43 protein-coding genes, 1 tRNA gene and 3 pseudogenes (1 of these 47 running past the window's edge) are annotated in these 57,671 nt (G+C 69.7%); 21 read left to right on the top strand and 26 right to left on the bottom strand.

Translation table 11 applies throughout. The annotated features are described in order from the left end of the window. Positions 1–390 precede the first annotated feature (390 nt). A pseudogene (locus tag ACIP8W_RS14635) lies at positions 391–1,852 on the top strand (replication initiator). A 129-nt stretch (positions 1,853–1,981) separates the two neighbouring features. On the opposite strand, the gene ACIP8W_RS14640 reads toward ACIP8W_RS14635, so the two are convergent. Next, the gene (locus ACIP8W_RS14640) at positions 1,982–3,553 is read right to left on the bottom strand and encodes a recombinase family protein (protein ID WP_402151121.1); all 1,572 of its coding nucleotides are present in this window, start codon (positions 3,551–3,553) and stop codon (positions 1,982–1,984) included. 76 nt (positions 3,554–3,629) lie between these two features. Here ACIP8W_RS14640 and ACIP8W_RS14645 point away from each other — a divergent pair, with 76 nt between their 5' ends. Continuing rightward, on the top strand, positions 3,630–3,782 hold the full coding sequence (locus tag ACIP8W_RS14645) for a thiamine biosynthesis protein ThiC (protein ID WP_402151126.1): 153 nt from the start codon (positions 3,630–3,632) through the stop codon (positions 3,780–3,782). Between the two features lie 72 nt (positions 3,783–3,854). On the opposite strand, the gene ACIP8W_RS14650 is transcribed toward ACIP8W_RS14645, so the two are convergent. The 3 genes from ACIP8W_RS14650 to ACIP8W_RS14660 form a co-directional block, all read right to left on the bottom strand. Continuing rightward, a complete protein-coding gene (locus ACIP8W_RS14650) occupies positions 3,855–4,682 on the bottom strand; it encodes a hypothetical protein (RefSeq protein WP_401958686.1) in 828 nt (275 codons plus the stop codon). Between the two features lie 146 nt (positions 4,683–4,828). Beyond that, positions 4,829–5,947 (bottom strand): metallophosphoesterase, encoded by a 1,119-nt coding sequence (locus ACIP8W_RS14655; protein WP_402203324.1) that lies wholly within the window; start codon positions 5,945–5,947, stop codon positions 4,829–4,831. Between the two features lie 438 nt (positions 5,948–6,385). Beyond that, the gene (locus ACIP8W_RS14660; RefSeq protein ID WP_401958685.1) at positions 6,386–7,498 is read right to left on the bottom strand and encodes a LacI family DNA-binding transcriptional regulator; all 1,113 of its coding nucleotides are present in this window, start codon (positions 7,496–7,498) and stop codon (positions 6,386–6,388) included. A 386-nt stretch (positions 7,499–7,884) separates the two neighbouring features. Between ACIP8W_RS14660 and hisC the strand changes: the two genes are divergently transcribed. The 5 genes from hisC (at position 7,885) to ACIP8W_RS14685 (ending at position 17,139) form a co-directional block, all read left to right on the top strand. Beyond that, positions 7,885–8,964: a histidinol-phosphate transaminase gene (hisC, locus tag ACIP8W_RS14665; RefSeq protein ID WP_401958683.1), complete on the top strand. Its 1,080-nt coding sequence runs from the start codon at positions 7,885–7,887 to the stop codon at positions 8,962–8,964. Between the two features lie 229 nt (positions 8,965–9,193). Next, positions 9,194–10,702, top strand: a complete 1,509-nt coding sequence (locus ACIP8W_RS14670; RefSeq protein ID WP_401958682.1) for a cytochrome ubiquinol oxidase subunit I — start codon at positions 9,194–9,196, stop codon at positions 10,700–10,702. A gap of 14 nt (positions 10,703–10,716) precedes the next feature. Next, on the top strand, positions 10,717–11,721 hold the full coding sequence (gene cydB / locus ACIP8W_RS14675) for a cytochrome d ubiquinol oxidase subunit II (protein WP_401958680.1): 1,005 nt from the start codon (positions 10,717–10,719) through the stop codon (positions 11,719–11,721). Positions 11,722–11,818: 97 nt separating this feature from the next. Continuing rightward, positions 11,819–15,355: a thiol reductant ABC exporter subunit CydD gene (gene cydD, locus ACIP8W_RS14680; protein WP_402203190.1), complete on the top strand. Its 3,537-nt coding sequence runs from the start codon at positions 11,819–11,821 to the stop codon at positions 15,353–15,355. A 20-nt stretch (positions 15,356–15,375) separates the two neighbouring features. Then, the gene (locus ACIP8W_RS14685; RefSeq protein ID WP_402203192.1) at positions 15,376–17,139 is read left to right on the top strand and encodes a GAF domain-containing protein; all 1,764 of its coding nucleotides are present in this window, start codon (positions 15,376–15,378) and stop codon (positions 17,137–17,139) included. Positions 17,140–17,184: 45 nt separating this feature from the next. On the opposite strand, the gene ACIP8W_RS14690 is transcribed toward ACIP8W_RS14685, so the two are convergent. From ACIP8W_RS14690 to ACIP8W_RS14700, 3 genes are all read right to left on the bottom strand, one after another. After that, the gene (locus ACIP8W_RS14690) at positions 17,185–18,078 is read right to left on the bottom strand and encodes an HAD family hydrolase (protein ID WP_401958671.1); all 894 of its coding nucleotides are present in this window, start codon (positions 18,076–18,078) and stop codon (positions 17,185–17,187) included. 115 nt (positions 18,079–18,193) lie between these two features. Further along, positions 18,194–18,976, bottom strand: coding sequence for a VOC family protein (locus tag ACIP8W_RS14695; protein WP_401955014.1), 783 nt, complete (start codon positions 18,974–18,976; stop codon positions 18,194–18,196). Positions 18,977–19,054: 78 nt separating this feature from the next. Continuing rightward, on the bottom strand, positions 19,055–19,345 hold the full coding sequence (locus ACIP8W_RS14700) for a hypothetical protein (protein WP_401955016.1): 291 nt from the start codon (positions 19,343–19,345) through the stop codon (positions 19,055–19,057). Between the two features lie 176 nt (positions 19,346–19,521). Here ACIP8W_RS14700 and ACIP8W_RS14705 point away from each other — a divergent pair, with 176 nt between their 5' ends. Next, positions 19,522–20,427, top strand: coding sequence for an LLM class flavin-dependent oxidoreductase (locus ACIP8W_RS14705; RefSeq protein ID WP_402149113.1), 906 nt, complete (start codon positions 19,522–19,524; stop codon positions 20,425–20,427). Positions 20,428–20,659: 232 nt separating this feature from the next. Here the strand turns inward: ACIP8W_RS14705 and ACIP8W_RS14710 are convergent. The 3 genes and pseudogenes from ACIP8W_RS14710 to ACIP8W_RS14720 all read right to left on the bottom strand — a co-directional run bounded on the left by ACIP8W_RS14710 (position 20,660) and on the right by ACIP8W_RS14720 (position 24,198). Further along, positions 20,660–21,494 (bottom strand): annotated as a pseudogene (locus ACIP8W_RS14710) (metal-dependent hydrolase). 62 nt (positions 21,495–21,556) lie between these two features. Next, a complete protein-coding gene (locus ACIP8W_RS14715) occupies positions 21,557–23,341 on the bottom strand; it encodes an SDR family oxidoreductase (RefSeq protein ID WP_401955020.1) in 1,785 nt (594 codons plus the stop codon). After that, positions 23,338–24,198 carry a M24 family metallopeptidase gene (locus ACIP8W_RS14720; protein ID WP_401955319.1) on the bottom strand — a complete coding sequence of 287 codons (861 nt, stop codon included), beginning with the start codon at positions 24,196–24,198 and terminating at the stop codon, positions 23,338–23,340. Before ACIP8W_RS14720 ends, ACIP8W_RS14715 begins: the two co-directional genes overlap by 4 nt. A gap of 310 nt (positions 24,199–24,508) precedes the next feature. On the opposite strand from ACIP8W_RS14720, the gene ACIP8W_RS14725 reads away from it, so the two are divergent. The 4 genes from ACIP8W_RS14725 to ACIP8W_RS14740 are packed head-to-tail and all read left to right on the top strand — an operon-like array spanning position 24,509 to position 28,076. After that, on the top strand, positions 24,509–25,516 hold the full coding sequence (locus ACIP8W_RS14725) for an ABC transporter ATP-binding protein (RefSeq protein WP_401955321.1): 1,008 nt from the start codon (positions 24,509–24,511) through the stop codon (positions 25,514–25,516). Beyond that, positions 25,506–26,423, top strand: a complete 918-nt coding sequence (locus ACIP8W_RS14730) for an ABC transporter permease (protein ID WP_401955022.1) — start codon at positions 25,506–25,508, stop codon at positions 26,421–26,423. The genes ACIP8W_RS14725 and ACIP8W_RS14730 overlap by 11 nt, the downstream gene beginning before the upstream one ends. Then, positions 26,420–27,331, top strand: a complete 912-nt coding sequence (locus ACIP8W_RS14735) for an ABC transporter ATP-binding protein (protein ID WP_402149117.1) — start codon at positions 26,420–26,422, stop codon at positions 27,329–27,331. The genes ACIP8W_RS14730 and ACIP8W_RS14735 overlap by 4 nt, the downstream gene beginning before the upstream one ends. Positions 27,332–27,356: 25 nt before the next feature. After that, positions 27,357–28,076: an ABC transporter permease gene (locus ACIP8W_RS14740; RefSeq protein ID WP_401955026.1), complete on the top strand. Its 720-nt coding sequence runs from the start codon at positions 27,357–27,359 to the stop codon at positions 28,074–28,076. Positions 28,077–28,461: 385 nt separating this feature from the next. Here the strand turns inward: ACIP8W_RS14740 and ACIP8W_RS14745 are convergent, their stop codons facing one another. From ACIP8W_RS14745 to ACIP8W_RS14785, 9 genes are all read right to left on the bottom strand, one after another. After that, positions 28,462–29,310: an HAD family hydrolase gene (locus ACIP8W_RS14745; protein WP_402203326.1), complete on the bottom strand. Its 849-nt coding sequence runs from the start codon at positions 29,308–29,310 to the stop codon at positions 28,462–28,464. Positions 29,311–29,345: 35 nt separating this feature from the next. Continuing rightward, the gene (gene serS, locus ACIP8W_RS14750) at positions 29,346–30,623 is read right to left on the bottom strand and encodes a serine--tRNA ligase (RefSeq protein WP_402203198.1); all 1,278 of its coding nucleotides are present in this window, start codon (positions 30,621–30,623) and stop codon (positions 29,346–29,348) included. A gap of 682 nt (positions 30,624–31,305) precedes the next feature. Further along, entirely contained in the window at positions 31,306–32,241 is a 936-nt protein-coding gene (gene pheA, locus ACIP8W_RS14755; protein ID WP_401955030.1) for a prephenate dehydratase, read from the bottom strand. A gap of 106 nt (positions 32,242–32,347) precedes the next feature. Further along, positions 32,348–33,610, bottom strand: a complete 1,263-nt coding sequence (gene efeB, locus ACIP8W_RS14760) for an iron uptake transporter deferrochelatase/peroxidase subunit (protein ID WP_401955032.1) — start codon at positions 33,608–33,610, stop codon at positions 32,348–32,350. A 98-nt stretch (positions 33,611–33,708) separates the two neighbouring features. Beyond that, positions 33,709–35,652, bottom strand: coding sequence for a copper resistance protein CopC (locus tag ACIP8W_RS14765; protein ID WP_401955034.1), 1,944 nt, complete (start codon positions 35,650–35,652; stop codon positions 33,709–33,711). A gap of 20 nt (positions 35,653–35,672) precedes the next feature. After that, positions 35,673–36,248, bottom strand: coding sequence for a copper chaperone PCu(A)C (locus tag ACIP8W_RS14770; RefSeq protein ID WP_402149123.1), 576 nt, complete (start codon positions 36,246–36,248; stop codon positions 35,673–35,675). Continuing rightward, a complete protein-coding gene (locus ACIP8W_RS14775; RefSeq protein ID WP_402203201.1) occupies positions 36,245–36,901 on the bottom strand; it encodes an SCO family protein in 657 nt (218 codons plus the stop codon). The genes ACIP8W_RS14770 and ACIP8W_RS14775 overlap by 4 nt, the downstream gene beginning before the upstream one ends. Positions 36,902–37,061: 160 nt before the next feature. Continuing rightward, on the bottom strand, positions 37,062–37,922 hold the full coding sequence (locus ACIP8W_RS14780; protein WP_402203203.1) for a YcnI family protein: 861 nt from the start codon (positions 37,920–37,922) through the stop codon (positions 37,062–37,064). A gap of 117 nt (positions 37,923–38,039) precedes the next feature. Further along, positions 38,040–38,870 carry a hypothetical protein gene (locus tag ACIP8W_RS14785; protein WP_402149125.1) on the bottom strand — a complete coding sequence of 277 codons (831 nt, stop codon included), beginning with the start codon at positions 38,868–38,870 and terminating at the stop codon, positions 38,040–38,042. Positions 38,871–39,152: 282 nt separating this feature from the next. Here ACIP8W_RS14785 and ACIP8W_RS14790 point away from each other — a divergent pair, with 282 nt between their 5' ends. Next, positions 39,153–39,626 (top strand): ATP-binding protein, encoded by a 474-nt coding sequence (locus ACIP8W_RS14790; protein WP_401955042.1) that lies wholly within the window; start codon positions 39,153–39,155, stop codon positions 39,624–39,626. 162 nt (positions 39,627–39,788) lie between these two features. On the opposite strand, the gene ACIP8W_RS14795 is transcribed toward ACIP8W_RS14790, so the two are convergent. Further along, the gene (locus ACIP8W_RS14795; RefSeq protein ID WP_401955044.1) at positions 39,789–41,276 is read right to left on the bottom strand and encodes an aminopeptidase P family protein; all 1,488 of its coding nucleotides are present in this window, start codon (positions 41,274–41,276) and stop codon (positions 39,789–39,791) included. 93 nt (positions 41,277–41,369) lie between these two features. Beyond that, the gene (locus ACIP8W_RS14800; RefSeq protein ID WP_402203206.1) at positions 41,370–43,028 is read right to left on the bottom strand and encodes a PP2C family protein-serine/threonine phosphatase; all 1,659 of its coding nucleotides are present in this window, start codon (positions 43,026–43,028) and stop codon (positions 41,370–41,372) included. Positions 43,029–43,754: 726 nt separating this feature from the next. Here ACIP8W_RS14800 and ACIP8W_RS14805 point away from each other — a divergent pair. Together ACIP8W_RS14805 and ACIP8W_RS14810 are read left to right on the top strand one after the other, a co-directional pair. After that, the gene (locus tag ACIP8W_RS14805; protein WP_401955048.1) at positions 43,755–44,438 is read left to right on the top strand and encodes a bifunctional DNA primase/polymerase; all 684 of its coding nucleotides are present in this window, start codon (positions 43,755–43,757) and stop codon (positions 44,436–44,438) included. Positions 44,439–44,734: 296 nt separating this feature from the next. Continuing rightward, the gene (locus tag ACIP8W_RS14810) at positions 44,735–45,346 is read left to right on the top strand and encodes a hypothetical protein (protein WP_402203208.1); all 612 of its coding nucleotides are present in this window, start codon (positions 44,735–44,737) and stop codon (positions 45,344–45,346) included. 233 nt (positions 45,347–45,579) lie between these two features. Here ACIP8W_RS14810 and ACIP8W_RS14815 read toward each other — a convergent pair whose 3' ends face one another. The 3 genes and pseudogenes from ACIP8W_RS14815 to ACIP8W_RS14825 all read right to left on the bottom strand — a co-directional run bounded on the left by ACIP8W_RS14815 (position 45,580) and on the right by ACIP8W_RS14825 (position 48,624). After that, positions 45,580–46,554, bottom strand: a complete 975-nt coding sequence (locus tag ACIP8W_RS14815; RefSeq protein WP_401955052.1) for a DUF5926 family protein — start codon at positions 46,552–46,554, stop codon at positions 45,580–45,582. 447 nt (positions 46,555–47,001) lie between these two features. Next, a pseudogene (locus ACIP8W_RS14820) lies at positions 47,002–47,613 on the bottom strand (ATP-binding protein); the annotation flags it as partial. 150 nt (positions 47,614–47,763) lie between these two features. After that, positions 47,764–48,624 (bottom strand): glycerophosphodiester phosphodiesterase, encoded by an 861-nt coding sequence (locus ACIP8W_RS14825; protein WP_401955327.1) that lies wholly within the window; start codon positions 48,622–48,624, stop codon positions 47,764–47,766. A gap of 248 nt (positions 48,625–48,872) precedes the next feature. Between ACIP8W_RS14825 and ACIP8W_RS14830 the strand changes: the two genes are divergently transcribed. Continuing rightward, complete coding sequence (locus ACIP8W_RS14830) at positions 48,873–50,384, top strand: S1C family serine protease (RefSeq protein ID WP_402203210.1); 1,512 nt, start codon at positions 48,873–48,875, stop codon at positions 50,382–50,384. Positions 50,385–50,483: 99 nt separating this feature from the next. Here ACIP8W_RS14830 and ACIP8W_RS14835 read toward each other — a convergent pair whose 3' ends face one another. Next, positions 50,484–51,872 (bottom strand): cation:dicarboxylate symporter family transporter, encoded by a 1,389-nt coding sequence (locus ACIP8W_RS14835; protein WP_402203328.1) that lies wholly within the window; start codon positions 51,870–51,872, stop codon positions 50,484–50,486. A gap of 539 nt (positions 51,873–52,411) precedes the next feature. On the opposite strand from ACIP8W_RS14835, the gene ACIP8W_RS14840 reads away from it, so the two are divergent. Together ACIP8W_RS14840 and ACIP8W_RS14845 are read left to right on the top strand one after the other, a co-directional pair. After that, positions 52,412–52,726, top strand: coding sequence for a hypothetical protein (locus ACIP8W_RS14840; protein WP_401955056.1), 315 nt, complete (start codon positions 52,412–52,414; stop codon positions 52,724–52,726). 150 nt (positions 52,727–52,876) lie between these two features. Then, positions 52,877–52,963 (top strand) — tRNA-Ser (locus tag ACIP8W_RS14845). A gap of 146 nt (positions 52,964–53,109) precedes the next feature. On the opposite strand, the gene ACIP8W_RS14850 is transcribed toward ACIP8W_RS14845, so the two are convergent. Then, complete coding sequence (locus tag ACIP8W_RS14850; protein WP_402203336.1) at positions 53,110–54,120, bottom strand: tyrosine-type recombinase/integrase; 1,011 nt, start codon at positions 54,118–54,120, stop codon at positions 53,110–53,112. Positions 54,121–54,481: 361 nt separating this feature from the next. Here ACIP8W_RS14850 and ACIP8W_RS14855 point away from each other — a divergent pair, with 361 nt between their 5' ends. The 3 genes from ACIP8W_RS14855 to ACIP8W_RS14865 form a co-directional block, all read left to right on the top strand. Further along, complete coding sequence (locus ACIP8W_RS14855; RefSeq protein ID WP_402149138.1) at positions 54,482–55,303, top strand: class I SAM-dependent methyltransferase; 822 nt, start codon at positions 54,482–54,484, stop codon at positions 55,301–55,303. A gap of 1,087 nt (positions 55,304–56,390) precedes the next feature. Continuing rightward, positions 56,391–57,074: a GntR family transcriptional regulator gene (locus tag ACIP8W_RS14860; protein ID WP_401955057.1), complete on the top strand. Its 684-nt coding sequence runs from the start codon at positions 56,391–56,393 to the stop codon at positions 57,072–57,074. Beyond that, positions 57,071–57,671 carry the beginning of a nitrate/nitrite transporter gene (locus tag ACIP8W_RS14865; protein WP_401955059.1) on the top strand. The gene runs 701 nt beyond the window's last position, so the window shows 601 of its 1,302 coding nt (coding positions 1–601); the start codon lies at positions 57,071–57,073; its stop codon lies off the right edge, out of view. Before ACIP8W_RS14860 ends, ACIP8W_RS14865 begins: the two co-directional genes overlap by 4 nt.

Consider the following 57,671-nt stretch of genomic DNA (forward strand, 5'->3'; position numbering starts at 1 on the left):
CCACGAACGGCAGCCAGCCTGAGAGCCACACCCCACCCCCCTGGGTGCCACAACCCTACGAATGGCTGCGGGCAACCCGTGATCTGAAAGGTAGGGCCGCCTGATGCCGCACCGCCCCCGTCTCTCCTGCCCCGATCAAACCGGCAGCGCCCGCCCCGCGCACTCACGCCGGACCCGGAACCGGCCGCTCAACCCCGCGCCGCTGATGACCATGCGCAAACCTGGTCAAGGGCCCTCGCCGCCACAGCCTGCGGCTGCCCCGCTGATCACCTCGGCCGCCTCGGTCTAACCCCCCTCCCGCCCAACCGCCTCGCGCCGACCGCGAGCACCACGCCTCGTGGTCGGCACGACGGCACCCCATGCCTTCAACTGCCCGGAAGGACAGCCCAGATGACCGACATCGACCCGCGCACGGACCCCTCCCTGTTCACCCGGGACCTGCTCGCCCTTGCCCAGCGAGACGACTTCGACCGCATCACCACCGCCGTCGATCGCCTGGCCGGCTGCACCAGCCGATCCAACTCACCGGCCAGACAACCACGTTGGACTCCACCACCCACGAAGTGCTGCGGCATTACACCACCGCCGATGAACCCCTCGGCCGCCTCCTCGTCGCCTGCGGCAACCGCCGCGCCACCCGCTGCCCCGCCTGCTCGCGCACCTACGCCGCCGACACCAACCACCTGATCCGCGCCGGACTCTCCGGGGGCAAGGGCACCCCCGACACCGTCCGCACCCACCCCGGCGTCTTCACCACCCTCACCGCCCCCAGCTTCGGCCCCGTCCACAACCGCCCACCACCCGCACCGGCAAGCCCCGCCCCTGCCACTGCGGCAACCACCACCGAGCCGACCACCCCGCCCTCGGAACCCCACTCGACACCACCACCTACGACTACGCCGGAGCCGTCCTCTTCAACGCCCACGCCGGAGCCCTCTGGGCCCGCTTCACCACCTACCTACGCCGCGCCGTCGCCCACGCTGCCAGACTCACCACCACCGAGCTGCGCGAGCACTGCCGCGTCTCCTTCGCCAAGGTCGCCGAGTTCCAAAAGCGCGGCCTGATCCACTTCCACGCCATCATCCGACTCGACGGCCCCGACGGCGGCACTACCACCCCGCCCCACTGGGCCACCGCCGACCTGCTCACCGACTCCGTACGCCAAGCCGCCCACCGCGTCGCGATCACCATCACCGGCGACTCGATCGGAGAACGCCAACTGACCTGGGGCACCCAACTCGACACCCGCGAGATCACCCGCCCCGACGCCACCGCCGACGGCTCCACCCCGCTCACCGACGCCGCCGTGGCCGGGTACATCGCCAAGTACGCCACCAAGAGCGCCGAAAGCACCGGCACCATCGACCACCCCCTCTACCGCACCCCGTGCAAGGGACGCGGCCGAATACCCACCGGCGGTGGCCTGACCGAGGAGTGCCACCGCTGCGAGGGAACCGGGCTCGCCGAACCGATCGCCGATCTCCGGGGCGCCGGCCACATCCGCCAGATGATCCGGACCTGCTGGGACCTCGGCACCCGGTCATCCGACTTCGCCGACCTCAAACTGACCAAGTGGGCCCACATGCTCGGCTTCCGGGGCCACTTCTCCACCAAGTCCCGCCGCTACTCCACGACCCTGGGCCACCTGCGCGGCACCCGCCGTACCTGGCAGGCCGAGCAAGCCCGAATCCGAGACGGACGACCGCCCATCGACCCGGCCACCACCCTCGTCCTGTCCAACTGGCGATTCCTCGCCACCGGCTACAACCCCGGCGAAGAGATCTTGGCGCACACCGTCCGCGACAACCGAGCAGCAGCACAGCGCCTCAAGCGAGAGGGGGACATGCGGTGACACCGTTGACGGCGGACACCTCCGCATCGTTCTCCCGGCTCTGCCCCGACGAGGCTGTGGACCGCTGGATCGAGAAGCACTTGGCGACGGCCACGCGCTTCTCGAACGACCAGCTTCAGGAGATGGGCCTCATCCTGGGAGTGCAGCTGACTCGGCGGACTTCCACACCGGGATGAGCTGCTCCACATCGAAGGGCTTGTTGCCCATGCCGCTGGGCAGCGCGATGACCGCGTGCAGAGCCTTCTTGATCAGCTCCCGCTGTTGCCGGATGGTCTTCGACTTCCATTCCTTTTCGACGTCGGCTGTCGCCTCCTCGGCGGCGGCCTTCGCCGCGATGTTCTTCGCCTGATCGGCCCGCAACTCCTTGATGGATTTGTCCACCGTCGGGAGGTTCCGGAAGAACTGCTCGTCATCGATCTCGCCAGCGTTCCAACGCTGTTCGAGGGCGGTCCGTCGACCTAGCGCGGCCTCCAACTCATGCTCACGGCCCCAGTCCGGTACGTCCTTGACCGCCGCTGCGGCATCGGCCTTCAACTTCGCCAGGACGAGCTTGGCGATGTGCTTGTCGGTCTCATCCCCGCGTTTGTACGTGCCGTTGCAGCCGCCGTCCACGGTCTTCTTGCAGAAGTACCCGTGCTCATACGTGACCCACTCGTTGGCCTTCTGGCCCTTCATCGGGTGGTTGCACTTCGTGCCGTCCTCCAGTGTGTTGCCGCAGCGGAGGATGTTGGTCAGCAGGTACTTGTGGACGAGCTTCCCGCCCGGCTGGCCGCTGCCACCACGGGATCGGATGGCCGCGACCACGGCGAACCACTCCTTCGGCGTGATGATCGCCGTCCACTCGCCGACCACCGGCTGATCGTCACCATCGCGGACCAACTCGTCCTTGATCTCGCGGTACCCGCAGAGCCGGGCGTTCAGCAGCACCTGCTTGACGCTCTGGTACTGGAAGAGGTTGCCCCGGGCGGTGAGGTGTCCCGCCTTCTTCCACTGCCGAGTGATCTCGGAGATGGACGCGCCAGAGATCACGTCCTTCACGGCCTTCCTGATGGCAGCCGCTTCCACCTCCCGCAGCGTGATCTTGTCGTCGTCCCAACCGAACGGGCGCCACGCTGAGACGGACTGGCCACGGACGGCCCGGTTGCGGTGGCTGTTGCGCGAACGTCGCTGCTTCTTCCGGGTCTCCGCGAGTGACATCGCGACACCCACGAGTCCCTTGATCTCGAAGCCTTCGGCGTAGAGATCCTGCACGCCGTTGGAGTCCCAGTACACCCGGCCCTCGTGAGCGGTGAACGCCCGGAGGTACCGCTCCCAGTCGCCGGGGCGCCGGTACAGCCGGTCGTCGTTGTCCGCCATCACGCCGTGGATGGGGTAGCCCTCGGGCGTCTGCCCGGCGGCGAGGTCCACCACCAACTGCTCGAAGTCGTCGCGGACGACGTTCTCCTTGCTGGCGCTCTTGTCGTTGTCCGTGTAGCGGTAGACCACCAGCCACCCGAACGAGCGGGCCTTCTCGCTGAGGTTCCGGTGCTGGTCCTCGACGCCGTGGGCGTCCTTCACCCGACCGTCGAACGAGATGCGCGCGTAGCAGACCACGCACTTCAAGGTGGGGTTGGCATCCAGCATCGCCCGGACCTCGGCGACCGACGGGAGATCCGCCGGCGTCCCCCTGAGCTTGCCGATCAGCTCGTCACGCGTTCCCATGGTCGGACCCCCTCCTTGGTGCCAAGAACTTCAGGCAGTAGATCAGCCCGTCCTGCCTTTGATCAAGTTCTACTCGATGAAGATCTCGCAGGACATCAGGCGCCGGCACGGCGGGGAGCTGGGCGGTACGCCGTCCACGGAGGCCGTGGAGATCGAGGCGGGTATGGCGGAGAAGTCCAGGGAGTTCGCCGCGTCCGGCCACCGCGTCTATCTGCCGCTGGCGGACTGACCTCCGGACGCGGGGGACCGACACCCGAAGAGGGACGGGCCTCGGGAAGAGGGCCGGCCGCCCGTCGGGGTGTTACTCCGGCGGGTGCTCCGGGCCTCCGAAGTCGGGACTGGTGAAGTCGGGGCTGCTGAAGGTCGGGCGCTGGCCTGCGGTGGCGCCCTTGTCCGGGCTGGAGAAGTCCGGCCTGCTGTAGCCGATCTTGGGCAGGTGCTTCACCCGGCGGGGCGGGCCCGGCGCGATCGGGGTGGCGCTCGGGTCGTTGAGCGCGTCTCTCAGGAAGGGCAGGATGCCGCGCTCCAGCAGGGCGTGGCGCCAGGCTTCCCGGGCGCGGGCGACCTCGTCCGGCAGGTCGCCGCCGGGGAACTCCTCGGCCGGGAGCTGGGCCGCGCTGTTGCGCAGGGCGGTGACCAGCAGACCTATCGCGGCGGCCAGGATGCCGACCACGGTGACGGCGGCGAAGAACCAGCCGACGGCGAGCATGCTGGCGGCGAAGGCGGGCGGCGGACTGAACGCCTCAAGGAGGTAGCCGACCAGCAGGAAGATCACCGCGGCGGTGCCTCCCAACAACGGGACCAGCACCGTGATGACGGCGGCGAACCCCGCGCCGGAGTCCGGTGCCCCTTCACCGGCCGGGTGCAGGACGGAATCCTGGACCGAGTCGGCGGCGGGGGCGCGGAAGTCCTCACGGAGCTCCGCGTAGTGCGCGTACTCGGCGGCGGCCGACTCGGTGATCAGCGCGGTGGAGTTCAGGGCCATGGTGCGCAGTTGGGCGGTGTTGAGACGCTGCCCGATCTTGGCGAGATCCGGACGGTCGTGTGCGGTGCGCAATGCCTCGTCGAGGATGCGCTCGAAATCCGCGCGATCCTCGCTCAGCAGGTGTGGAGCGCTTTTCATCTGCATCCCCCGATACTCCGTAGGGCCGGTTCGCCCGTGTGGGACGAGCTGTTGCCGTAAACGGAGGAGAGCCTGCTACGGATAACCCGATGGTAGAGCTGTTCTGGCACGGGGTGACAGGGGGTTTCCGGAATTGGCCTGTGCTTTGGGATTCATTCGGCCAGGGGGAGTTGGACCACCAGCAGTTTGCCCGCCATCGTGACGCCGCCGTCCATGGCGATGGCAAGTCCATCGGCATATACGTGCGGCCCTTCCACGACCGGCCCGCTGTCCTCCTCGCCGTCCTCGCCGTCTTCGCCGCCGACTTCGCCCAGCAGATAGGGAATCGGGCTGTGGCCATGGACGACGCGCTGTCCGCCGTACCGGGAGAGGAGTTCCTGGACCGCCTGCGGGCCGCCTTCGTCGCGGAAAGCGAAGCGTTTGGTGAGTTTACGGAACAAATCCCAGCATTCGTCGGCATCATTGCGGGTGAGGATCTGGTGGACGGTGTCGTTGACATCGTCGATGGTGGATCCGTAGTCGAGATAGGCCGTTGTGTCGGAGTGCATCAGCAGATGCCCGTCCTGTTCTACGACCGCGTCGAGTCGGGACATCCACTGGAGATGGACATCCTGGAGCCGTTCCATATCGGTGCGCTGGCCGCCGTTGAGCAGCCAGGCGGCCTGGAAAGTGGCGGTGCCCGCACCGGAGTTGACGGGGGTGTCGCCGAACCGCTTGGCGCCGATGAGCAGCAGTTCGTGATTGCCCATCAGGGCTTTGCAGTAGCCGCCGGAGGCCGCCGCTTCTGCGGAGAGCCTCATGACGAGGTCGATGACGCCGATGCCGTCGGGGCCCCGGTCGGTGAAGTCGCCGAGGAACCAGAGCCGGGCGTTGCCCGCGGCCCAGTGGCCCTCGGCGTCGATGAGGCCCTGTTCGGCCAGGGCCGCGTGGAGTTCGTCGAGGTAGCCGTGGACATCGCCCACCACGTAGAGCGGGCCGAGGCCGTCGGGTGTCTCGACGTCGGCCATCTGGACCTGGATGGTGTCCCCCCGGTTGATCACCGGAAGGTCGAGTTCGGTGGGGGTGTAGCCCTCGGGCAGCTCGTCGTCCGGGAACGCGTTGCCGGGATGCCCCGACGGGCCGCCGGGCGCAGGGTCGGACGGTCCGGGCTGTCCCGGCTGTCCGGACTGCACGGGAACCTGCGCGTACGGCGGCACGCGGAAGTCGCGCAACGTCGCCGTCCGCACCACGGGTCCCTGACCGGCCCCCTGTGTCATCGACCCCTCCACCACCGTCGCGCCGCCGTACACCTCTCGACCCGCCCGGCCGGACGGGGTGAGCCCGTCGACGGTGAGGGAGAGTCCATGGTGTCGTGCGCCCATCATAGGAACGCCGCTGGTCCTCTGTGATGCACCAGGGGTGGTGAATCCGGTCGGACCTTCGGTTCGACGGCGTTTTTCGCGCCGATCGCCCGAAATGCGAAAGGTCTGGTCCTTCGGCCAGTCCTGGAGATTCTACGGCCCGTGGGCGACGGACCCTTGGCGGGCTCCCGGCCGCCGTTCAGGGAGCGGCCCGTGTCGCCAGGCCGTGTCGTCGGTATGCCTTGCCGGTACGCCTCGTTGGTACGCCTCGTTGGTACGTCTCACCCGTTCGTCTCGCCCGCTCGTCTCGCCCGCTCGTCTCACCCGCTCGCGTCGCTGTGCGAGCGGGTGAAGCGGCCGGTCGCCGTGTCAGTCGCCCGCGGGTGAGCGCGGCGGGCTGACCGTCGTGCGGGACGGGCGGCGCTGTGAGGAGGTTCGGATGATCAGCTCGGTCGGTATGACCTGTTCGACCGGCCGACCGGTGTCGATCCCCTCGATGGCGTCGATGAGGAGCTGGATGACGGCGGTGCCGATCCGGCGCGGTTTGAGCGAGAGCGTGGTGATGGGCGGCTCGGTGGCGGCGTATACGGCGGACTCGCTGCAGCACACCAGCAGCAGGTCCTCGGGGACGCGCAGTCCGTACCGGCGGGCGGCGGCGAGCAGGTCGGTGCCGTTGGGGTCGAAGAGCCCGTAGACGGCGTCGGGGCGGTCGGGCCGGGCCAGCAGCCTGTCGGCGGCTACGGCTCCGGCGCGTGGGTCGTGGGCCGGATAGGACTCGTAGACCGGGTCCTGGCCGACGCGCTCGCACCATTGCAGATAGGCGGTGGTGGAGAGCCGGGTGTAGGTGTCCGTGGTGGTGCCGGTGAGCAGGCCGATTCTGCGGGCCCCGGCGTCGGCGAGGTGGTCGAGGAGGTCGAGGACGGCCGCCTCGTGGTCGTTGTCGACCCAGGCGGTGACGGGGAGGGTGCCCGCGGGGCGGCCGTCGGAGACGACGGGAAGGCCCTGGCGGACGAGTTCAGCGACGACCGGATCGTGGTCGGAGGGGTCGATGACGACGGTGCCGTCGAGGGCGACGTTCGACCAGACGTCATGGCGAGAGGTGGCGGGGAGGATGACGAGGGCGTAGCCGCGGGCGAGCGCGGCGGAGGTGGCGGCCCTGGCCATCTCGGCGAAGTAGGCGAATTCGGTGAAGGTGAAAGGTTCATCCCCGTACGTGGTCACGGTCAGGCCGATGAGGCCGGACTTGCCGGTACGGAGGGTTCGTGCGGCGGCGGACGGGCGGTAGCCGAGGCGCTCCGCCACTTCTCGGACATGGCGGCGGGTGGCGTCGGGTAACCGGCCCTTGCCGTTGAGGGCGTCCGAGACAGTCGTGATGGAGACACCGGCTGCGGCGGCTACGTCACGGATGCCCGCTCGAGTTTGCCGGTTGCTCCGGCGGGTTGTGTCCGTCCGGCTCACCTGGTGTTTCCCTGCTGCTGTCATGGCGAGCCGATAGTAGGGCTCGGGCGGGCGGTGCGGCCGGTCGCATATGCACCCGGCAGCAGGCACGTTTCTGCATGGTCGAAGATACCCAACTGGCTTAGAAGTTAAGGGCGTTGGCTGTTCTTGTTTTGATCTGCAAGGCAATGTGCGGTCTGGACCTGTTGAGGGGTCCATGTTTCGAAGAGGTCTCAACTCACCTCTACGGGGGATGCGCGCCACGGCGTGAGCCACGGGCGCGCATCGGAACCCCGAGCGCGCCCCTCTCCGGAAGGCCGCCCTTCGCGAGAGCCGGGAACCTCATAGGGTGAGGGGTATTGAACGTGGACGGAATCGTTCGGTGTCGAAGGTGTACGGACTGACCCGTGAACGGCCGAGGAGGACCTGCGGTGAGCGAGACGAGCCCCAAGCTGCGCGCCGAACTGGACGGCATCCCGACCTACCGGCCGGGTCGGCCGGCCGCGTCCGGCGGGCCCGTCGCGTACAAGCTGTCCTCCAACGAGAACCCCTATCCGCCGCTGCCCGGGGTGATGGAGCAGGCGGTCTCGGCGGCGGGGGTCTTCAACCGGTATCCGGACATGGCCTGCACCGCCCTGGTCGGCGAGCTGGCGGATCGCTTCGGGGTGCCCGTCTCGCATGTGGCGACCGGCACCGGCTCGGTGGGCGTCGCCCAGCAGCTGATTCAGGCCACCGCGGGCCCCGGTGACGAGGTCATGTACGCCTGGCGGTCCTTCGAGGCGTACCCGATCATCACCCAGGTCTCGGGCGCGGCCTCCGTGCCGGTGCCGCTGACGGCGGACGAGACGCACGATCTGGACGCGATGGCGGCGGCGATCACCGACCGCACCCGGCTGATCTTTGTCTGCAACCCCAACAACCCGACCGGCACGGTGGTGCGCCGGGCCGAGCTGGAGCGGTTCCTCGACCGGGTGCCCGGCGATGTGCTGGTGGTGCTGGACGAGGCGTACCGCGAGTTCATCCGCGACGCCGAGGTGCCGGACGGGATCGCCCTCTACCGCGACCGGCCGAACGTCGCCGTGCTGCGTACCTTCTCCAAGGCGTACGGCCTGGCCGGGCTGCGGGTCGGCTTCGCCGTCGCCCATGAGCCGGTCGCCGCCGCGCTGCGCAAGACCGCGGTCCCCTTCGGGGTGAGCCAGATCGCGCAGGAGGCGGCGGTCGCCTCGCTGCGGGCCGAGGACGAGCTGATGGGCCGGGTCGGCTCGCTGGTCGCGGAGCGTACGCGGGTGTACGGGACCCTGGTCGACCAGGGGTGGACCGTGCCGGTGACCCAGGCCAATTTCGTCTGGCTGCGGCTCGGCGAGCGCACGGTGGACTTCGCCGCGGCCTGCGAGGCGGCGGGAGTGGTCGTACGGCCCTTCGCGGGAGAGGGCGTCCGGGTGACGATCGGTGAGACCGAGGCCAATGACCTCTTCCTGCACGCGGCGGAGGCGTTCCGCAAGGAGCTGTAGCCCGTCGGGCGTGGCCGGGGCGGTCCCTTCCGGGGCCGCCCTTCGCTGTGTGCGGAGTTTCGGGACCCCCGTGTGTAGATCCGGAAGGGTGTGCGACATAATGCTTGTGAATGTGAACGCGTTCACAAGCGTGTCCCGTTCTTGGTGGTACGCCCGGGGTAAAAGGGGCAAGCTGCCGCTGTGATCCGGCTTGTGGCGTACGCGGCGATGTGACGTAAGGAGAGAAGACGTGGATCTCGCTCTGGCGCCGGAAACCCTGGCGCGCTGGCAGTTCGGCATCACCACCGTCTACCACTTCCTCTTCGTGCCCCTGACGATCTCGCTCGCCGCGCTCACCGCGGGGCTGGAGACGGCGTGGGTGCGCACGGAGAACCCCAAGTACCTCAGGGCCACGAAGTTCTGGGGCAAACTCTTTCTGATCAATATCGCGATGGGGGTCGTCACCGGCATCGTGCAGGAGTTCCAGTTCGGGATGAACTGGTCCGACTACTCGCGGTTCGTCGGCGATGTCTTCGGCGCCCCGCTCGCCTTCGAGGCGCTGATCGCCTTCTTCTTCGAATCCACCTTCATCGGACTGTGGATCTTCGGCTGGGACAAGCTGCCGAAGAAGATCCATGTGGCCTGTATGTGGATGGTCTCCCTGGGCACGATCCTCTCCGCGTACTTCATCCTGGCGGCCAACTCCTGGATGCAGCACCCGGTCGGCTACCGGATCAACAAGGAAGCGGGACGGGCGGAGCTCACCGACTTCTGGAAGGTCCTGACCCAGGACACCGCGCTCACCCAGTTCTTCCACACCATGACCGCCGCCTTCCTCGTCGGTGGCGCCTTCATGGTCGGGATCGCGGCCTTCCATCTGGCCCGCAAGAAGCACATCCCGGTGATGCGGACCTCGCTGCGCCTCGGGCTGATCACCGTGGTGATCTCCGGCATGTTCACCGCCGTCAGCGGTGACACCCTCGGCAAGGTCATGTTCAAGCAGCAGCCGATGAAGATGGCTGCCGCCGAGGCGCTCTGGGACGGCGAGGGGCCCGCGCCGTTCTCGGTGTTCGCCTACGGGGACGTCGACAAGGGCCACAACTCGGTCGCCATCGAGATCCCCGGACTGCTCTCCTTCCTGGCCAACAACGACTTCACCTCGCACGTCCCCGGCATCAACGACATCAACAAGGCGGAGCAGGAGAAATTCGGCCCCGGCGACTACCGGCCCAATATCCCCGTCGCCTACTGGAGCTTCCGCTGGATGATCGGCTTCGGCATGGCGTCCTTCACCCTCGGACTGCTCGGACTCTGGCTGACCCGGAAGAAGTTCCTGCTGCCGGCGGTGCTGCGGACGGGCGAGAACGAAGTGCCGAATCTGGTGCTCTTCCGGAAGAAGGCGCTCCACCCGAGGTTCGCCAAGTGGTACTGGATCACCGCCCTCTGGACGATGCTCTTCCCACTGATCGCCAACTCCTGGGGCTGGATCTTCACCGAGACGGGCCGCCAGCCCTGGGTCGTGTACGGAGTACTCCGCACCGCCGACGCGGTCTCCCCCGGTGTCTCCCAGGGTGAGGTGATCGCCTCGATGACCGTCTTCACCCTGCTGTACGCGGTCCTTGCGGTCATCGAGGTCAGGCTGATGGTGAAGTACGTCAAGGCCGGGCCGCCCGAACTCACCGACGACGACCTCAACCCGCCCACCCGGATCGGAGGCGACCACGCGGCCGCCGACCGGCCGATGGCCTTCTCGTACTGAGGAGTCGATGAGCCATGGAACTCCACGACGTCTGGTTCGTCCTGATCGCCGCTCTCTGGACCGGCTACTTCTTCCTCGAAGGGTTCGACTTCGGGATCGGGGTGCTGACCAAGCTGCTGGCCCGTGACCGCAAGGAACGACGGGTCCTCATCAACACCATCGGCCCGGTCTGGGACGGGAACGAGGTCTGGCTGCTGAGCGCGGTGGGAGGCACCTTCGCCGCCTTCCCTGACTGGTATGCCACGCTGCTCTCCGGCTTCTATCTGCCGGTGCTGCTCATCCTGATCTGTCTGATCCTGCGCGGGGTCGCGTTCGAGTACCGGGTGAAGCGGTCCGGGGAGAGCTGGCAGCGGAATTGGGAACACACGATTTTCTGGACCTCGCTGATCCCCGCCGTGCTGTGGGGTGTCGCCTTCGCCAATATCGTGCGAGGAGTCAAGATCGACGCGCACAAGGAGTACGTCGGCACCCTCGGGGACCTGCTCAACCCGTACGCACTTCTCGGCGGGCTGGTGACCCTGGTCCTCTTCACCTTCCACGGCGCGGTGTTCGCGGCGCTCAAGACGGTGGGGGACATCCGGGTCAGGGCGGGGAAGCTGGCGATCGGTCTGGGCGCGACCGCCGCCGTACTGGTGCTCGGGTTTCTGGCCTGGACCCAGGCGGAGGACGGCAATGGCAAGACCCTGATCGCGGCGATCGTCACCGTGCTGGCGCTGGCCGCCGCCATCGGGGCCATCGCGGCGGGGCGTGAGGGCTGGTCCTTCGCGTTCTCCGGGGTGGCGATCGTGGGCGTGGTCGCTGTGTTCTTCCTGGCGCTCTTCCCGAACGTCATGCCGTCCTCGCTCAATGAGGCGTGGAACCTTGATGTCACCAACGCCTCCTCCAGCCCGTACACGCTGAAGATCATGACCTGGTGCGCGGGGATCGCGACGCCTCTCGTCATGCTCTACCAGGGCTGGACGTACTGGGTGTTCCGCAAGCGGATCGGGACCCAGCACATCGCTGACGCGGCGCACTGAGGAACCGTGTTTCACGTGAAACATCGCCGGTGTTTCACGTGAAACCAATCGGTACAGGCACACCGCCGGTACACGCCACGAGGAGTGGGTGTTTCACGTGAAACCAATCGACCCGCGTCTGCTCCGGTACGCCCGCGCCACCCGCTTCTTCCTGGTGGCGGTGGTGGTTCTCGGGCTGGTCGGAGCGGGACTGGTCATCGCGCAGGCGATGCTGATCGCCGAGGTGGTGGTCGGCGCGTTCCAGCGCGGGTCGGGCGTCTCCGAGCTGCGGACCGCGCTGTTTCTGCTGGCCGCCGTCGCCGTCGGGCGGGCCCTGGTCGCCTGGCTGACGGAGCTGGCGGCCCACCGGGCCAGCGCCGCGGTCAAGTCCGAGCTGCGCGGCCGTCTGCTGGAGCGGGCGGCCCGGCTCGGGCCCGGCTGGCTGAGCGAGCAGCGCACCGGCTCGCTGGTCGCGCTCGCCACCCGTGGTGTCGATGCCCTCGACGACTACTTCTCGCGCTATCTGCCGCAGCTGGGGCTCGCGGTGGTGGTGCCGGTGGCGGTCCTGGCGCGCATCGTCACCGAGGACTGGGTGTCGGCGGCGGTGATCGTGGTGACCCTGCCGCTGATCCCGATGTTCATGGCGCTCATCGGCTGGGCCACCCAGTCCCGGATGGACCGGCAGTGGCGGCTGCTGTCCCGGCTGTCGGGACACTTCCTGGATGTGGTGGCCGGGCTGCCGACCCTCAAGGTCTTCGGTCGGGCCAAGGCGCAGGCCGAGTCGATTCGTTCGATCACCTCGGAGTACCGGCAGGCCACCCTGCGGACCCTGCGGATCGCTTTCCTGTCGTCCTTCGCGCTGGAGTTGCTCGCGACGCTGTCAGTCGCGCTGGTCGCGGTCGGGATCGGGATGCGGCTGGTCCACGGGGACCTCGATCTCTACACCGGTCTGGTGGTGCTGGTCCTCGCGCCCGAGGCGTATCTGCCGATCCGGCAGGTGGGGGCGCAGTATCACGCGGCGGCCGAGGGGCTCTCCGCCGCCGAGGAGATCTTCATGGTCCTGGAGACCGAGCCGCCGACGGGTGGCACGGGTGAGGTGCCCGGTGCGCTACGGCTGGAGCTGGAAGGGGTGACGGTCCGCCACCGGGGCCGTACGGAGCCCTCGCTCGACGCGGCCACGCTCACGGTCGAGCCGGGGGAGACGGTCGCCCTGGTCGGTCCGAGTGGTGTCGGGAAGACCACGCTGCTCAATGTTCTGCTCGGGTTCGCCGTACCCGACGAGGGCCGGGTACGGGTGGACGGCCAGGACCTGGCCTCCCTCGACCCGGACCGCTGGCGGGAGCGGATCGCCTGGGTTCCCCAGCAGCCCCGTCTCTTCGCCGGGACGATCGCGGAGAACGTACGGCTGGCCCGTCCCGACGCCGGGGACGCGGCGGTACGGGACGCGCTGCGGGACGCGGGCGCGGCCGGGTTCGTGGCGGCGCTCCCCGAGGGCGCCGACACCGTGCTCGGCGAGGACGGTGCGGGGCTCTCGGCCGGCCAGCGCCAACGGCTCGCGCTGGCACGGGCCTTCCTCGCGGACCGGCCGCTGCTGTTGCTGGACGAGCCCACGGCGGCGCTCGACGGCGAGACGGAGGCGGGCATCGTCGACGCGGTACGGCGGCTCGCGAGGGGGCGTACGGTCCTGCTGGTCGTCCACCGGCCCGCGCTGCTCGCGGTGGCGGACCGGGTGGTGGAGCTGTCGGCGGAGAGCCGGCGTCAGGGGGAGCCGGGCGCCGGTGGGGAGCCGGTAGCCGTGGTTCCGGGTGACATCGTCCGTCCCGTACCGGCCGCGCCCGAGGATGCGGAGGTGTCCGGAGCAGGTTTCGAGGGCGCGGGCGGTGGGGGTGGGCGTCCGCTCGCGCGAATGCGTGCGGCCGCCGGGAAGCTGCGCGGGCGCTTCGCCTTGGCACTGGTCCTCGGAAGCTGCGCACTCGGGTCGGCGGTCGGCCTCATGGCAGTCTCCGGCTGGCTCATCTCGCGGGCCTCCGAACAGCCGCCCGTGCTCTATCTGATGGTCGCGGTGACGGCGACCCGGGCCTTCGGTATCGGCCGGGCCGTCTTCCGGTACGCCGAGCGCGTCGTCTCGCACGACGCGGTGCTCAGGATGCTCGCCGACCTCAGGGTCTCCGTCTACCGGCGGCTGGAGCGCATCGCCCCGGCCGGGCTGCGCGAGACCAGGCGCGGGGATCTGCTGTCCCGGCTCGTCGCCGATGTGGACGAACTCCAGGACTACTGGCTGCGCTGGCTGCTCCCCGTGGGCAGCGCCCTGCTTGTCGCCGTGGGCGCGGTCGGGTTCACCGCATGGCTGCTGCCCGAGGCCGGCGCCGTACTGGCCGTGGGGCTGCTCGCCGCCGGAGTGGGCGTACCGCTGCTGACCGGGACGGTCACACGGCGGGCCGAGCGGCGGTTGGCCCCGGCGCGCGGACTGCTGGCCGCGCAGGCCGCCGAACTGTTCCAGGGGCTCGCGGAACTGACCGTCGCGGGCGCGCTCGGGGACCGGCTGAGCCGGGCGCGTCGGGCGGACGGGACGCTGACGGCCATCGCCTCGCGGGGCGCGACCGCCAACGCGCTCGGCGGCGGGCTCTCGGCCCTGGCCTGTGGGCTGACGGTGGTCGCCGCTGCCTTCGCCGGGGTCCAGGCGGTCGGCGCCGGGCGGCTGGCGGGCGTCGAGCTGGCCGTGATCGTCCTGACCCCGCTCGCCGCGTTCGAGGCGGTTACCGGGCTGCCGCAGGCCGTGCGGTACCGGCAGCGGTCGCGGCGGAGCGCGGAGCGGGTGTGCGAGGTGCTGGACGCCCCCGTTCCCGTACACGAGCCCGAGCGGCCGGTGGTCGCTCCCGGGTCGCCGTTCCCGCTGGAAGCGCGGGGGCTGGCCGCGCGGTATCCGGGGCAGCGGCGGGACGCGCTCAGCGGTCTCGATCTGACGCTGACGGCGGGCAGGCGGGTCGCCGTCGTCGGCCCTTCCGGGTCGGGCAAGACGACGCTCGCGCAGGTGCTGCTGCGCTTCCTGGACGCGCGCGAGGGCAGTTGCCGTCTCGGCGGTACGGACATCGCCGCGCTCGACGGGGACACCGTCCGGCGGTTCGTCGGGCTGTGCGCCCAGGACGCGCACCTCTTCGACAGTTCCGTACGGGAGAACCTCAGGCTCGCCCGTACGGACGCCACCGACGGCGAACTGCGCGACGCGCTGCGCCGGGCCCGGCTGCTGGACTGGGTGGACGCCCTGCCCGCGGGCATCGACACCCTGGTCGGCGAGCACGGCGCCCGGCTCTCCGGCGGCCAGCGGCAGCGTCTGGCGCTGGCCCGCGCGCTGCTCGCGGACTTCCCCGTGTTGGTCCTGGACGAACCCGCCGAGCATCTGGATCTGGCGACGGCGGACGCGCTGACCGCCGATCTGCTGGCGGCGACCGAGGGGCGTACGACGCTGCTCATCACCCACCGGCTCCAGGGGCTGGACACGGTGGACGAGGTGATCGTGCTGGACGGGGGCCGTCCCGTACAGCGTGGTCCCTACGGTGAACTGGCTTCGGAGGAGGGGCCCTTGCGACGGATGCTGGAGCGGGAGCGGGCCGGTGATCTGCTCGACGCACGGAAGCCGACTTTCCTTGTCAAATAGGACTTATTAGGCTCAGGGGTATGGATGTGCCCGAGTCTCTGGATCCTCTCGACGCCCCCTCCTCCGACCTGGACCCCCTGGAAGCCGCTCTTCGCGCCGCCGCCAGCCTGGAGGGTCTGTCCGCCGAGACCGCCGCGCGGGTGCCACAACTGCTGGAAGCGATGTGCTCGGCCGGCGCGGGCCTCGGGCTGCACGCCACACTTGACCGGATCTGCGCGACCGCGGCCCAACTCGTCGGCGCCCGGTACGCCGCGATCGGGGTGGTCGACGGGACGGACGAGGGCCTCGCGGATTTCGTCACGTACGGGGTGGACGAGGACGTGGCCCGGGGGATCGGACACCGTCCGGACGGGAACGCCGGGCTGCTCGGCGTACTGCTGAGGCATCCGGACCCGATCCGGCTCGCCGATCTGCCGGCGGACCCGCGCGCGGCCGGCGTCCCGTCGGGCCATCCGTCGATGCGTACGTTCCTGGGGGTGCCGATCCATGGCCGGGGCGAGATCCTCGGCAACTTCTATCTGGCCGGGAAGTCGCCCCGCGAGGACGTGGCGGGCCGCGCCGCCCCGGCCGAGTTCAGCGACTACGACCTGCACATGCTGCGGGTGCTCGCGACCGAAGCCGGCATCGCCATCGGCAACGCCCGGCTGTACGAGGCGGCCCGGCAGCGCGAGCGGTGGATCGAGGGGTCGGTGGCCGTCACCACCGCCCTGCTCTCCGGGGGCGAGGCCGATGACGCGCTCTCGGTCGTCGCCGAACAGGCGCGCAGGCTGGCGGATTCGGCGGTGGGCGTGGTGCTGCTGCGGACGGCGGACGGCGGGCTGGAGATCGTGGCGGTCGCGCCGGACCATCCCGCCGTCAAACCCGGTGATGTCATTCCGGCGGAGAGCCCCCTCGCCGCGACACTGCTGGCCGGTGAGCCCGTCTTCGTGGACGACTCCCCCACCGACCCCCGGATGACGAGCACGCTGGTGGTCGGTTTCGGCCCGAGCATGCTGCTGCCGCTGCGCACCGATGGCCGGGTGCTCGGCGCGCTCGCCACACCCCGGGTACGCGGCGGGCGCCGGTTCGGGGAGCGGGAAAGGACGCTGGCCGCCCAGTTCGCCTCGCAGGCGGCGCTGGCGCTGAGAATGGCCGAGGCGCAGCGCGACCGGGAGCGGCTGGCGGTCCTGGAGGACCGTGACCGGATCGCCCGCGATCTCCACGACCTGGTCATCCAGCGGCTGTTCGCCACCGGGATGATGCTGGAGAGCGCCCAGCGCGGATCGGTGGCGCCGGAGGTGCACCAGGGCATCGACAAGGCGGTCGAGGCGCTGGATGTGACGATCCAGGAGATCCGTACGGCCATCTTCGCGCTCCAGCGGGGGCCCGCCGAGGAGCCGTCGGGGCTGCGCACGCGGGTGCTGCGGGAGATCAACATGGCGGCGGTGCCGCTGGGGTTCCGGCCCGCGCACCACTTCGCGGGCCCGGTCGACTCGGCCGTCGGCGAGCTGGTGGGGAAGAACCTGATCGCCGCTCTCCGCGAGGCCCTCTCCAACGCCTTCCGGCACGCGGGGGCGACCCGTATCGTCGTCGTCGTCGACGCCACCGCCCGGCTGCCGGACGGCAGGGGTGCGGTACGGCTGTCGGTCGCCGACGACGGGGTGGGGATCCCGGACGGCGGCAGGCGCAGCGGGCTGCGCAACCTCCGGCGGCGGGCGGAGTCGCTGGGCGGGTCGAGCCGGTACGAGGGGGGACTCGGGGCGGACGGCGGCGGGACGACGGTGCTCTGGGAGGCTCCGCTGTGAACCGCCGGGCCTCGCTCGGACCCCACCGGGCCCGTCCGCGCCGTATTACCGGGCCTGCTGCTGCCGGGCCAGGATCTGTTCGATGACGATCGCCACGCCGTCCTCGTTGTTGGTGAGGGTGCGGCCGGAGGCGGCGGCGAGCACGTCCGGGTGGGCGTTGCCCATCGCGTACGAGGTCCCTGCCCAGGTCAGCATCTCCAGGTCGTTGGGCATGTCGCCGAAGGCGACGACCTCGTCGGAGGAGATGCCGCGCTCGGCGCAGCACAGCGCGAGGGTGCTGGCCTTGCTCACCCCCGGGCCGCTGATCTCCAGCAGCGCGGTCGGGCTGGAGCGGGTGAGGGTGGCCTGCTCGCCCACGGCGGCACGGGCCAGCGTGAGGAAGCCGTCCGGGGTCAGCTCGGAGTGGTGCGCGAGCAGCTTCAGCACGGGGGCGGTGGCGTCCGTACCGGAGCCGGATTCCTGGAGGAGTTGCTCTGCGGTGGCGAGGGTGGCGCCCGGGTCCTCGTAGAAACGCGGGTACGTCGGCTCGTAGTGGATGCCGGTGGCGGTCTCGACCGCGAAGGTCGTCCCGGGGGCGGCGTCGCGCAGTGTCTGTACGACGCCGAGGGCGACGGCGCGGTCCAGCGGGCGGTGGCTGAGCAGCTTGCCGTCGTCGTGCAGATCGACGACCGAGGCGCCGTTGGCGCAGATGGCCATGCCGTGGCCGTGTACATGGTCCCTGACGACATCCATCCAGCGGGCGGGCCGTCCGGTCACGAAGAAGACCTCGATGCCGGCCTCCTCGGCGGCCGCGAGCGCCTTGATCGTACGGTCCGAGACGGACTTGCCGTCGTGCAGCAGGGTGCCGTCGAGATCGGTGGCGATCAGCCGTGGCCGGGCGGGGAGCGGGGAGTCGTCGAGCGGGGGCACTGATCCATTGGGTCCATGGGGCGAGGTCACCAGGCCATTCTCCCGTACGAATACGCACGGGCGTGCGGAGGGGCGCACATTTGAGCCGTCGGGCGGCACCCGGGTGGGGTGCCGCCCGACGGCTCGGCTCGGACGGGGGTGGAGGTCAGGCGCCGGCGGCGACCACCGAGAAGACCGCGCCCTGGGGGTCCTGCAGGATGGCCATCCTGCCGACCTTGTCCATGTCGAAGGCCGGCGCCAGCACCGATCCCCCGGCGCGTACGAGAGCATCCACCGTGCTGTCCGTATCGTCCACGGCGAAGCTCACGAGCCAGTGCGGCGGGACACCCTCGGGGAGGTTCTCCATGCCCTGTACGCCGCCGATGGGGCGTCCCTTGACCAGGAAGCCGGTGAATTCCGGCATATTGGGCAGCGGGGCGGTCTCCAGACCCAGCGCGGCGCGGTAGAAGACGCCTGCGGCCTGAGGATCCGAGGTGCTCAGCTGGTTCCAGATGAGCGCGCCGGGCTCATTGACGATCTGGGCACCGGGGAAGTCCAGCGGCTGCCACACCCCGAAGAACGCGCCCTGGGGGTCCGTGGCGATCAGCATGCGGCCGATCGTGCCGACATCCATGGTGGGGGAGACCACCGAGCCGCCGTTCGCGCTGATCGCGCTCTGGGTGGCGTCGGCGTCCGCGCTGGAGAAGTAGGTGCTCCAGTGGGGCGGCGGCGGGGGCGTGTCGTCCTGCGACGGCATCGTCTTCATGATCCCGGCGACCGGCTTGCCCTTCAGGGTGCACATCGAGTAGCCCCCGAACTCGTCGGGGCCCACCTCGCCCTGCCAGCCGAAGAGGTCGCGGTAGAAGTCCAGGGCGGCCTGCTGGTCCGGGACCATCAGATCGACCCAGCACGGTGTGCCGGGTTCGTACGGAGCGGTGACTTCGGGCATCTGTCGTCTCCAGCGTCTGTCGGCGGTCAGCGGTGGTCTCTGCGTCGGGCGGCCGTTGTGGTGGCCGGCTGTTGTTGATCAGCGAGCCAGGCCGGCCAGTCCGGCGCGGAGGTCGTCGGCGTTCATGACGGGGTGCAGGGTGACCTTGGCGCCGGCGTGGAAGAAGGGCTCGGCGACGGACGGCATTTCGGCGGCGTCCTTCATGTCGAAGACGAGGAGGCAGGTGCGGCGGCCGTCGATGGCCGTGAAGTACGCCGCCTCCGGCTTCAGGTGCTCGATGACACCTTCGATGGTTTTGGTCAGGGTGCCGTCGTTGACGGCGTGGTTGGCGGTCGCGGTGTCCAGCCGCGCGGTCAGTAGCATCCTCATGGCGCTCACCCTTCCGGCGGGACCGTGCCCGGCGCACCCGCGCGGTTGGTGGCGGGGGGCCGCGGATGGCCGTGCCGAAGACCCGGTCGCGCTCCTTCCAGCGTCTCTCCGGACGGGCGTGCCCGCAATTCGTGATCGAGGCGGGGCGCCTCTCTCGGCCCCGTTAGGCTCGTGGCATGCGTCTGAGCACCGTGATTCTTCCTGTACGCCGCTGGAGCGAGGGCGGCCGCGCCGAGTGGCAGCGCGCCGAGGAGCTGGGTTTCCACACCGCGTACACCTATGACCATCTGTCCTGGCGGAGCTTTCGCGACCGGCCCTGGTTCGGCGCGGTTCCGACGCTGACGGCGGCGGCCGCGGCCACGTCCCGGATCCGCCTCGGCACCCTGGTCACCTCGCCGAACTTCCGGCATCCGGTGACCCTGGCCAAGGACCTGATCGCGCTGGACGACATCTCGGAGGGCCGGGTCACTCTGGGTATCGGCGCGGGCGGTACGGGGTTCGACGCCGTGGCGCTGGGCCAGGAGGCGTGGACACCGAAGGAGCGGGCGGACCGGTTCGCGGAGTTCGTACCGCTGCTGGACCGGTTGCTGACCGAGGGTGCCGTGACGCAGGAGGGGACCTTCTACTCCGCGGTGGAGGCGCGCGGTCTGCCGGGCTGCGCGCAGCGGCCCCGGCTGCCGTTCGCGGTGGCGGCCACCGGCCCGCGCGGGCTGCGGCTCGCGGCCCGGCATGGTCAGGCGTGGGTGACGACGGGGGATCCGAAGCTGTACGAGACGGGCACGCCGGAGGAGTCGCGGGCGGCCATTCGCGGGCAGATCGACCGGCTCGGCACAGCGTGCGCGGAGATCGGGCGCGAGGTGTCCGCGATGGAGAAGATCCTGCTGACCGGTTTCACCCCGGACCGGAGCGGGCCGATGGAGTCCCTCGACGCGTTCGTGGATTTCGCGGGCAGGCACTTCGAGCTGGGGATCACCGAGATCGTGGTCCACTCTCCGATCCCGGACTCGGAGTTCGCCGCTGACCAGCGGGTCTTCGAGCGGATCGGTACGGAGGCGCTGGCGCAGCTGCCCTCGATCTCCTGATGGTGCACTGCTCATAGGATCTTCCGGTCATCCGAATCATCATCTGGTGATGTTGAAACGCCAGTGGTGTCGAAGTCGTGCGGGTCCATAGGTTTGATCCACAGCCAACTCGGTTTATCCACAGGGCGCTTGGGGATTCTGTGGACAACCCGCCTGGTCCACCTGGGTATTTGGGAAATTCGCCCTTGTTGTGGCTGTATTGAGGTGGGCGCTTCCAAGTCCCTTGGGCCCGTTAGGTCCTCCGGCCGAGGTAGTCGACGGCCCTGCTCAACGAGCCCTCGCCTGAGGGGCGGTACGACCTGCGGAAGTAGCGGGGTATCGCCGAGCTCAATTTGCCCCAGCGGGGCAACAGCCCTTTGGCCACTGCCCTGTTGTGTTCCCGCAGTGAGTACCGCGGCCGACCCGCCAGGCGCGGATCGTGCCGGACGAGATAGGCGGCGCCCCAGGCCCACATTCACAGCGGTACGGGCGCGGTGACGCACATGGTCGCGATCCGGCGGGCGTACCGCGCCGGACCAGGGCCTCCGCAGTGTTCGTACATCTCGAACACCACGGTCCGGTGCTCCCTCCACTTCCTCCGCGCCGTGCCAGCGCGGCAGATCGAGCATCACCTTGTCGGAGCCCGCGCGGTCCAGTGCCTCCGCGCGCAGCACCCAGTCGCCGATGACCACGGTGAACTGCTCGATCGCGGCGATGAACGCCAGCCGGTGGAGCAGCCATTTCCCGGTCGGCAAGGGGATGCCCCACGGTGGCTTCTCGCCGAGCAGCCGCTCGAAGAGGAAGTCGACGTGCCGGGTGTACGCGCGGGTGTCCAGCTTCTGCTCGGCCAGATGGTCCATGACATAGGAGTGCTGCACGCTGTGGGTGGCCTCCTGGCCCATGAAACCCTTGACGTCCTGGCGGAGTTCGGGATCGCGGACCAGCGGCAGGACCTCCTTGAAGACCTTCACGAACCAGCGCTCGCCCGCGGGCAGCAGCAGATGCAGCACATGGGTGGCGGTCGGCTCGTCCGGTATCCAGTGGAGCGGGGTGCCCCGCCAGTCGAACGAGACCCGCCGCGGTGCGATGGCGTGGTGGCCCGGAGGCTCCTCCGGACCGACGCTCTCCCCGTCCGTCGGCTGTCCGGCGCTCACAGCGGCTCCACCCGGGCGAGGGCGTCGCGCAGCGCCCGTGGTGCGATCCGGGACAGCAGCCGCGCGCCGCGTGCCTCCGGAGCGACCGGTACGACGGCCTGATCGCGCACGACGGCGCGCAGGATCGCCCCGGCGACCTTCTCCGGGGGATAGCCGCGCAGGCGGTACAGCCGGGTGGTCTTCTTTCTGAGCCGTTCCTGCTCCTCGGCGCCGACGCCGGTGAAGCGCGTCGTGGAGGTGATGCCGGTGCTGACGAAGCCGGGGCAGATCGCGGAGACCCCGATGGACCGCCCGGCCAGCTCGGCCCGCAGACACTCGCTGAGCATCAGCACCGCCGCCTTGGAGGTGCTGTACGCGGGCAGCGCCTTCGAGGGCTGATAGGCCGCGGCGGAGGCGATGTTGACGATATGGCCGCCCTCGCCGCGCTCGGCCATCTGCCCGCCGAAGAGCCGGCAGCCATGGATGACGCCCCAGAGATTGACGTCCAGGACCCTCTTCCACTCCTCGGCCGTGGTGTCGAGGAACGGTCCCGACAGTCCGATCCCGGCGTTGTTGACCAGGACATCGACGACTCCGTACTCCCGGGCGACCTTCTCCGCGAGCTTCTCCATCGCCGCTCCGTCGCCGACATCGGTCTGCTCCGCCCAGGCAGCGGGGGCGCCGATCAGCCGGGCCAGCTCGGCGGTCCTCGCGGCGCCCTCCAGATCCAGATCGACCGCCACGATCCGCGCGCCCGCCTCGGCGAACGCGAAGGCGGTGGCCCGGCCGATACCGTCGGCCGCGCCCGTGACCAGGACCAGCTGTCCGCCGAAGCGTTCGGTGTACGGGCCGCTCGGCGCGTCCGCCCCGGCCGGGCGTCCGCCGCTCTCGTGGCCGGTGACGAACTCATCGATCCAGGCGGCTACTTGGTCGGGCCGGGTACGCGGTATCCAGTGCTTGGCGGGCACCGAGCGGCGTACCAGCTCCGGAACCCACTGGTCCAGATCGTCGTAGAGCCGCTCAGACAGGAACGCGTCGCCGGTCGGAATGATCAGCTGGACCGGGGCGTGCGCACGGGCGTCGGTACGCGGACGGCGCAGCCGGGAACGGACGTTGTCCCGGTAGAGCCACGCCCCGTGTGCCGCGTCCTGGGGCAGGGAGGGTGTCGGATAGGCCCCGGCGGGCAGCTTCTCGCTCCGCCGCAGGAACTTCGGCCACCAGGCGGCGAGAGGGCCGCGCCAGGCCAGCTCGGGCAGCACGGGCGTATGCAGCAGACAGACGTACCAGGACTTGGCGCCCTGCCCGAGAAGCTGCCCCGCCCGGCGCGGGGTCGGCCGGGTGGCCCGCCGCTTGATCCAGTGGCCCAGATGGTCCAGGGACGGCCCCGACATCGAGGTGAACGAGGCGATCCTGCCCTCGGTCCGCGCCACGGTGACAAACTCCCAGCCCTGTACGGAACCCCAGTCGTGGCCGACCAGATGGACCGGCCGGCCGGGGCTCACCGCGTCGGCGACCGCCAGGAAGTCGTCCGTCAGCTTCTCCAACGTGAAGCCGCCGCGCAGCGGGACCGGAGCGGTGGACCCGCCATGGCCCCGCACGTCGTACAGCACTACGTGGAAACGCTCCGCGAGCCGTTCGGCGACCGCCGACCAGACCTCCTTGCTGTCCGGATAGCCGTGCACGAGCAGCACGGTGGGCCGCTCGGGATCGCCCAGCTCGGCGACGCTCAGCTCGACACCGCCCGTGCGGATCCTGCGCTCGCGCGCCCCCGCGCCGTCGGCCCGCTGTCCTTCCGTACTCATCCGGTCTCCGTCCAACGCCGCACATGCGGCAGATCGTCATCCAGCCAGAACGCGCTCTGCACAGGGTCCTTGGAGTCGGTCACCACCAACATCTCCTCGAACTTGGCGCCCGTACACCGGAATCCGAGATGTGGCTCGACCGCCCACAGCCCCGGGGTGGGCGGGTGGTCGGAGAACGCGTACGGGCTCCACAGCGGTGACCAGCCATCGCGGTGACCGCGCAGCGCGTCGCTCGCCAGCCCCTTGAGCGCCTGGGTGCCGAAGCCGAACACCTGGGGCGACCAACGGCGGTCCTTCACACGGCCGATCCTGTGGGCGATGAGGCCGAAGGGATACGCCCGGTGCCGGTTGGCATACCCCTGGCGCACCATCAGCCGGTCCACGTCCGCGTAGATCTCCCGCAACGAGCGCCGCTCGCGCACCTCCCGCAGGATCAGCTCACGGTGTGCCCCGAGATCGGTGAGGAGCTTGTCGTGCAGCGGATTTCGTCCCAGACAGCCCGAGTAGCCGACATCGGCGGAGAATCCGCCGTGGACCGGCGCCAGATCGAGGATGTACGGCATGCCCTCCGCCAGCCGCCGACCGGTGGGAAAGAACTGGAGCGGTATCCGGAAACCGGCGAACGCCGTCCGGTCGCCGAACCAGGCGAAGGGCAGATGGAACCAGTCGCGCACGCCACGCTCTCGTAGCCACTCACGCTGCATCCGCGCCGCCTCGCGCTCCGTCATTCCCGGTCTCAGCCGTTCGGCGACGGCCTGAGCGCAGGCGTAAGCCAGCCGTTGGACCTCTCTGAACCCCCGTAACTCCGCGGCCTGTTCGCCGCTCGGCCCGTACCGCGAGCCGATGCTTCCCGACATCATGGCGCCCTCCATCCGTGTGCGCTCCGTGTTCGCACGGTGACACCCGACGAATGTGGCAACGCCCGGCGGCTGCGTCAAGCGCCGGTCCCCGCCTGTGGATAAAGCCCTCCGCCCCTGCCTGTGGATAACTCGGGGGTCCGCGGACGGCTCCGCTAATTTGGAACGGCGGCGGGTGATCCCTTACGTACCCCTTACGGGTCCCTACATCTGGAGGCTGACATGGATACGACCGCCAGGGCTGACGACCTCTGTGGCGCGCGCCACTACCGTCGAACCTGTGACTGTGATCGTGACCGAACGCCTGACCATGCGGTTCCCCCGGGTGACCGCGCTCGACCGGCTCTCTCTGGATATCGGCCCCGGTGTGACCGGCCTGGTGGGCGCCAACGGGGCCGGCAAGTCCACCATGATCAAGATCTTGCTTGGGCTCTCCCCCGCCACGGAAGGCCGGGCCTCGGTGCTCGGCCTCGACGTCGCCACCAGCGGCGCCGCCATCCGTGAGCGGGTCGGGTACATGCCCGAGCACGACTGCCTGCCGCCCGACGTCTCGGCCACCGAGTTTGTCGTACATATGGCGCGCATGTCCGGGCTCCCGCCGACCGCGGCCCGTGAGCGGACCGCAGACACCCTGCGCCATGTCGGGCTGTACGAGGAGCGGTACCGCCCCATCGGCGGTTACTCCACCGGCATGAAGCAGCGCGTCAAGCTCGCGCAGGCGCTGGTCCACGACCCCCAGCTGGTCCTTCTCGACGAGCCGACCAACGGCCTCGACCCGGTCGGGCGCGACGAGATGCTCGGCCTGATCCGGCGCGTCTACACCGACTTCGGCATCTCGGTCCTGGTCACCTCGCACCTTCTGGGCGAGTTGGAGCGCACCTGTGACCACATCGTCGTCATCGACGGCGGCACTCTGCTGCGCTCCAGTTCCACCAGCGACTTCACCCAGACGACCACGACCCTCGCGGTCGAGGTCACCGACACGGACACCCACCCCGACGGCACACAGGCGCTGCGCGAGGCCCTCATCGCGGCCGGGGTCACGATCCACGAGGGCAGGGAGGAGGGCCTGCCGGGCGCGGGCCACATCCTGCTGATCGAGGCCAAGGGCGAGGAGATGTACGACACCGTGCGCGACACCGTCGCCGGTCTCGGCCTGGGCCTCGTACGGATGGAACAGCGCCGCCACCACATCGCGGAGGTCTTCCGCCCGCGCCAGGCCGAAACGGCCGGTGGGAACGGCCCGGCCGACGAGATCCGGGGCGGCGACGACACGCACTACGCACCACAGAAGGGAGGCGCCCGCGATGAGCACTGAGATCCAGCCCAGCGCCGGCACCGGGGCCGATCCCCACGCCAGCCGTATCCACAACATCGGCTACCGCACCTATGAAGGGGCGCGCCTCGGCCGCGCCTACGCCCGACGCTCCCTCTACTCGCAGTCCCTGCGCGGCGCTTACGGGCTCGGCCGCTCGGCCAAGTCCAAGGTTCTTCCGATGATCCTCTTCGCGGTGATGTGCCTGCCCGCGGCGATTATCGTCGCGGTCGCGGTCGCGACCGACCTCAAGAAGCTGCCGCTCGACTACACGCGCTACGCGATCTTCACCCAGGCCGTGATCGGTCTCTATCTGGCCTCGCAGGCCCCGCAGTCCGTCTCCCGCGATCTGCGCTTCAAGACCGTCCCTCTCTACTTCTCGCGTCCGATCGAGCGGATCGACTACGTCCTCGCGAAGTACGGGGCGATGGCCTCGGCGCTCTTCGTGCTGACCGGTGTGCCGCTCGTGATCCTCTACCTCGGCTCGCTGCTGGCCACGATGGACTTCGCCGAGCAGACCAAGGGATTCGGTCAGGGGCTCGTGTCGATCGCGCTGCTCTCACTGCTCTTCGGCGGGCTCGGTCTGGTGATGGCCGCGCTCACCCCGCGCCGGGGCTTCGGTGTCGCCGCGGTGATCGCCACCCTGACGATTTCCTACGGAGCGGTCTCCACCGTCCAGGCCATCGCCTGGAGTTCGGGCTCCCCGGGGGCGGTCAAGTTGTTCGGACTCTTCTCGCCGATCACACTTATCGACGGGGTGCAGACCGCCTTTCTGGGCGCCGATTCCTCCTTCCCCGGTGGGGTGGGACCCTCGGCCGGGGTGGGCGTGGTCTATCTGCTCGTCGTTCTCGCGCTGATCGCCGGCTCGTACGCCGTCCTCATGCGCCGCTACCGGAAGGTCGGGCTGTGACCACCATCCACATCGATCACACCTCGCGCTGGTTCGGCAATGTGGTGGCCGTCAACGACATCACCATGTCGGTGGGCCCGGGAGTCACCGGACTGCTCGGTCCGAACGGCGCGGGCAAGTCGACGCTCATCAATATGATGGCCGGCTTCCTCGCGCCCTCCACGGGCACGGTCACCCTCGACGGCCAGCCGATCTGGCGCAACGAGTCCGTCTATCGGCAGATCGGCATCGTGCCCGAACGGGAAGCGATGTACGACTTCCTGACGGGTCTGGAGTTCGTCGTCGCCAACGCCGAACTGCACGGCCTGGGCGCGAAGGCGGCCCGCGCGGCGCTCGCCACGGTCGAGATGGAGTATGCGCAGGACCGCAAGATCGAGACGTACAGCAAGGGCATGCGCCAGCGCGTGAAGATGGCCTCCGCACTGGTCCACGACCCGTCCGTGCTGCTGCTGGACGAGCCGTTCAACGGCATGGACCCGCGCCAGCGTATGCAGCTGATGGAACTGCTGCGGAGCATGGGAGCCTCGGGCCGTACCGTTCTCTTCTCCTCCCACATCCTGGAGGAGGTCGAGCAACTCGCCTCGCACATCGAGGTGATCGTGGCCGGGCGCCATGCCGCCTCGGGCGACTTCCGCAAGATCCGCCGACTGATGACCGACCGGCCGCACCGCTATCTCGTACGGTCCAGCGACGACCGCGCGCTGGCCGCCGCGCTGATCGCGGACCCGTCGACGGCCGGTATCGAGGTGGACCTCACCGAGGGCGCGCTGCGTATCCAGGCGGTCGACTTCGGCCGGTTCACCGAACTGCTGCCGCGGGTCGCCCGCGAGCACTCCATCAGGCTGCTCACGGTCTCGCCCTCGGACGAGTCCCTGGAATCGGTCTTCTCCTATCTCGTAGCGGCCTGAGCGGCCTGAAAGGAGCTGTGACGTCATGTACAACCCCACAGTCGCCCGGCTCACCTACCGGGCCCTGCTCGGCAGGCGCCGGGCCGCGATCCTCTTCGTGCTGCCCGCGCTGCTGATCGCCATCGCGGCTGCCATCCGCTTCTTCAACGGGGCGGACGACCAGATCGCGTCGGACGTGCTGGGCGGCTTCGCCCTCGCCACGATGGTGCCGCTGATCGGAGTGATCGCGGGGACGGGCGCGATCGGGCCGGAGATCGACGACGGCTCGATCGTCTATCTGCTCTCCAAGCCGGTGAACCGGTCGACGATCATCTTCACCAAACTGATTGTGGCCATCGCCGTGACCATGGCGTTCTCCGCGATCCCGACCTTCGTCGCCGGGTGGATCCTCAACGGCAACGGCCAGCAGATCGCCATCGCCTACACCGTGGCCGCGCTGGTCGCCTCCATCGCGTACAGCGCGCTCTTCCTGCTGCTCGGTACGGTCAGCCGGCACGCGGTGGTCATCGGCCTTGTCTACGCGCTGGTCTGGGAGACGCTCTTCGGCAGCCTGGTGGCGGGCGCGCGGACGCTCAGCGTCCAGCAGTGGTCGCTGGCCATCGCCCACAAGATCAGTGGGGATGGCGTCATCACCTCGGACGTCGGGCTGCCGCTGGCGGTGGTCCTGCTGATCGGCGTTCCGGTGGTGGCGACCTGGTACGCGGGACAGAAGCTGCGGACGCTGAAGCTCGCGGGCGAGGAGTGAGCGGGGAGGGCCCCGGCGGGGAGAAGCGAGCCGGGAGCCCGGGCCTCGGCGGCATGAGCCCGCGGGTCCGAGCGACCGGAAGCCCCCGTCCGGGTGCTCGGGCTCCAGCGGCCGGGGCCCGCAGATCGTATGGCGGATATTCAGTGGCGCCGAACAGCCCTGCCGGGCACAGTAGTCGTGGCGGAAACGCCACAGACCGGGAGCGGAGCACGGCGATGACCGGGAGTTCGAGTCCGTCGAGTTCCCAGCAGGGCGGCACCGCGTAGGCACCGGGGAAGCCATCGCCTCTCCGCGCAGCCGCCGGCGCGCCGCCCGGGGGCGGCCGCTTCGAGCGCGCATTCGCGCGGGCCGCCCCTCCCGGACCCTCCACCCGGCAGACCCGCGCTCAGAACACGCTTTCGCCGAGCAGCAGCCGCTCCAGCACCACCGCGATGCCGTCGTCCTCGTTCGACGCGGTGACCCCGTCGGCCACGGCCTTCAGCTCTTCGTGGGCGTTGGCCATCGCCACGCCGTGCCGGGCCCAGCCGAACATCGGGATGTCGTTCGGCATGTCGCCGAACGCGATCGTGTCCGCAGCCTTGACCCCGAGCCGGCGCGCCGCCAGCGAGAGGCCGGTGGCCTTCGTCAGGCCGAGGGGCAGGATCTCCACGACCCCGGGCCCGGCCATGACCACGTCCACCAGCCCGCCGGCCGCTGCCCGCGCCGCCTGTGCCAGCGCGTCGTCGTCCAGCTCAGGGTGCTGGACATAGACCTTGTTGATCGGAGCGGACCACAGCTCCGTCCGGTCGGTCACGGACTCGGCCGGCAACGGGCCCTCCTGCAACCGGAACCCGGCGCCGACCAGCACCTTGCCCTCGAGCCCGTCCCGGCCCACGGCCAGGCTCAGCGGGCCCACCTCGCGCTCGATCTTGGCGAGCGCCAGCCCGGCCAGCTGCCGGTCCAGGGTGAGCGAGGTCAGCAGCCGGTGCTCGCCCGCGTGATAGACCTGCGCGCCCTGGCCGCACACCGCGATGCCCTCGTACCCGAGGTCGTCGAGGATGTGCCGCGTCCAGGGCACGGCCCGGCCCGTGACGATGATGTGCGCGGCGCCCGCCTCGGTCACCGCGGCGAGCGCCTCACGGGTCCGCCCCGAGACCGTGTGGTCCTCGCGCAGCAGCGTGCCGTCGAGATCCGTGGCGACGAGCTTGTACGGGAACGCCGCAGCCGCAGCCGGGGCCGAAGCGGGTGACGGCACGGACGGCGCCGTGGGCGCGGAGACGGGATCCGTGGTCACTTGGCGATCGGCTCCAGCACCTCACGGCCGCCCAGGTAGGGCCGCAGCACCTCGGGCACCAGGACCGAGCCGTCGGCCTGCTGGTGGTTCTCCAGGAGCGCCACGATCGTGCGCGGTACGGCGCAGAGCGTGCCGTTCAGCGTCGAGAGCGGCTTGACCTGCTTGCCGTCCCGCATCCGGACCGAGAGCCGCCGGGCCTGGAAGCTGTCGCAGTTGGAGGCCGACGTCAGCTCGCGGTACTTGCCCTGCGTCGGGATCCACGCCTCGCAGTCGAACTTGCGCGAGGCGGAGGCGCCCAGATCGCCCGTGGCCACATCGATGACCTGGAAGGGCAGCCCGAGGGCCGTGAGCCACTGCTTCTCCCACTCCAGCAGCCGCTGGTGCTCGGCCTCGGCCTCGGCCGGGTCGACGTACGAGAACATCTCGACCTTGTCGAACTGGTGGACCCGGAAGATGCCGCGGGTGTCCTTGCCGTACGTCCCGGCCTCGCGGCGGAAGCAGGGCGAGAAGCCCGCGTACCGCAGGGGCAGCTTGCCGGCGTCGATGATCTCGTCCATGTGGTAAGCGGCGAGGGGGACCTCCGACGTACCGACCAGGTAGTAGTCGTCCTTCTCCAGGTGGTACACGTTCTCCGCGGCCTGGCCGAGGAAGCCCGTGCCCTCCATGGCGCGCGGGCGGACCAGCGCCGGGGTGAGCATCGGGATGAAACCGGCCTCGGTGGACTGCGCGATGGCCGCGTTGACCAGGGCCAGCTCCAGCAGCGCGCCGACGCCCGTCAGGTAGTAGAAACGCGAGCCGGACACCTTGGCGCCGCGCTCGACGTCGATGGCGCCCAGCGCCTCGCCCAGCTCCAGATGGTCCTTGGGCTCGAAGCCCTCGGCTGCGAAGTCGCGGATGGTGCCGTGCGTCTCCAGGACGACGAAGTCCTCCTCGCCGCCCACCGGGACGTCGGAGTGAACGACGTTGCCGAGCTGGAGGAGCAGCCGCTTGGCCTCTTCGTCCGCCTCGTGCTGCTCGGCGTCGGCCGCCTTGACGTCGGACTTCAGCTGCTCCGCCTTCTTGAGCAGCTCGGCCCGCTCCTCGGCGGATGCCTTGGGGATCAGCTTGCCGAGCGCCTTCTGCTCGGAACGCAGCTCGTCGAAGCGGACGCCGGACGACCTGCGCCGTTCATCGGCGGAGAGCAGGGCGTCGACAAGCGCGACGTCCTCTCCACGGGCGCGCTGGGAGGCGCGAACACGGTCGGGGTCCTCACGGAGCAGGCGAAGGTCAATCACCCCACCAGGCTACCGGTGTGCGCCGACACCGCCCCACTCGATATCCGTGGGCGTGTCCGTTTGTCCGTATTGCCGGAATTGGGGAAGCTGTCGGGAAATCCCTCGCCCGTCATCCACTGTTCCGCTCACGTTCCGCTCGTCACCCGTCAATAAAGGTGTCGCAATTCCCTGGAACGAGGCATTCCGGGGGTGTTGCCTTGACTCATCCCCCTTATGGGGAAGGGGACTTGAGGGATGCAGGCGGCCCGCCGGGGCGAGGTTGTCCACAGAAAGAAGGCGCGCGCCGAAAGTTATCCACAGGTTGTGCGGGAGATCTGTGGATCGTGGAATTGGCGGTCCCGGGTGTAGTCGTAAGCTCTGGTGAATTCCTTCCTCAAACCCGCTTCGTGCACTCATTCGGGTGGGGTTCGGGTGTGAATTGCTCGCCCTCGTGGGGTGATCATTGAAATCGAGGGGCCCCGAACGCCCCGGAAACCTGTGGATGAGGGCGGGGAGGTGGGGGTGATTTGTCGACTGTGTGGGTTTGGCCTGTCGACTTGTCCCCAGGTCGAGACGGAAGCCTGTGGATAACCATGGGATCTATCCACAGGGCCGCCGGGATCGGAGCGGGTGCCCCTCGGAACCAGCCCGGCACCGGCCAGGAACCGGCCGCCAGGAACCGGCCGCCAGGAACCGCCCCCGGTCAGGCGCGCCCGTCCTGGCTGCGCGCGAGCCACTCCGCCGCCTCGATGAACGCCTCGTCCGAGGTCCCGGGCCGCAGCTCCCCTACATCGGCCGCCGTCACCCCGGCCCTCGGGTACGAACCGAGGAACCGTACCTGGGGGCAGATCCGCTTCAGACCCATCAGGGCCTCGGCCAGCCGCCGGTCCGCGATATGGCCCTCGGCGTCCACGGCGAAGCAGTAATTACCGATGCCCGCACCGGTCGGCCGCGACTGGATCAGCATCAGGTTGACCCCGCGCACCGCGAACTCCTGGAGCAGTTCGAGCAGCGCGCCCGGCCGGTCGTCGCCCAGCCAGATGACCACCGAGGTCTTGTCCGCGCCGGTCGGCGCGGAGGGGCGCGCGGGCCTGCCCACCAGCACGAAGCGCGTCTCCGCGTTCTGCGCGTCGTGGATCTCGGTCACCAGCGGTACGAGCCCGTACGTCGCCGCCGCGAACTCGCCCGCGAAGGCCGCGTCGAACCGGCCCTCCTGCACCAGCCGCGCCCCGTCCGCGTTCGAGGCCGCCGACTCCCACAGGGCGTCCGGCAGATGGGCCCGCAGCCAGTTGCGCACCTGCGGCTGGGCGACCGGATGGCCGGTCACCGTCTTCACGTCGGACAGCGCGGTCCCCGGCCGTACGAGCAGGGCGAAGGTGATCGGCAGCAGCACCTCGCGGTAGATCGTCAGCGGCTCACCGGTGGCCAGCTCGTCGAGGGTCGCGGTGACGCCGCCCTCCACCGAGTTCTCGATCGGTACGAGGGCGGCCGCGGCCTCTCCGTTCCGTACGGCGTCGAGGGCCGCGGGGACGGACACCATCGGGACGAGTTCCCTGGTGGCGGCTTCGGGGAGCGTACGGAGAGCGGCTTCCGTGAAGGTGCCCTCGGGGCCGAGATAGGTGTAGCGCGTGGCCGACATACGGTCAGCCTAATAGGCCGGGCGGGTCCACGGTTCCGGTCTCCGAGGCCCGGGGGACGTACGTACTGCCGAGGTCGGCGGAGTGGTCAGGTGTACGTATCCGGGCTCAGGACTCCAGCAGCCGCTGGCCCACGTACTCGCCCTGCCGCGCGCCGCCCGGCACGGCGTACAGGCCGCTCGATTCGTGGCGGATGAACACGGAGAGCGCGTCCCCGCGGTCGAGTTTGCGCTGTACGGGGACGAAGCCCTTGAGCGGATCGGCCTGCCAGCAGACGAAGAGCAGTCCGGCGTCGGGTGTTCCGTCCGCGCCGATGCCGTCGTGGAAGGAGAAGGGACGGCGCAGCATCGCGGCGCCGCCGTTCGCCTCCGGGACCGTGATCCGGGCGTGCGCGTTGCTGGGGATGATCAGATTTCCTTCCGCATCCCTCTTGTCGAGGTCCAGCAAGGTCGTCTCGGTGCCGCCGGTGAGCGGAGCGCCGTCCGACTTCCGCCGCCCTATGACCTTCTCCTGCTTGGCGAGCGGGAGCTTCTCCCAGTCGTCGAGAAGCATCCGGATCCGCCGTACGACGGCGTAGGAGCCGCCCGCCATCCAGTCGGGGACACCGGCCGGCGGGTTCGCGGGAACGAAGATCCGTTGATCGAAGTCCGGTTCGGACGGCTTGGGGTTGCGGGTGCCGTCGATCTGGCCCATCAGATTGCGGCTGGTCATGGGGTGGGGGGTCGCGCCCGGCGAGCGGTTGAAGCCGTTCATCTGCCAGCGCACCCCGGCCGCCGCGCCCGCGTCCTTCTGGAGCGTGCGCAGGGCGTGGAAGGCGACCAGGGCGTCGTCGGAGCCGATCTGGATCCAGAGGTCGCCGTCGCTGCGGTTCGCGTCGAGGTGGTCGGAGGAGAAGGCGGGCAGCGGATCCAGGGCCTCGGGGCGTTGGCCGGTGAGATCCGTACGGTCGAAGAAGGTACGGCCGAAACCGAAGGTCACGGCGAGGGAGGACGGCCCGGCGTCCAGGGCGATCCCGGTGTCGTCGCCCGTGGCGGGCTCCCCGGCCATCATCGCCCGCGCCGAGGCCGACCAGCGGCGGAGCAGTGCGGCGGCCTCCTTCCGCCCGGCGCCCGGGGCGAGGTCGAAGGCGACCAGATGCGCGCTGGCGTGCGCCGGGGTGGTGATACCGCCCTGGTGCGCCCCGTGGAAGGGCACGGAGCCGGTGCCGATCGTGGTGAGCGCGGTCGCCGGGGCGGGCCGGTTCGCGGCGGAACCGGTGGCTCCGCCGACCGCTCCGAGCGCCAGCCCGGTGGCGCCCGCGGCACCCGCGGTGCCGAGGAGTCGGCGCCTGGAGATCCCGGAGGCCCCTTCAGTAGGGGCCACAGGGGCCACAGGGGCGGCAGAGGCCGCAGGGGTCCCGGGAGCCTTGGGGGCTTCAGGGGGCCTCGCGGCCCGATCGTCGTGGTTCTGTCGGGTCTCGCTCACGAGGGTCAGCCGATCTTCACGTTCTTGTCGACCGTGGTCTGGTCGATGTCGGAGGTGCGCACGGTCACCTGGAGCTGCCAGTCACCGGGCATCGGGAGCAGCACGGGGTCGGCCTTCCACTGTCCGGCTCCGGTCCGTTCCGGGGTGACCGGCAGCGGGCCGATCTGCTTGGGCTTCAGAGTGAAGGCGATCTTGACCTCGGGTACGTCCAGCGGCTTCCCGTCGGGTCCGACGATCTTGATGTCCATCACATTGGCGCCGGGGGCGGCCGGGCCGAACGTGAGCCGTGCGGTGCCCTTGCCGTTCTTGCCGCCGGTGTCGAACGGCAGGCTGAGGTTGAGGGGCTCCCTGGTCGCGGGGTCGGTGACGGCCGCGGAGCCGCTCCTGCCCGCTTCCTGCTCGGCGGTACGGCCGGGCTCGGTGGAGGTCAGCACGGTCGTCACACCGAGCAGCACCACGGCGATCCCGGCCTCGGCCAGTACGGAACGGCGCAGTCCGGTACGCCCGGGATCAGCGTCTCGAACACGTTTTTGGCGTGCAGTCGCCAATGCGGCTTTCTGGCGGGAGAGCTGGGTAGCCCTTTCACTGCCACCGTCTCCGGGGCCGTCGTCGCTCCCGCCGCTCTCGTCGGTCTCGTCCCCGGTGGCCGGAGCCTCGGGTGCCGGGGCCTCGCCCAGCCGTCCGGTCCACCGCCGGGAGAACCAGGCGATGACGACCATCCCGGCGACCAGCCCGATCTTGACCAGAAGGAGCCGCCCGTATGACGTACCCCCGAGCGCCGACCACGATCCGACCTGGCGCCAGGACTGGTAGAGCCCGGTCGCGGCGATCACGACGACGCTGACGAAGGCGATGCGCGAGAAGCGCCGTACCGCCGTGCTCTCTATGAAGGGTGCCCAATAGAGGGCGATCAGCAGCGCCGTGAGCCCGCCGAGCCAGGCCGCCACCGCCAGCAGATGCAGGACGTCCACGGGCATGGCCAGCTCGGCCTGGATCCCGGCGGAGGCGTGCTCGGAGAGCGCCCATGTCCCGGCTATTCCGGCCGCGACGACGGTGCCGCCCATCGCGAGCCCGAAGGTGAGGTCCTTCCTGACCTCACCGCGGCTCTCGGCCTCCTCCGCGCCACGCCTGGTATACGCGCCGAACAGGACCGCGATGAACAGCCCGGCGGCGCCGAGCAGCAGCAGCCGGGAGATCAGCGCCGCTCCGGTCTTGGTGGTGAGGACGTCCTGGAGGCCGCCGAGATCGAAGGCGTCACCGAGCTTGCCCGTGGAGGTGTACGGAGTACGCAGGAGCAGCAGGGCGAGTGTGGCGGAGGTGAGGGCGAGCCAGCCCGCCACGACGAGGCGTTGCAGCGGCCGTACGGAAGCGCCGCGCTGCCAGCACGCGAGGATGAAGACGATGCCGCCGACCAGGAGGATGAAACCGGTGTACGAGATATAGCGCCCGATGTCGTACAGGACGCCGACCAGCCCGCCGCCCGCCTTCGGGACGGTGGCGACGGCGGTGGTCTTGGAAGGCGCTCCGATGGAGAAGGTGAAGGCACCGGCGATGGGATGGCTGTCGACGGAGACGGCGCGCCAGGAGACGGTGTAGGTGCCCTTGCCCAGGCCGGAGTTGAGGCCTATGCCATAGCGGATGGTGGAGCCGCTGCTCAGATCGCGGATCTTTTTGTCGTCGACCCTCTTGCTGTCCGGATCGAGAACACGGATCGAGTCGTCGCCCATGGCGACCTGCTCGGAGAAGGTGAGGGTGATGTCCTGGGGCGCGGTGGCGACCACCGCCCCGTCCTCGGGGGTGCTCCCGGTCAGTGCGGCGTGCGCCGACGCCGTACCGGAGAGCACGGTGAAGACGGTGCCGAGAAGCACCGTGGTGATGAGCAGCAGCCGGGCCAGAGGCGTGGCTCCGGCGGCTCTGATGGTTCCGAAGGGCGGGGCGGTGGCGGTCATGGCGTCTCTCAGTCCCTCGGTCAGCGTGCGGCCGGGTTGTAGTTGGTCGCCTTCACGGGCAGCTCGACGGTGATGGGGGCGGTCTTCTCGAAGTGCAGTTTGATGGTGACCTTCTGTCCTTCGGCGGGCCGCTGCTTGAGGTCCATGAACATGATGTGGCTGCCGCCGCGTTCGAGGTCCAGCTCGCCGCCCGCGGGGATGTCGAAGGAATCCACCTTCATCATCTTCTGGCCCTCGGTCCGGTGGATCGTGACGTCGTCGGAGAGGTCACTGGTGACGGAGGTGAGCCGGTCGGCGGTGCCGCCGCTGTTGGTGATGGTGAGGAAGCCTGCCGCGAGATCGCTGACGGGCTTCGGCATATAGCCGCCGCCGACCTTGAGCTCGGGTGTCTTGCTGGAAGAGGAAGAGGAAGAGGAGGTGGACGAGGTGGAGGAACAGCCCGTCAGCGCCAGCGTCAGCGCGACCGTGAGGCCAACGGCCAGCGGTAGGGCGCGGCTGCGGACACGGGCGCGAGCGCCGACAGGGGGGCGGACGACGCGGTCGCGGCTGTGCGTACCGGCGGCGCGGACGGCTCGGGAGGCGGAGCGGGCCATCACGGGTTCTCACCCTTGATGATCTTCGGCAGATCTTTGGCGTAGTCCTCGGCGGTGGCGTCCTCGCCGTACAGGACATAGCCCTCGTCGGTCTTCGGGGAGAACGCGATGACCTGGGTGCCGTGCATGGAGACGACGCTGCCGTCCTTCTCCTTCGTGGGCGCGTCGATGCCGATGCCGAGCTGACGGGCGCCCGCCTGGATGGTGGGGAAGCCGCCGGTCAGGCCGATGAACGAGGGATCGCCCGCGCTGGGAAGCCACTTGGCGAGCTCGGCGGAGGTGTCCCGCTCGGGGTCGGTGGTGACGAAGACGACCTGGAGCTTCGCCCGGTCGGCCGGGGAGAGCGACTTCATGGCGATGGCGATATTGCTCATCGTCAGCGGGCAGACGTCCGGGCAGTTGGTGTAGCCGAAGTAGATCAGCGTCGGCTTGCCCTTGGTGCGCTCGCGGAAGTCGTAGCTCTTGCCCTTGGTGTCCTCAAGGACCAGGTTCGGCTTGGTGAAGGGCCGGTCGAGCACGGTCGCGGCCTGGGTCTTCGCCTGGGTGGAGACATCGGCGATCGGCTCGGTGGAGCCGCTCCCGCTGCTACAGGCGGTCAGGGTGAGCGCCGCCGCCACGGCGAGAGCTGCGGCGGTGGTCACGGTCTTCTTGCGCATGGGTATGTCCTGGTGCTGGTGGTGGAGTACGGAGGCACCGGCCGGGCGCGCGGGACCGGGGGAGGTCCGGCCTCGCGCGCCGGTGGTGCGAGGTGACACCCCGCCGGGTGACATCGCCGGGTGGTGCGGGTCCTGGCGGTGCCGGGCGGGGTCGGGCGGGTCAGGTGGTACGGCGACGGCCGGCCAGGACCCCGAAGGCCACCCCGGCCACGCCGACGACGATGCCGGTGACGCCGAGGACGCGGGCGGTGGTGTCGCTGCTGTGGGTGGCCGCGGAGGCCGTCTCGGTCTTGCCGTCGCCGTGTCCGGTGGCGCTCTTGTCGGCGGCGGTCTCGGCGCCGGCCGTGTCCGCCGTACCGCCGTGTCCGTCGCCGGAGGACGCGCTGAGTTCGAGGACGGGCGCGGGGTGCTCGGGCTCTTCCGCGCCCGGCTTCTGCTCCTCGATCCAGCGGACGACTTCCTTGTTGTCGTACGTCTGGAGGGCCTTGAACACGAGCTGGTCGGTGTCCTCGGGAAGCTGTCCCACGGAGAGGGGGAACTGCTGGAACTGCCCCGGGCCGATCCTGCCGCCGTCCGAGGTCCAGGTGACCTTGGTGACCGCCTCGGTGATGGTGCTGCCGTGCAGCTTCAGCGGCTTGTCGAGCTTGTCCTTGGCGACGGTGACCTTCCAGCCGGGGATGGGCTCCGGCATCACGGACGCCAGCGGGTGGTCGGCGGGGAAGTTCACCTCGACCTTGGTGGTGGAGGCGTCGTCGCGCTCGTTGGGGACCTTGAAGTTGATCGTGGCGTAACCGCCCTTGGCGGCCTCGCCCTGCGGCTGCACGCTGACATGCGCGGAGGCGGGTCCCGCCAGCAGGAGCAGGGCGGTCGCGGCGATGCCGCCGGCGACGGAGACACGGGTGACGTTTCTGGCAGCGAACGCCGAGAACGCCGAGAACGCCGAGAACGACGCGAACGCCGAGAACGACGCGAACGACGGGGCCGCCGAGGCTGACGGGGAGGAAGAGGACGCTGAGAACATGGGAGCACTCCACGGGTGAGAGGAGACAGCGGTGGGATGAAGCAGACGAAGGCGCCGCGGCGCCTTCGCGCGACGGCATCGCGACATCACCCCCGGATCCGGGCGGAGTGCGTCGCGTCAGGCCGCGAGAGCGAGTACGGCGGGCGGGCCGCGTCTGATCACCGAGTGCTGGAGCGTCTCCCCGGCGGAGACCGGCGGGGGGCGGTGCGAGGTACGCGGGACGCGGGGCTGCCCGGCGGGTGCGCCGGGCAGCCCCGCGAGCAGCGCCCGTACGAGAGAGAGGGCCGCGCGCAGCGCGCGCAACGGAGCGCTGTCCGTGACGTCCTCGATGGCGCCCGCCGAGAGCCGGCCGAGCCGGAGCAGCGCGAGATCACCGTGTCGCAGCAGCCAGCCGGCGGCCAGGGCGGCCAGCAGATGTGCGAGCAGCATGGGGAGGGAGGGCAGCAGCCCGTCCATGGAAGCGGACGATACGGACGCGGAGGCCGAAGCCGAGGCCGACGAGCCCAGGTGCGCGTGGGCCGAGCCCGTGCCCGGCACCGAACCAGGGTGGCTTATCCCCGCGTTGAACAGGATCCGCTGCGCGTCGAGCATGCTGAGCGAGGCGGGGCCCGCTCCGCAGACCAGTTTCGCCGCCGTCCTGATCAGCACGTCGTCCGTCCCCACGGGCATCGTGGGATGCCGCTGGCAGAGGCCGAACAGGGTGTGCAGGGCGAGCTGTCCACCTGTGAGGGCGGTGACGATCGAAGCGGTGGAGCGGGCGCGCCCGGCGAGCGGCGCGGCGACCGCGAACACCCCCAGGAAGCCCAGGAGCAGCGTCCACCAGGGGACGGGCGCGCAGGCGGCCATGACATGTCCGGTCGCCGACAGCACGACGCAGACCGCGGTGAACACCGCGGTCCTCAGCAGCCGTGGGGCAGCTGTTCCACACATGCGGGCGGGAATGGACATGGCCGGGTCATCATCGCACTGCGGTCGGGACCCCTGTGGGGCAGGTCCGGAAGGTCACGCTCTGCCCCAGGTCGGAAGGCACGCTCTGCCCCAGGCCGGAAGATCACGCGCGCCCTCGGCCCAGTGGCACGTCCTGGCCCGGTCCGGAAGGCCGCGCTCGGCGCAGCCCCGAGGCGCGCTCTGTCCTATACACCGCCGCGTATCGCGTTCGCATCCGCCGAATGAGGGCCATCCCGTCAACCGAGCGCTTACGACCTGACGCGAGGGGCAATATGTATCGGTATGTCGAGCATCTGGTGGTCCCTCCACTTGCGGCGCGAAGCCGCGAGCGTTCCGCTCGCCCGGCACCTGCTGCTCGGCGCCATGGAGACCGCCGGGGTCGACCCGGACATCTCCTTCGATCTGTCCGTCGCACTCACCGAGGCCTGCGCGAACGCCGTCGAGCACGGCGGCAACGGCCGGTCGGGCGAGGCGCCGGGGGCGTACCGGGTGACCGCCTATCTGGACGGCGAGCGCTGCCGTATCGAAGTGGCCGACTCCGGCCCGGGGTTCCCGGCACATCGGGCGGTGGGCCGCCATATGCCCGCCGGCGCCCCCTCCCTCGCGTACGAAACCGCCGAGCACGGCCGCGGGCTCGGGCTGATCGAGCAGCTCGCCGACCATGTGTACTTCCGCAACAGGCCGGGGCGCGGCGCGGTCGTCAGCTTCGACAAGGTCCTGAAATGGCGGGAGGACACCCTGCTCGGGGCCGTATGAGGCCGGAGCGGAGCGCCCTCCCGTACGCGAAACCGGAGCCCGTACGCGAAGCTGAGCCGGTGCGCGAACCCAAAGCCCGGTGCACGGACCAAAGCCGGTGCGCGAAACCAAAGCCCGGTACGCGGACCAAAGTCCGGCACGCGAAACCGGAGCCGAAGCCGCTCAGACCTGCTTGAGCAGCTCCGCCATCCACGCCTCGACCTCGTCGGCCTGGCGCGGCAGCCCCGCGGAGAGGTTCCGGTTGCCGTCCTCCGTGACGAGGATGTCGTCCTCGATCCGGACGCCGATCCCCCGGTACTCCTCCGGCACGGTCAGATCATCGGCCTGGAAGTAGAGCCCCGGCTCGACGGTAAGGCACATGCCCGGCTCCAGGGTCCCGTCCACGTACGCCTCCGTGCGCGCGGCGGCGCAGTCGTGGACGTCGAGGCCGAGCATGTGGCCGGTGCCGTGCAGGGTCCAGCGGCGCTGGAGGCCCAGCTCCAGGACCCGGGCGACCGGGCCCTCCAGCAGGCCCCACTCGACGAGCTTCTCGGCGAGCACCCGCTGCGAGGCGTCGTGGAAGTCGCGGTACTTCGCGCCGGGGCGTACCGCCGCGATCCCGGCCTCCTGCGACGCGTACACCGCGTCGTAGATCTTCCGCTGGATCTCGTTGTAGCGGCCGTCGATCGGCAGGGTGCGGGTGACGTCGGCGGTGTAGAGGGTGTGGGTCTCCACGCCGGCGTCGAGGAGGAGCAGTTCGCCACGGCGTACGTCACCGTTGTTGCGCACCCAGTGCAGGGTGGTGGCGTGCGGTCCGGCCGCGCAGATGGAGCCGTAACCGATGTCGTTGCCCTCGACCCGGGCGCGCAGGAAGAACGTGCCTTCGATGTAGCGCTCACTGGTCGCCTCGGCCTTGTCGAGGATCCTGACGACGTCCTCGAAGCCGCGCACGGTGGAGTCGACGGCCTTCTGGAGCTCGCCGATCTCGAACGCGTCCTTCACGGCGCGCGCCTCGGAGAGGTGGACGCGCAGTTCCTCGTCGCGCTCGGCGGTGACCTTGTCGGTCAGCGCGGCCTCGATGCCGGCGTCGTGTCCGCGTACGTTACGGACGGGGCCCGGGGCGACTTTCAGGGCGGCCGCCAGCTCCCGTACGTCCTTGGCGGGGATGCCCAGCAGCTGTTCTGCCTCGGCGAGGGAGTGGCGGCGGCCGACCCACAGCTCGCCCTGGCCGTCGAGCCAGAACTCGCCGTTCTCGCGGTTGGAGCGCGGCAGCAGATAGATGGTGGCGTTGTGGCCCGCGGCACCCCGGGGCCTCGGCTCCAGCACGAGGACGCCGTCCTGGGTCTGGTCGCCGGTGAGGTACGTGTACTCGGTGGAGGCGCGGAAGGCGTACTCGGTGTCGTTGGAGCGGGTCTTGAGGTTGCCCGCAGGGATCACCAGGCGCTCGCCGGGGAAGGCTGCGGAGAGCGCGGCGCGGCGGTCGGCGGTGTGCGACGCCTGCGCGATCGGCTCCAGGCCGTGCAGTTCGGTGTCGGCCCAGCCGGACTTCATGTTCTCTGCGAGCTCGTCGGACACGCCCGGGTACAGACCGTTCTTCCTCGTCTTGATCGGTGCTTCTTCTGTCTCGGGGGTCTCCGTATCCGGGTTTTCCGGGGTGAGCTCCTCAGCCACGTCTTCTTCTCCTCATACAACTAACAGGACCGCCAACTACAGGACTGCTCCATTTTTCCCATCGTATGTCCGAGGGGAAGGGGGCCCGAGGGTTCAGCCGAACCGGACGGCGAGCAGGACGAAATCGTCCGACCGAGTCCCAGCGCCGGGAGGGCCCGCAGCCGTCTCCGCCTCCGCCCCTGTCTCCGTCCCTCCGGTCTCTGTCTCGGCCGCCGACTCCGTCTCGGCTCCGGAGGGCAGCAGCGTCCGCAGTACGTGGTCGGCGACCGCCTCCGGATCGTCCCGGGCGGCGGTCGGCACGCTCGACGCCGCCGCGAGCAGTCGTGCGAAGGCCCGGTCCATGGGTTCGTCGGTACGCCGCAGCAGTCCGTCCGTATAGAGCAGCACCGTTTCTCCCCGTGCGGGCGACAGCACCACACTCGGCGCCTGCCAGCAGGAGAGCACCCCGAGCGGCGCGGACAGCGACGTCTCGACGAACGCGGTGCGCCGCTCCCCGACGATCAGCGGCGGCGCGTGCCCGGCCCCGGCCAGCACGATCCCGCGCCGGTCGGGCTCGACGTACGCGAAGAGCGCGGTGGCCGTACGGGCGGGCTCGGTCAGCCGCAGCAGCAGTTCGAGATCGGAGAGTACGGCGACGGGATCCTCGCCCTCCATCACGGCGTACGCCCGCAGGGAGGCCCGCAGCCGGCCGGCCGAGGCCACCGCTCCCGGCCCGCCGCCGCTGACCGAACCGACCGCCAGGCTCAGGGCTCCCTCGGGCAGCGGCAGCGCGTCGTACCAGTGGCCGCCGCCGCACGGCCCCGAGCGGTGGCGCGCGGCGAGCCGCACCCCGGGGACCCGGGGCAGTCTGCGGGGGAGCAGCTCCTCGGTGAGGGCGTTCGCACGGGTCCGGGCGCGTTCGAGGTCCAGCAGCCGGGCGAGGTGTTCGGCGGCGTACCGGATGTGGAGCCGGACGAGGCGGCGCTGACGCTCCACCGGTTCGGCGGATTCGTCGCACAGGTCGTACAACCAGACGATGACCCCGAGCGCTCCGCCGGCCGGTGTGGCGAGCGGGACGGCGTAGCAGGCGCCACAGCCGAGCCGCTCCGCGACCTCGCGCTGTCGCGGGTCGGTCTCGGCGCTGGTGAACGTTTCCGTACGGGAAAGCGTTTCCGTGCGGAAATGTTCGCTACCGCCACCACCACTGTCGCCACCACTGCCGTCGCCACCACTGCCGTCGCCACTGTCGCCGCCGAGCAGCAGCCTGCCGTACGAGGTGGCGTGGCGCGGCACGGTCTCCAGGAGGCCCAGTTCGGCGTGGGACAGGCCGAGGCCGAGGGTGGTGACGGGGCCGCCGAGCCGGTCGGCCGGTTCGAACACGACGAAGCCGCGGCGGGCGCCGACAAGGGCGGCGCCGGTGTGCAGCAATTCGGGGAGAGCGTCATCAAGATGGCCGATTTTGGACAGGCGTTCGACGAAAGTGTGGAGCGCGGCGAGCTCGGAGACCCAGCCCGCCAGCCGGTCCTGGAGGAGGGCGCCGGGAGGACGGGCCGCCGCCGGGGAAACGGACGGGTCGGACGGGTCCGATGTAGCTGGTGCGTCCAGTGCGGCTGATGTTGCCAGTGCGGCTGGTGCGGCTGGTGCGGCTGGTGCGGCTGGTGCGGCTGAAGCGTCGTATGGGGCGGAGGAATCGTCCAGCGACGCGGGAGCGTGGGCGGGAACAGGGGAAACTGAATTGATTCCGGCCACTTTCGGAGTGCGGGGAGCGCTCATGGCAGTCGACTCTCCGGGAGGTGCTTTTCGCTTAAAAGCATCGCAAACCCCCATGTCATTCTGCGCGGCTGGCAATGGGTCCACATGTACACGCACAGCGGAGGCAATGTCCAGTATTGTCCCGGTGGAGCGGCGAATGTTCGTGTGATGCTGAACTTGGCCTAAAAATGACCCCCCTGACCAGGTTTTGCGATCGACTGAGGGCGTTCAACAGAGGGATCTGCCGGGGCTGAGTTCCACTACGGTCCGGGCGGAGCGTCATTCCGAACGTGATGGGTACGTAAACGGTGACGGACAGGGGCAGTTGCGACCGCCCCGGAACCTGGCGGGCGGACCGGGCGTCTTCATCGCCGTAGGCCGCGCCCCATCCCCCGGAGTGGCGGAAAAAGCACAGCGGGACAGCAGCGGCACAGCAGCAGGTCAGTAAGCGCCATGCGCACGCCACCCCTCGCCCTACGTTCCATGAGGTCGGAGACGGCGCGACGCGCCGTCGGTCCGGAAGTCAGCGTACGCACACCGCAGCTCAGCGCAGGTCAACCGCAGCTCAGCACCTCACCTCGACAACGCATTCAACGTATTCCAATTCCCACGCACATCAACGCACGCCCACGCACATCAACGCAGCTCAACGCCGTCTACTCACGATGTACGCACGGTGAATCGATGTAGACACATGGTGTCAGTGTCATGTGGACCTCGGCGTTCAACGGAAAGGAACGAGCGCTCATGCGCGAGATCCTCGGAAGGCGACGCAGGCTCCGGTTCCGGCGCAAGGGGGGGACCGCCCAGCTCGAAGCGGCGCTCACCTGTGCCACCGAGTGGAACTGGCCCGTACTCCCGGGCGCCGGCCTCAAGGCAGTCGGCGGGCGCGGAACCCGCGGCCGGGGCTGCTCCTGCCCCGACCTCGACTGCGTCGTACCGGGCGCACACCCCTTCGATCCCGGGCTGCTCACGGCGACCACCGACGAGCGCATGGTGCGCTGGTGGTGGAACAACCGCCCCACCGCCCCCATCGTCCTGGCCACCGGCGCCGGCGCCCCGTGCGCGGTGAGCCTGCCGGCCGTCGCCGGCGCTCGCGCGCTGGCCGAGCTGGACCTGATGGGCATGCGGCTCGGCCCGGTCGTGGCGACGCCCACGCGCTGGTCGCTGCTGGTGGCTCCGTACAGTCTCGAACAGCTCGGTGAGCTGCTCTACAACAAGGACTGGGTGCCCAGTTCGCTGCGGTTCCACGGGGAGGGCGGCTATCTCGTACTGCCCCCGTCGGAGGCCGCGGGCGGGCAGGTCCGCTGGGAGCGGGCGCCACTGCCGGGCTCGGCGGCGCCCTGGCTGCCCGATGTGGAGGCGGTCGTGGACGCCCTCGTCGAGGCGAGCACCGGCGCGCCGGACGGCGGCAGCAGGCTCGCCTACTGAGAGGCCACCGGGACCACCGGCCATCGGGCCACTGGGTGGGCGAGCGACCGTACGGACTGTCACTCGTACGGGTGTGAGCCGACCCGAGTTGTACGGGAACAGGGCGCGCGGCGTGATCGCGCGCCCTTTTCCATCGGTATCTTCGGCCGACGGCCGGTGATGCGTCGGCGACGTGCCGACGACGTGCCGGCGGAGCGGGACAACGGCTGGAATTCTCCGTTTCTCGGCTTCCCGGTTTGCTCGTTTCCTGTTTCCCGCTCTCGTTCCCCGTTTCTCCGTAGTGGCAGGTGGGCCCCATGAATCTCCGTGTGCTCGGACTTGTGGCCGTGGTGGCGTGCGCCGTGGTGGTGCCGCTGACCGCTTCGGGGGCGGTGGGGGACGGGGATCCCTCGGCTGTTGCCGTCGCGCCGGTCGTCGCACCTGCTGTCGCACCCGTCGTTACGCGCGCGGACGCGCCGGAGCCCCAGGTGGCCGCGGTGTGGCCGATCGAGCGGTGCGGGCCCCAAGTGACCTCCCCCGAGGGGATCGAGGCGCAGACGTGCGTCCTGGAGGGGGCGCGCGACATCCGGGGGCGTACCTACTACCGCAATACGACGGGACGTGCGGTGGTCGCCGTACTGAGCCTGATGGGACCGCGCGGACGCACCGTACAGACACACTGCGCGATCGTTTCCCGGGGCGAACCGGCGACCTGCGAAACACCGCGCGGACTGGTGCGAGAAGAACGCCGGGAACAGCGCCGGGAACAGCACCTGGAAGAACGGCGTGAACAGCAGGGGGGAGAGCATCTGCGAGAGGACTCGGAATATCTCGCGATGGCGGAGTTCGCGGCTTCGGGAGCGGGGCCCGATGACGTGGGGGCCGGTCGACTGCTGCTGAGGTCGGGGAGCAACTCCCCGACGCCGTAGGCCCGTTGGCGTACGGGCAGGGCGAGCGCCCACGTTCGGGAACGCGAACGCCCGATCGCTGGCGACGGGGGATGCACCAGCGACCGGGCTTCTTAGAACCGTAACAAGAGATCGGCCGTTAGCAAATTCGATCCGGGGTATTCGGACAATGAATTACCCGGGGGCAGTGCTCGGCCGGACACGGTGTGACAGGTGTCACCGGTCGCCGAGGAACCCCGGGGACCGGAACACACTCAGCTCAGTGTCACCTGACGATTGGTGAGACCGCCGCGCGCCCGGCGCTCCTCGCCGGTCAGCGGCGCGTCGTCGGCGAGTGCCGCGGCCAGCCGCTCGGCGAACTCCGCCGCGGGCTTCTCGCACTCCTCCGCGCCCATCGCGCTCGGCAGGTCCCACACCGGCACGGTGAGCCCGTGCGCCCGGAAGGAACCCACCAGCCGGGTGCCCTCGCCGAGGCTCGACGTACCCGCCGCGTGCAGCCGCGCGAGCGCGTCGAGCAGCTTCTCCTCGGGGTACGGCATGACCCAGCGCAGGTGGTTCTTCTCCGGCGTCTCGCACCAGTACGCGGCGTCCGAGCCGGAGAGCAGGGCGGTCGGGATCGCGGCGGCGTTGGCGCGCTCCAGCGAGGCGGTCACCTCGGCCGAGGCGTTCTCCGCGTCCGGCACCCAGAACTCGAATCCGGGGTGGACGACCGGCGTGAAGGCGGCCTCCGGGTCGAGCAGGTCCTGAAGGCGCGGACCGTCCGCCTCCACCCGGTGCGCGGCCACCGGATTGCCCGGCTCGGCGGCCAGCGCACGCCGGAGCGTATCGGCGAGATCGCGGCTCAGATCGCCGGAAGACGTGTCGTTCTGGAGCGCGAGCAGTACGGAACCGTCGTCGCGCCGCAGCGCGGGCCAGGCCATCGGCAGGACAGTCGCGAGGGTGACGGACGGCACACCCTCGGGCAGCCCGTCCTTCAGGGTCAGTACGGCGGTGGCGGCGGGCACCAGCTCGCGCAGCGCGACCCAGTCGCACTCGCCGGCCAGGCCCTCGAAGGGGCGCTGGACCAACTCGGTCACGGCGTGCGCGGCGGCCCGGCCGTGACATGCCTTGTAGCGACGGCCCGAATGGCACGGGCAGGGCTCGCGGGGCCCCACCACCGGGACCGGTCCGTCGTCGAGCTGGGCGCGCGCGGGCTTCGCGGCCTTCGTCTGGGGGCGCTTCTTGGCCATGTGTGGCTTTCTCCCGGTAGCGGCGATGCGGTGTCGGCGCGAGCCTAGTGCCCCTTCCGGCGCGCACCGCGCCCATCACGGCCCGGGTGCCTGCGATGGGCGCCCGGGGCCCGGGGGCAGGGGGCTCCGGGCCGGGGCCGGGGATCCGGCGCGGTCGCTTCGTACCGTCGCGGGTGACCCGACCGCCCCCCGACCGTCCATCCCGCGCATCCGGGCCGACCGTGCGACGGCGCGCATCCGGACCTGTCAGCCGGTCGTCGAGCGGCCGGTCGTCGAGCGGCTGGTCGACGCGGCCCGTCAGTGGTCGGCCGGCCGGTCCGTGTTGCCGTAGGTGTCCCGGAAGCCCAGCCGGCCCAGCTCCTCCAGACCGCCGAAGCCTTCCAGCTCTCCCAGACCCTCTCCCAGCTCTCCCAGCCCCCTGAGTTCTCCCAACTCTCCCAGCCCGTCCAATTCGTCCAATTCATCCAACGCGCCCAGGCCGCCGAGCCCTTCGATCCCGGGGCCGGTGACGCGCGTAGCGAAATCGTCGCGGCGGTGCCCTTCCGTGACGACCGCCCACACCGTGACCTCACCGGCCGCGCCGTCCCGTACACCCCAGTCCTGGGCGAGGGACGTGATGATGTTGAGCCCGCGACCGCCTCTGGCCGTGACGGAGGGTGTGGCCGGGATCGGGCGGGTCGGCCCGCCACCGTCCGTCACCTCGACCGTCAGCCGGCCCGCCTTGTCGACGCGCCAGGCGGCGCGGACATCGCCGTCCCCGATCTCCGCGCGCCCCAGCGGTCTGCCGTGTCGGCAGGCATTGCTGAGCAGCTCGGAAAGGATCAGCACGGCATCGTCCACCACCGAGTCCGAGACCCCGCTGCGGCTCAGCTGCTCGCGCATCCGATGCCGCGCTTTCCCTACGCCGGCAGGGCCATGGGGAACGGCCATGCACGACGACGTCGGCACTTTCTGTGCCACCACGAACGCCACCCCCGAGACCTCCTTTGCCCCACGCCACGGTGTGGATGCCCCAATGGATCGGGCCGGAAACCGGCCGGGGGAAGGCCATTGACGCACTTGTCGTGGTGCGGGAGGGAGTGAACGCGCCGGTGCACTCCCTGTCACATCAATACGACCGCACAGGGCTGTGAATGGACTGTGATTGGCCCGTGTTCGAAATGTGTGCGAACGATGATCGAGCGAGAGGAGGGCGATGGTTACGCGGTGTCAGGAGGGGCGGCCGAGCTGGGACAAGACCTGTTTGGGCCGGTTGGTGATGATCGCGTCCACGCCCAGCTGGACGCAGAGTTCGACGTCCTCCGGCTCGTTGACCGTCCAGACGTGGACACGGTGACCCGCCCGGTGGAGCCGCGCGATGTATCCGGGGTGGTTGCGGACGATCCGCATTCCGGGCCCAGCGATCCGCGCGCCTGCGGGCAATCGGCCGTCGCGCAGCCGGGGCGAGACGAACTGCATCAGATAGACGATCGGCAGTTCGGGCGCGGCGGCGGCGATCCGGTGCAGCGAGCGTGCGGAGAAGCTCATGATCCGTACGGCGGACCCACCCGGCCACGCCTCCCCGGCCCCGGCCCACGCCGCCCCGGCCCCCGCTTCCGTACCCGCCCCCCGGGCTTCCGTACCAGCCCCCGGGCTGTCCAGGCCGAAACGCTTCAGCAGGTGCAGCAGTCGCTCCTCCACCTGCCCGGCCCAGCGTGTGGGGTGCTTGGTCTCGATGGCCAGCTGTACGGGCCTGCCGGCGTCGGCGACCAGTTCGAGCAGCCGCTCCAGCGTCAGTACGGAGGTGAGACCGGCGTCCCGCCAGTCGGGACTCTCCTCGCTGTCCTTCCAGGAGCCGAAGTCCAGCGTCGCGAGATCGGCCAGTTCCAGGGCGGAGACGGCGCCGCGTCCATTGGAGGTGCGGTTCACCCGGCGGTCGTGGACGCAGACGAGATGGCCGTCCGCGGTGAGTCGTACATCGCACTCAAGTGCGTCCGCGCCGTCCTCGATGGCTTTGGTGTAGGCCGCCAGAGTGTGCTCGGGGGCGTCCTCCGACGCTCCGCGGTGGGCGATGACCTGGATGTTCCGCATGTTCCGCTGCCGCGCTTGTCGTGCTTGAGTCACACCGCCATGGTGTCATCGTGACGGGGCACATGTGTGAACAGTGGATGTTCCGTGGCCGACCGCCCGGCCGGTCGGCTCGGGTGAGGCGTTATGTCCGTAATAAAGAATGGCGGGCAGATACACAGGTCTTGCTTACAGTGGCCTGACGTGCTGTGGGAAAAGCTGAGTGATGCCGACTGATGCCGATTGATGTGGAACCTGAGGAGAAAGAGCCTGTGAGCACCGAGAACGAGGGCAACGCGGTCCCCGCCGCCCCGTCCGTACCTCCTGTGCCGGATGCCACTCCTGGGGACGCACCGGTCGCACCCGTCGCACCTGCCACCCCTGTCGCACCCGCGCCCGCGGCGGCCGGCCCCGCCGTACCCGAGACGCCCGCGCCCGCCGCCCCCGCACCCGCGGCGGCCGGCCCCGCCGTACCCGAGACGCCCGCGCCCGCCGCCCCCGCACCCGCCTACGCCGGACAGCCGCAGCCCGTGCAGCAGGCCGCCGAGGGCGGGTGGCCGCCGCCCCCGCCCGTACAGCCTTCGTACGGAGCGGCGTACGGGAACGGCGGGGGCGGTCCCGTCTGGGGCGCGCCCGTGCCGGGGCACGAGCCCGGACCGCCCCGTAAGCGCCAGGGCGGCCTGATCACCGCCGTGCTGGTGGCCGCGCTGGTCGCGGGCGGTGTCGGCGGCGGAATCGGCTACTGGGCGGCGGAGAACAACGACAACGGCTCGATCGGTTCGACGACCGTCTCCGCGGCCGACGCCCCGAAGGACGTCAAGCGCGACGCCGGTACGGTCGCCTCGGTGGCGGCCAAGTCGCTGCCCAGCGTCGTCACCATCGAGGCGAAGGGCGGCGACGGCGAGGGGGGTACGGGCACCGGCTTCGTCTACGACAAGCAGGGCCACATCCTCACCAACAACCACGTCGTGGCCTCCGCGGCCGACGGCGGCGACCTCACGGCGACCTTCTCGAACGGCAAGAAGTACGCCGCCGAGGTCATAGGGCGCGCCCAGGGCTACGACGTCGCGGTGATCAAGCTGAAGAACGCGCCGTCCGGGCTCACGCCCCTCCCGCTCGCCAACTCGGAGCAGGTCGCGGTCGGGGACACGACGATCGCGATCGGCGCGCCGTTCGGCCTGTCCAATACGGTCACCACGGGCATCATCAGCGCCAAGAACCGCCCGGTGGCCTCGGGCGACGGCAGCGGTTCCAGCAACTCGTACATGAGCGCCCTCCAGACGGACGCGTCCATCAACCCGGGCAACTCCGGCGGCCCGCTGCTGGACTCCCGGGGCGCGGTCATCGGGATCAACTCGGCGATCCAGTCGGCGGGCAGCGGCGGTCTGAGCCAGTCGCAGGCGGGCTCGATCGGTCTCGGCTTCGCCATTCCGATCAACCAGGCGAAGAACGTGGCCGAGCAGCTCATCAAGACCGGTCAGCCGGTCTACCCGCTGATCGGCGCGACGGTCACGATGGCCGAGGGCGGCGACGGCGCGACCATCTCGGCCCAGGGCGAGGGCGGCTCCTCGGCGGTCTCCCCGAACGGCCCGGCGGCGAAGGCCGGTCTGAAGGCGGGCGATGTCATCACCGGCTTCAACGGTACGCCGATCGACAGCGGCCCCACGCTGATCGGCCAGATCTGGACCCACAAGCCGGGCGACAAGGTGAGCATCACCTACAAGCGCGACGGCAAGGAGTCGACGGTCGAGGTGACGCTCGGGGAGCGCAAGGGCGACAGCTGATCGGCTGATCAGCCGATCGACTGATTGTCGGTACGTACGGGAACGGGAGCGGGGCACCGGAGACGATTCCGGTGCCCCGCTCCCGTACGTACCGAAGGTTCAACTACTGACGGAAGTACCGGACTTGACGGGGCTGTCGCTCTTGTTGTCGCTCTTGCCGTGGTCAGAAGCGGGGGCGGTTTCCGCGGGTACGGAGTCGACCGGGGCGGAGTTGACCGGGGCGGAGTCGACGAGGGCGGAGTCGTCAGGGGCGCTCATGACGCGGCGGGCGACGGACTGGTCGAAGGCGCCCTCCCAGCGGGAGACCACGAACACGGCGACGCAGTTGCCGAGCAGGTTCACGACGACGCGCATCGAATCCATGATCCGGTCGGCCCCGAGCAGCAGCGCGACCGCGCCCGCCGGGATGACGCCGAGCGACGAGGCGGTGGCGGACAGGGCGAGGAAGGCGGAACCGGGCACTCCGGCCATTCCCTTGCTGGTGAGCATCAGCACCAGGACGACCGTGACCTGCTGGCTCAGGCTCAGATCGACGCCGACGGCCTGGGCGATGAACAGTGTGCCGATGGAGAGGTAGATGGACGCGCCGTCGAGGTTGAAGGAGTAGCCGGTGGGCAGGACGAGCCCCACCGCGTCGTCCCGGCAGCCCGCCTTGCGGAGCTTGTCCATCATGCGCGGCATCACGCTCTCGCTGGAGGCGGTGCCGAGCGCGAGCAGCAGTTCGGCCCGGGTGTAGCGGACGAACTGCCAGAGGCTGATTCCGGTGAGCAGACGCAGGACGATCGCGAGCAGGCCGAGGAAGAGCAGACCGACGGCGTAGCAGACCAGGATCAGCTTTCCGTACGTGGTGATGACCTTCAGACCGTACTGTCCGATCAGGCTCGCCGAGGCGCCGAAGACGGCGAGCGGGGCCAGCCGCATCACGTACCGCACGAGGGTGAAGACGACCGCCTCCGCCTGCTCGACGGCGGGCAGGATCGCGGGCACCTTGGGGCCGAGGTGGAGCAGGGCGGCGCCGGTCATACAGGCCAGGACCAGCACCTGGAGGATGGCGTTGTCGGCGAAGGCGCCGACGAAGCTGGTGGGCAGGGACTCCAGGATGAAGCCCGAGGTGGACGCGAGTTCGCCGCCGCCGGTCTTGGCGTCGATGGCGTCGGGGTTCAGTGTGGAGGGATCGACGTTCATGCCGGCCCCGGGCGACGTCAGGTTGGCCGCGACCAGCCCGAGGACCAGGGCGAGCGTGCTGGCGACCTCGAACCAGATCAGCGCCTTGACGCCGATCCGCCCGAACGCCTTCATGTCCCCGGCCTTCGCGATACCGGTGACGACGACGCAGAAGACCAGTGGTGCGATCATCGTCTTGATCAGCCGGATGAATCCGTCACTGATCCACTGCACGGAGGTGCCGACATCCGGCCACATTTTCCCCACGAGAACTCCGAGCAGCAGCGCGACGGCTACCTGAGTGAACAGCGAGGTACGCAGCAACCTGCCTGCACGGCGTATCAGCACGAGACGTCTCCCACGGGGTCTTCTGCCATACGGAATTCTCCTTCCGCAATGAGCACTCTGAGGGCGCCCGGATTCGGCCACGTGTGATCGGTGTTACGAACATGCGCTGCGCTGTTACGTCAAGCGGTGAACCGGGACAAAATGGCCCAAGGGGGCGAGGTGTCCTGTCGGGGTTCGTGCCCGGCCACCGTCAAATGGCGCTGAGGTGCCGAGCGGTCGGTGCATCAAAGCCCGGATGTCCGCGGATGAGTCGGCGGACGCGGCGGGTGGACCGTGCCCCTCGTGTGGCGCCCGTGCCCGTGCCCGGGTGGGTGGGTTGCCCGGGCGGCCCGCGGGGGCGGTCCTGGAGTCGTCGTGACGTGATCCCTCGTGCTTCGGCGGCGCGCCTCGGCCACTGCGATCGGTAGTTGGTTCTCGAGGAGCTCAGCATGTGGCGCTACGAACAGTTGTCCTCTTCGTCCGGGTAAGGTCCCTGTGTGCTGCCACATGGCGCCCAATCGAAACGGAGACACGCTATGACCGCCAGGATTGCCACGAACGCCACATGGAAGGGACGGCTGGCCAGAGGGGGTGCAGTGGTCGGGCTCGGCGCCGCCGTGCTGGCGGGTCTCGCGACCGCGCCCGCGCAGGCCGCCGAGCCGTGGCGGGTCAATGGGCCCATCCGTTACAACCAGGACCAGGCGTCGGCCGACATTCCGCGCGTGGAGGCCGAGTGCCGCCGCCAGGACGGTTACCCGTCGGGCCGGAGCGTCCTGGGCGCCTGGAGCACCGTGGACAAGCAGTGGGTGTACTACGCCCAGGTGTCCTGCATGCCCAAGCGCGACGTCTAGTGCCGGGAGGGGCACCGGACCGCTCGCCCATCCGGTGCCCTCGCCGGGCGGATCTTCCCGAACGCCCGGCATGACAACCCGGGCCCGCCCCCGCCCGACGCGCGGGCCCGGTAGGCTGTAGCCGCTCCGCCGCTGGCGGGCGGGGCGTTGGGTGGGTTGCCCGAGCGGCCTAAGGGAACGGTCTTGAAAACCGTCGTGGCAGCGATGTCACCGTGGGTTCAAATCCCACACCCACCGCAGCAGGTCAGAGTGTGTGCAGGTCAGAAGGGGTGCCCCGGGTCGTGGGGCACCCCTTCCGCGCTTGGGCCTGTCTCACCCTGTCCCGCTGATATCCCACTGTTGACCAGTGCGTGTGGCCAAGCTGTGGCCAGGATGCGGCAGGGTCATGGGGCCGGTTGCCCGCCCTTCGCCTGGTCGGCAAAGCCCTGGTCGATCAGCTCGTTCATCCGGTCCTCCTCACCGTCCAGGACCTTCGCGTAGTAGCGCTGGAGTACAGCGATGCTCTGTCCGGCCCGGCGGGCGGTCTCCGCGAGGCTCACCCCGGACCGCAGCCAGAAGGACACGCACGCGTGCCGCAGGGCGTACGGCACGTCAGCGAGCGATGAAGCCACCTGGGCAGGGGTGAGCGCGCGCCGCCGTGCCTCTTTCCACACGGCCCCGTACTCCTGTGATCGGATGGGGCCGCCACGGACGGCGGCGAACAGACGACCGTCGTCGCCCGTACCGAACTGCTCGATGTGCTCGCGCAGCATCTGTACCAGCACGGGCGGGATCGGTACGGGGCGTACGGTCCGCCGGGCGCGGTGCTTGAGTCCTCGTTCCTCGTACGGCTTCCCGTCGTCGGTCCACCCGGAACCCACCTGCGGACGGGCGCCGGACAGGTTCAGGCGGCCCCATCCGGTCTCGGGAAGGGTGCACTGGTCGAGGCTGAGCACGGAGACCTCTTCCGGCCGCATGGCGCCGTAGTACATGCACCCGAAGAACGCTGCCAGGCGTTCCCCGCGCGGCCCCTGTTCGCGTACGGCCTTGAGGAGCGCGCTTGCTTGGCCCGGTGTGGCGACGCTCTGTTCGTCCAGCTCTCCCACGGCTTTGGGTACTTCCCAATGCACGCGTTGCAGGGGATTGCTCGGCAGCAACTCGTTCTCCACGGCCAGGCGCAGGCAGTTGCTGAAGACGGCTCGCCGTCGCCGGATCGTGTTCGGCGCGGCCGGTTTGCCGTCCTTCTTCTTAGCGAGTTCGTCGAGGACCGTACGCATCACCTTCGCGCTGTCGAGGTCCACGATGGCCGGGGCGTACTTCTCCACCCACGCCAGCGCCCGCGCTTCACTGTCCGGCGGCTCGGCCGTGTGCCGACCGGCGTTGAAGGCCCACTGATAGAGCGCCCGCCGTAGCAACTCCGTTTCAGGCCGACCCCTGCCGTCCGGGCAGAGCGCCAGCGTCGCGATGGTCAGACTCTCCGCGATGCTGGCCCGGTGCTTCGCGGCGGCGGCCGGGCCAACTCGGTAGTGCCGCCGCCCATCTGGACCTGGCCACGGCCTACCTTGCCCGCGGTGACGTCGAGGGAGTCGGTGCGAAGCTCTCGGAGGTGTTCGGCGCCGAGGGATATACGGCGAGTATCACCATCAGGCTTCGCAATCTGGCCGCGCTCCTCGGAAGCGAGCCGTACCGTGGCGCACAGTCGGCAGTCGATCTCCGCGCGCACATTCACGAGGTGACCGTCCGGCCCGCTCTGGCCAGCAATCCTACGGAGCCCCGATGACCGCCCAGCCCACGCATGATCATCTGGTGACCGATCGCAGCCTTCTTTCCACCAAGGCGTACGGCACGGGTCAGCACCTGGCCGCCCGTCAGTCCCTCTACCAATGGCAGACCCCGAGGCACGACCTTCCGGGCATCGTCGTGAACGAACTGGCCGACGTACGCGGTGTGGTCGCTGACGTGGGTTGCGGTAACGGGAAGTTCGTCGCCCGGGTTCGGGAGGACCGTCCCGACCTGAACGTGCTGCCCATGGACGTCTCTCACGGCATCCTCGGCACCATCCCCGGAGCGGTCGTCGCGGACGTCCAACAGTTGCCCATTGCGGATGGAGCCCTCGGTGCGGTTCTTGCGCTGCACATGCTGTACCACGTCGAGGACCAGGTCCAGGCTGTAAGGGAGTTGGGCCGCGTACTGGCACCCGGCGGCATCGCGATCGTCTCCACGAACAGTCAGACCGACAAGCGGGAACTGGAGCACCTTTGGCGCCGGGCCGCGGGCGATGTGCTGGGCATCCAGGAGGGCCCGGCCCGAGTGCAGCTCTCTGCTCGCTTCACCCTGGAGGAGGCGCCCGCGATCCTCGGTACGGTCTTCAGCGAGATCCGTACGATCCCCCTGCCAGGAGTGATCGAGGTGACCGACGCTGAACCGGTCGTCGCGCACTTGGCCTCCTACGAAGCCTGGGCCGACAAGATGGGCGTTCCGTTCCGGGAGACGATCGAGCGCGCGCGGGAGCGGGTCAACGAGACCATTCGGGCAGAGGGCGCTTTCCGCGTCACTTGCCTGGGCGGCATACTCGTATGCCAAGGAACACGGCGGTAGAACCCGCGTACAAAAGCCGGTGAATTCTGCACACTTAGCCTGGGGCGCGGATGTCAGTAGAGATTCCAGTTCTTCGCGTGGGTCGATGCCTGGGATCTCTTCTTCTCTCAGGCGGGCAATCAACTGCAATAGTCGCTTCGGTCCACCTTTGTGTGTCGAATACAAGATAAGTTCTCGATCGCCGAGGAAATCGGTAGAGAATTCTCCGGCGGTTGCCAGTGCGACTCTCGGCCGTGAGTGCATTCCGATAGCCTCAGCGAGTTTGTCGGCGTCGTCCTTCAGCGTGGCTGCGCGTAGTGCTCGCAGGACGTCGGCCAGGTCTGATCTGGTACTCCCCGGCCACTCGTCCTTGCCCACGAGTGCGCCAATGAAACTGTGTGCGTACCAGTGACTGCTCTCCCCTTCATGTCGACGTAGTGCGACGAGAAACTTCGGAATATCGACAGCAGGTTTAGCTAGCAGACGCGTTGCAAAGTATAGGTTGGCGACGTTTTCTGCCTCTTCTTCGGTGATTGAAGTGAGGATTCGCGCCGTCTGTTGGGCTGGTTCGTGGACAGCTAGGCAACCCTCACGCTTTGGGTTCTTAGCTGGCTCAGGTGTGGCCAGCGTGGCGCTGTTTGCCGCCAAGGGCCTGCTTGATCAACTGCCTGGAGTCTTCGACTCGTGGCACGCTGCGCGGCGCGCATGGCGCGGAGACCCGCCACGCTCAACCGAGCTTGAGCCAGGTCAAAGCGTGGGTGCGTTGGACCGCTCCGGCGTCACCCCTGTGTCAGCACCTGACTCGCGCTTCTAATCGACCAGTGGACCAGGTGTGGACCGCCGGAGGCGCTGCTGGATCCCGGGAGCAGGGAACGAGCAGGTCAGCCACGGTGAAGGTGCGTACCGCAGCACTCTCTTGAAAACCGTCGTGGCAGCGATGTCACCGTGGGTTCAAATCCCACACCCACCGCAGCAGGTCAGCGTAGGTGCAGGTCGGAGGGCGCGTTTCCCGGTTCGGGGGGCGCGCCCTCCGGTGTGGGGGTGGGGTGGGGTGTCCGTATCCCGGACGGGGGTTCTGTTGCACCTCTGTTGTATCTATGCTGTGCGCATGCCTTCCGCGCCTGTCGTTCCCGCTGGTCCCGTCTCCGTTCCCGTGAAGCAACCGCCCGCCGCTGAGCGTGTCTACAGCCATATCAAGGAAGCCGTCCTCGATCGCCGTTATGAGGGCGGCACCCTGTTGACCGAGGGGGAGTTGGCGGAGGCGGTGGGGGTGTCGCGTACTCCGGTGCGGGAGGCGTTGCTGAAGTTGGAGGTCGAGGGGCTGATCAAGCTCTACCCCAAGAAGGGCGCGCTGGTGCTGGCGGTGTCCGCGCAGGAGATCGCGGATGTGGTCGAGACGCGGTTGCTGGTGGAGGAGTTCGCCGTGCGGAAGGCCGTGCCGGCGTCCGGGCGGTTGATCGCGCGGCTGGAGGAGTTGCTGGAGGAGCAGCGGGCGCGGGCCGAGGACGGGGATCTGGCGGCGGTGGCCGTGTCGGACCGGTGTTTCCACGCGGAGATCGTGCGGAACGCGGGCAATCAGATCCTGTCCAAGCTGTACGACCAGCTGCGGGACCGGCAGTTGCGGATGGGCGTCGCCGTGATGGAGGCGCATCCCGACCGGATCGCCGCCAATGTCACCGAGCACGCCGAGATGCTCGAAGCCATCAGAGCGGGTGACGCGGAGGGTGCCGCCGCGTGTGTGCGCCGCCATGTCAGCCGGGTCAAGGTGCTGGTCAGGGGTGAGGCCCGGTGAGTTCCGTCTCCGTCACCCTGCCCGGCGATCCGCCCGGCGGCCGGCGGGCCGCCTGGGTCTGGGGCATCGGCGTCGCCGTCTACTTCGTCGCCGTCATCTTCCGTACGAGCCTGGGCGTCGCCGGTCTCGACGCCGCCGACCGGTTCGGGATCAACGCCTCGGCGCTGTCGACGTTCTCGATACTCCAGCTGCTCGTGTACGCGGGCATGCAGATACCCGTCGGCCTCCTGGTCGACCGGTTCGGCACCAAGAAGGTGCTCACCTTCGGCGTGGTGCTGTTCACCCTCGGGCAGCTGGGCTTCGCCTTCTCGCCCTCGTACGGTACGGCTCTCGCCTCCCGCGCCCTGCTCGGCTGCGGGGACGCGATGACGTTCATCAGCGTCCTGCGGCTCGGCGCCCGTTGGTTCCCGGCCCGGCGCGGGCCGATGATCACACAGATCGCCGGGTTGTTCGGGGTGGCGGGCAACCTCGTCTCCACCATCTTCATCTCCCGTACCCTGCACGGCCTCGGCTGGACCGCGACCTTCGCCGGGAGCGCGCTGGCCGGCGTGGTCGTTCTCGTACTGCTGGTGCTCTTCCTCAAGGACCATCCCGAGG

Origin of the sequence: Streptomyces sp. NPDC088554 (assembly GCF_044752945.1) — a bacterium.
Taxonomy (GTDB): Bacteria; Actinomycetota; Actinomycetes; order Streptomycetales; family Streptomycetaceae; genus Streptomyces.

Excerpts from the sequence above, each read along its gene's own strand:
- ACIP8W_RS14640 (WP_402151121.1), bottom strand. The coding sequence starts at position 3,553 with ATGGGAACGCGTGACGAGCTGATCGGCAAGCTCAGGGGGACGCCGGCG.
- ACIP8W_RS14645 (WP_402151126.1), top strand. The coding sequence starts at position 3,630 with ATGAAGATCTCGCAGGACATCAGGCGCCGGCACGGCGGGGAGCTGGGC.
- ACIP8W_RS14650 (WP_401958686.1), bottom strand. The coding sequence starts at position 4,682 with ATGCAGATGAAAAGCGCTCCACACCTGCTGAGCGAGGATCGCGCGGAT.
- ACIP8W_RS14660 (WP_401958685.1), bottom strand. The coding sequence starts at position 7,498 with ATGACAGCAGCAGGGAAACACCAGGTGAGCCGGACGGACACAACCCGC.
- cydB (WP_401958680.1), top strand. The coding sequence starts at position 10,717 with ATGGAACTCCACGACGTCTGGTTCGTCCTGATCGCCGCTCTCTGGACC.
- ACIP8W_RS14685 (WP_402203192.1), top strand. The coding sequence starts at position 15,376 with ATGGATGTGCCCGAGTCTCTGGATCCTCTCGACGCCCCCTCCTCCGAC.
- ACIP8W_RS14695 (WP_401955014.1), bottom strand. The coding sequence starts at position 18,976 with ATGCCCGAAGTCACCGCTCCGTACGAACCCGGCACACCGTGCTGGGTC.
- ACIP8W_RS14700 (WP_401955016.1), bottom strand. The coding sequence starts at position 19,345 with ATGAGGATGCTACTGACCGCGCGGCTGGACACCGCGACCGCCAACCAC.
- ACIP8W_RS14705 (WP_402149113.1), top strand. The coding sequence starts at position 19,522 with ATGCGTCTGAGCACCGTGATTCTTCCTGTACGCCGCTGGAGCGAGGGC.
- ACIP8W_RS14715 (WP_401955020.1), bottom strand. The coding sequence starts at position 23,341 with ATGAGTACGGAAGGACAGCGGGCCGACGGCGCGGGGGCGCGCGAGCGC.
- ACIP8W_RS14720 (WP_401955319.1), bottom strand. The coding sequence starts at position 24,198 with ATGTCGGGAAGCATCGGCTCGCGGTACGGGCCGAGCGGCGAACAGGCC.
- ACIP8W_RS14725 (WP_401955321.1), top strand. The coding sequence starts at position 24,509 with ATGCGGTTCCCCCGGGTGACCGCGCTCGACCGGCTCTCTCTGGATATC.
- ACIP8W_RS14730 (WP_401955022.1), top strand. The coding sequence starts at position 25,506 with ATGAGCACTGAGATCCAGCCCAGCGCCGGCACCGGGGCCGATCCCCAC.
- ACIP8W_RS14740 (WP_401955026.1), top strand. The coding sequence starts at position 27,357 with ATGTACAACCCCACAGTCGCCCGGCTCACCTACCGGGCCCTGCTCGGC.
- pheA (WP_401955030.1), bottom strand. The coding sequence starts at position 32,241 with ATGTCGGCCACGCGCTACACCTATCTCGGCCCCGAGGGCACCTTCACG.
- ACIP8W_RS14765 (WP_401955034.1), bottom strand. The coding sequence starts at position 35,652 with ATGACCGCCACCGCCCCGCCCTTCGGAACCATCAGAGCCGCCGGAGCC.
- ACIP8W_RS14775 (WP_402203201.1), bottom strand. The coding sequence starts at position 36,901 with ATGCGCAAGAAGACCGTGACCACCGCCGCAGCTCTCGCCGTGGCGGCG.
- ACIP8W_RS14780 (WP_402203203.1), bottom strand. The coding sequence starts at position 37,922 with ATGTTCTCAGCGTCCTCTTCCTCCCCGTCAGCCTCGGCGGCCCCGTCG.
- ACIP8W_RS14785 (WP_402149125.1), bottom strand. The coding sequence starts at position 38,870 with ATGTCCATTCCCGCCCGCATGTGTGGAACAGCTGCCCCACGGCTGCTG.
- ACIP8W_RS14790 (WP_401955042.1), top strand. The coding sequence starts at position 39,153 with ATGTCGAGCATCTGGTGGTCCCTCCACTTGCGGCGCGAAGCCGCGAGC.
- ACIP8W_RS14800 (WP_402203206.1), bottom strand. The coding sequence starts at position 43,028 with ATGAGCGCTCCCCGCACTCCGAAAGTGGCCGGAATCAATTCAGTTTCC.
- ACIP8W_RS14805 (WP_401955048.1), top strand. The coding sequence starts at position 43,755 with ATGCGCGAGATCCTCGGAAGGCGACGCAGGCTCCGGTTCCGGCGCAAG.
- ACIP8W_RS14810 (WP_402203208.1), top strand. The coding sequence starts at position 44,735 with ATGAATCTCCGTGTGCTCGGACTTGTGGCCGTGGTGGCGTGCGCCGTG.
- ACIP8W_RS14815 (WP_401955052.1), bottom strand. The coding sequence starts at position 46,554 with ATGGCCAAGAAGCGCCCCCAGACGAAGGCCGCGAAGCCCGCGCGCGCC.
- ACIP8W_RS14825 (WP_401955327.1), bottom strand. The coding sequence starts at position 48,624 with ATGCGGAACATCCAGGTCATCGCCCACCGCGGAGCGTCGGAGGACGCC.
- ACIP8W_RS14840 (WP_401955056.1), top strand. The coding sequence starts at position 52,412 with ATGACCGCCAGGATTGCCACGAACGCCACATGGAAGGGACGGCTGGCC.
- ACIP8W_RS14855 (WP_402149138.1), top strand. The coding sequence starts at position 54,482 with ATGACCGCCCAGCCCACGCATGATCATCTGGTGACCGATCGCAGCCTT.
- ACIP8W_RS14860 (WP_401955057.1), top strand. The coding sequence starts at position 56,391 with ATGCCTTCCGCGCCTGTCGTTCCCGCTGGTCCCGTCTCCGTTCCCGTG.